The organism is Streptomyces sp. NBC_01257 (genome assembly GCF_035917255.1).
Classification (GTDB): Bacteria; Actinomycetota; Actinomycetes; order Streptomycetales; family Streptomycetaceae; genus Streptomyces.
Map to the genome: position 1 here is coordinate 1,771,084 of NZ_CP108472.1, position 57,550 is coordinate 1,828,633.

At 70.7% G+C, this 57,550-nt stretch carries 53 protein-coding genes (2 of these 53 running past the window's edge); 9 read left to right on the forward strand and 44 right to left on the reverse strand.

Translation table 11 applies throughout. From position 1 onward, the window contains the following. The 6 genes from carB to pyrR form a co-directional block, all read right to left on the reverse strand. Positions 1–213 carry the 5' portion of a carbamoyl-phosphate synthase large subunit gene (gene carB, locus OG408_RS07170; RefSeq protein WP_326668943.1) on the reverse strand. The gene continues 3,096 nt to the left of window position 1, outside the view, so the window shows 213 of its 3,309 coding nt (coding positions 1–213); its start codon is at positions 211–213; its stop codon lies beyond the left edge, outside the window. Then, a complete protein-coding gene (carA, locus tag OG408_RS07175) occupies positions 206–1,348 on the reverse strand; it encodes a glutamine-hydrolyzing carbamoyl-phosphate synthase small subunit (RefSeq protein ID WP_266776524.1) in 1,143 nt (380 codons plus the stop codon). The genes carB and carA overlap by 8 nt, the downstream gene beginning before the upstream one ends. Continuing rightward, positions 1,345–1,932, reverse strand: coding sequence for a PH-like domain-containing protein (locus OG408_RS07180; RefSeq protein WP_326668946.1), 588 nt, complete (start codon positions 1,930–1,932; stop codon positions 1,345–1,347). The genes carA and OG408_RS07180 overlap by 4 nt, the downstream gene beginning before the upstream one ends. Beyond that, positions 1,929–3,215 carry a dihydroorotase gene (locus tag OG408_RS07185; protein ID WP_266776528.1) on the reverse strand — a complete coding sequence of 429 codons (1,287 nt, stop codon included), beginning with the start codon at positions 3,213–3,215 and terminating at the stop codon, positions 1,929–1,931. The genes OG408_RS07180 and OG408_RS07185 overlap by 4 nt, the downstream gene beginning before the upstream one ends. A 2-nt stretch (positions 3,216–3,217) precedes the next feature. Further along, the gene (locus OG408_RS07190; protein WP_266776529.1) at positions 3,218–4,213 is read right to left on the reverse strand and encodes an aspartate carbamoyltransferase catalytic subunit; all 996 of its coding nucleotides are present in this window, start codon (positions 4,211–4,213) and stop codon (positions 3,218–3,220) included. An 87-nt stretch (positions 4,214–4,300) separates the two neighbouring features. Next, positions 4,301–4,885, reverse strand: coding sequence for a bifunctional pyr operon transcriptional regulator/uracil phosphoribosyltransferase PyrR (gene pyrR, locus OG408_RS07195; protein WP_266776531.1), 585 nt, complete (start codon positions 4,883–4,885; stop codon positions 4,301–4,303). Between the two features lie 221 nt (positions 4,886–5,106). On the opposite strand from pyrR, the gene bldD reads away from it, so the two are divergent. Then, a complete protein-coding gene (gene bldD / locus OG408_RS07200) occupies positions 5,107–5,607 on the forward strand; it encodes a transcriptional regulator BldD (RefSeq protein WP_018103903.1) in 501 nt (166 codons plus the stop codon). 162 nt (positions 5,608–5,769) lie between these two features. On the opposite strand, the gene nusB is transcribed toward bldD, so the two are convergent. From nusB to OG408_RS07265, 13 genes are all read right to left on the reverse strand, one after another. Beyond that, on the reverse strand, positions 5,770–6,201 hold the full coding sequence (nusB, locus tag OG408_RS07205) for a transcription antitermination factor NusB (RefSeq protein ID WP_266776532.1): 432 nt from the start codon (positions 6,199–6,201) through the stop codon (positions 5,770–5,772). 2 nt (positions 6,202–6,203) lie between these two features. Beyond that, positions 6,204–6,770: an elongation factor P gene (efp, locus tag OG408_RS07210; RefSeq protein WP_014157376.1), complete on the reverse strand. Its 567-nt coding sequence runs from the start codon at positions 6,768–6,770 to the stop codon at positions 6,204–6,206. Positions 6,771–6,820: 50 nt separating this feature from the next. Continuing rightward, entirely contained in the window at positions 6,821–7,927 is a 1,107-nt protein-coding gene (locus OG408_RS07215) for an aminopeptidase P family protein (RefSeq protein ID WP_266776534.1), read from the reverse strand. Between the two features lie 98 nt (positions 7,928–8,025). Further along, the gene (locus OG408_RS07220) at positions 8,026–8,934 is read right to left on the reverse strand and encodes a Pro-rich N-terminal domain-containing protein (RefSeq protein WP_326668951.1); all 909 of its coding nucleotides are present in this window, start codon (positions 8,932–8,934) and stop codon (positions 8,026–8,028) included. Between the two features lie 138 nt (positions 8,935–9,072). Further along, a complete protein-coding gene (gene aroQ / locus OG408_RS07225) occupies positions 9,073–9,513 on the reverse strand; it encodes a type II 3-dehydroquinate dehydratase (protein ID WP_266776538.1) in 441 nt (146 codons plus the stop codon). Further along, complete coding sequence (gene aroB / locus OG408_RS07230; protein WP_326668954.1) at positions 9,510–11,141, reverse strand: 3-dehydroquinate synthase; 1,632 nt, start codon at positions 11,139–11,141, stop codon at positions 9,510–9,512. The genes aroQ and aroB overlap by 4 nt, the downstream gene beginning before the upstream one ends. After that, positions 11,138–12,322: a chorismate synthase gene (aroC, locus tag OG408_RS07235; protein WP_266776542.1), complete on the reverse strand. Its 1,185-nt coding sequence runs from the start codon at positions 12,320–12,322 to the stop codon at positions 11,138–11,140. The genes aroB and aroC overlap by 4 nt, the downstream gene beginning before the upstream one ends. Positions 12,323–13,118: 796 nt before the next feature. Beyond that, positions 13,119–13,961, reverse strand: coding sequence for a shikimate dehydrogenase (locus tag OG408_RS07240; protein WP_326668957.1), 843 nt, complete (start codon positions 13,959–13,961; stop codon positions 13,119–13,121). After that, positions 13,948–15,669, reverse strand: coding sequence for an endolytic transglycosylase MltG (gene mltG, locus OG408_RS07245; RefSeq protein ID WP_326668959.1), 1,722 nt, complete (start codon positions 15,667–15,669; stop codon positions 13,948–13,950). The genes OG408_RS07240 and mltG overlap by 14 nt, the downstream gene beginning before the upstream one ends. A 96-nt stretch (positions 15,670–15,765) precedes the next feature. Next, complete coding sequence (ruvX, locus tag OG408_RS07250) at positions 15,766–16,239, reverse strand: Holliday junction resolvase RuvX (protein ID WP_285566067.1); 474 nt, start codon at positions 16,237–16,239, stop codon at positions 15,766–15,768. 8 nt (positions 16,240–16,247) lie between these two features. Continuing rightward, complete coding sequence (alaS, locus tag OG408_RS07255; protein ID WP_266776546.1) at positions 16,248–18,917, reverse strand: alanine--tRNA ligase; 2,670 nt, start codon at positions 18,915–18,917, stop codon at positions 16,248–16,250. Then, a complete protein-coding gene (locus tag OG408_RS07260; protein WP_266776548.1) occupies positions 18,917–19,264 on the reverse strand; it encodes a DUF6167 family protein in 348 nt (115 codons plus the stop codon). Before OG408_RS07260 ends, alaS begins: the two co-directional genes overlap by 1 nt. Positions 19,265–19,271: 7 nt before the next feature. After that, positions 19,272–19,712: a DUF948 domain-containing protein gene (locus OG408_RS07265; protein WP_266786007.1), complete on the reverse strand. Its 441-nt coding sequence runs from the start codon at positions 19,710–19,712 to the stop codon at positions 19,272–19,274. Positions 19,713–19,926: 214 nt separating this feature from the next. Between OG408_RS07265 and OG408_RS07270 the strand changes: the two genes are divergently transcribed. Beyond that, positions 19,927–22,167 carry an ATP-binding protein gene (locus OG408_RS07270; protein ID WP_326668963.1) on the forward strand — a complete coding sequence of 747 codons (2,241 nt, stop codon included), beginning with the start codon at positions 19,927–19,929 and terminating at the stop codon, positions 22,165–22,167. Positions 22,168–22,185: 18 nt separating this feature from the next. Here OG408_RS07270 and rpsD read toward each other — a convergent pair whose 3' ends face one another. Next, complete coding sequence (gene rpsD, locus OG408_RS07275) at positions 22,186–22,800, reverse strand: 30S ribosomal protein S4 (RefSeq protein WP_136327444.1); 615 nt, start codon at positions 22,798–22,800, stop codon at positions 22,186–22,188. 188 nt (positions 22,801–22,988) lie between these two features. On the opposite strand from rpsD, the gene OG408_RS07280 reads away from it, so the two are divergent. Continuing rightward, entirely contained in the window at positions 22,989–23,690 is a 702-nt protein-coding gene (locus tag OG408_RS07280; RefSeq protein WP_266776554.1) for a DUF2470 domain-containing protein, read from the forward strand. 9 nt (positions 23,691–23,699) lie between these two features. Here the strand turns inward: OG408_RS07280 and OG408_RS07285 are convergent, their stop codons facing one another. From OG408_RS07285 to OG408_RS07300, 4 genes are all read right to left on the reverse strand, one after another. Next, entirely contained in the window at positions 23,700–25,085 is a 1,386-nt protein-coding gene (locus OG408_RS07285) for a replication-associated recombination protein A (protein WP_266776556.1), read from the reverse strand. 109 nt (positions 25,086–25,194) lie between these two features. After that, positions 25,195–25,830, reverse strand: a complete 636-nt coding sequence (locus tag OG408_RS07290) for a vitamin K epoxide reductase family protein (protein ID WP_266776558.1) — start codon at positions 25,828–25,830, stop codon at positions 25,195–25,197. Positions 25,831–26,151: 321 nt separating this feature from the next. Beyond that, a complete protein-coding gene (hisS, locus tag OG408_RS07295) occupies positions 26,152–27,414 on the reverse strand; it encodes a histidine--tRNA ligase (RefSeq protein WP_285566054.1) in 1,263 nt (420 codons plus the stop codon). A 13-nt stretch (positions 27,415–27,427) separates the two neighbouring features. After that, positions 27,428–28,114 carry an MBL fold metallo-hydrolase gene (locus OG408_RS07300; RefSeq protein ID WP_326668969.1) on the reverse strand — a complete coding sequence of 229 codons (687 nt, stop codon included), beginning with the start codon at positions 28,112–28,114 and terminating at the stop codon, positions 27,428–27,430. Positions 28,115–28,262: 148 nt separating this feature from the next. Between OG408_RS07300 and OG408_RS07305 the strand changes: the two genes are divergently transcribed. Then, positions 28,263–29,066, forward strand: a complete 804-nt coding sequence (locus OG408_RS07305; RefSeq protein WP_266776565.1) for a peptidylprolyl isomerase — start codon at positions 28,263–28,265, stop codon at positions 29,064–29,066. A gap of 195 nt (positions 29,067–29,261) precedes the next feature. Next, complete coding sequence (locus tag OG408_RS07310) at positions 29,262–30,491, forward strand: DUF349 domain-containing protein (RefSeq protein WP_266776567.1); 1,230 nt, start codon at positions 29,262–29,264, stop codon at positions 30,489–30,491. A gap of 110 nt (positions 30,492–30,601) precedes the next feature. Here the strand turns inward: OG408_RS07310 and OG408_RS07315 are convergent, their stop codons facing one another. Together OG408_RS07315 and OG408_RS07320 are read right to left on the reverse strand one after the other, a co-directional pair. Continuing rightward, a complete protein-coding gene (locus OG408_RS07315; RefSeq protein WP_266776569.1) occupies positions 30,602–33,175 on the reverse strand; it encodes a RelA/SpoT family protein in 2,574 nt (857 codons plus the stop codon). A 178-nt stretch (positions 33,176–33,353) separates the two neighbouring features. Then, the gene (locus OG408_RS07320; protein ID WP_326668972.1) at positions 33,354–34,097 is read right to left on the reverse strand and encodes a metallophosphoesterase; all 744 of its coding nucleotides are present in this window, start codon (positions 34,095–34,097) and stop codon (positions 33,354–33,356) included. A gap of 114 nt (positions 34,098–34,211) precedes the next feature. Between OG408_RS07320 and OG408_RS07325 the strand changes: the two genes are divergently transcribed. Beyond that, entirely contained in the window at positions 34,212–34,826 is a 615-nt protein-coding gene (locus OG408_RS07325; protein ID WP_285566045.1) for a CGNR zinc finger domain-containing protein, read from the forward strand. Between the two features lie 81 nt (positions 34,827–34,907). On the opposite strand, the gene OG408_RS07330 is transcribed toward OG408_RS07325, so the two are convergent. The 14 genes from OG408_RS07330 to pgsA form a co-directional block, all read right to left on the reverse strand. After that, a complete protein-coding gene (locus tag OG408_RS07330; protein WP_326668975.1) occupies positions 34,908–35,459 on the reverse strand; it encodes an adenine phosphoribosyltransferase in 552 nt (183 codons plus the stop codon). After that, positions 35,456–36,589 (reverse strand): protein translocase subunit SecF, encoded by a 1,134-nt coding sequence (gene secF / locus OG408_RS07335; RefSeq protein WP_326668977.1) that lies wholly within the window; start codon positions 36,587–36,589, stop codon positions 35,456–35,458. The genes OG408_RS07330 and secF overlap by 4 nt, the downstream gene beginning before the upstream one ends. A gap of 1 nt (position 36,590) precedes the next feature. Next, positions 36,591–38,330 carry a protein translocase subunit SecD gene (gene secD, locus OG408_RS07340; protein ID WP_266776579.1) on the reverse strand — a complete coding sequence of 580 codons (1,740 nt, stop codon included), beginning with the start codon at positions 38,328–38,330 and terminating at the stop codon, positions 36,591–36,593. Between the two features lie 146 nt (positions 38,331–38,476). Next, positions 38,477–38,974 carry a preprotein translocase subunit YajC gene (yajC, locus tag OG408_RS07345; protein WP_266776581.1) on the reverse strand — a complete coding sequence of 166 codons (498 nt, stop codon included), beginning with the start codon at positions 38,972–38,974 and terminating at the stop codon, positions 38,477–38,479. A gap of 164 nt (positions 38,975–39,138) precedes the next feature. Then, on the reverse strand, positions 39,139–40,212 hold the full coding sequence (ruvB, locus tag OG408_RS07350) for a Holliday junction branch migration DNA helicase RuvB (protein WP_266776582.1): 1,074 nt from the start codon (positions 40,210–40,212) through the stop codon (positions 39,139–39,141). A gap of 82 nt (positions 40,213–40,294) precedes the next feature. Continuing rightward, entirely contained in the window at positions 40,295–40,921 is a 627-nt protein-coding gene (gene ruvA, locus OG408_RS07355; RefSeq protein ID WP_326668979.1) for a Holliday junction branch migration protein RuvA, read from the reverse strand. Continuing rightward, a complete protein-coding gene (ruvC, locus tag OG408_RS07360) occupies positions 40,918–41,487 on the reverse strand; it encodes a crossover junction endodeoxyribonuclease RuvC (RefSeq protein WP_266776586.1) in 570 nt (189 codons plus the stop codon). Before ruvC ends, ruvA begins: the two co-directional genes overlap by 4 nt. Positions 41,488–41,620: 133 nt before the next feature. Further along, positions 41,621–42,373: a YebC/PmpR family DNA-binding transcriptional regulator gene (locus OG408_RS07365; RefSeq protein ID WP_266776588.1), complete on the reverse strand. Its 753-nt coding sequence runs from the start codon at positions 42,371–42,373 to the stop codon at positions 41,621–41,623. A gap of 61 nt (positions 42,374–42,434) precedes the next feature. Beyond that, on the reverse strand, positions 42,435–43,028 hold the full coding sequence (pdxT, locus tag OG408_RS07370) for a pyridoxal 5'-phosphate synthase glutaminase subunit PdxT (protein WP_266776590.1): 594 nt from the start codon (positions 43,026–43,028) through the stop codon (positions 42,435–42,437). Positions 43,029–43,034: 6 nt separating this feature from the next. Beyond that, positions 43,035–43,955: a pyridoxal 5'-phosphate synthase lyase subunit PdxS gene (gene pdxS / locus OG408_RS07375; protein ID WP_326668984.1), complete on the reverse strand. Its 921-nt coding sequence runs from the start codon at positions 43,953–43,955 to the stop codon at positions 43,035–43,037. 159 nt (positions 43,956–44,114) lie between these two features. Next, the gene (locus tag OG408_RS07380) at positions 44,115–44,660 is read right to left on the reverse strand and encodes a hypothetical protein (RefSeq protein ID WP_266776594.1); all 546 of its coding nucleotides are present in this window, start codon (positions 44,658–44,660) and stop codon (positions 44,115–44,117) included. Between the two features lie 132 nt (positions 44,661–44,792). Then, positions 44,793–45,953, reverse strand: coding sequence for a glycosyltransferase family 4 protein (locus OG408_RS07385; protein WP_326668986.1), 1,161 nt, complete (start codon positions 45,951–45,953; stop codon positions 44,793–44,795). A 242-nt stretch (positions 45,954–46,195) separates the two neighbouring features. Beyond that, positions 46,196–47,125, reverse strand: a complete 930-nt coding sequence (locus tag OG408_RS07390; protein ID WP_326668988.1) for a phosphatidylinositol mannoside acyltransferase — start codon at positions 47,123–47,125, stop codon at positions 46,196–46,198. Further along, positions 47,122–47,802, reverse strand: coding sequence for a phosphatidylinositol phosphate synthase (gene pgsA, locus OG408_RS07395; RefSeq protein ID WP_266776601.1), 681 nt, complete (start codon positions 47,800–47,802; stop codon positions 47,122–47,124). The genes OG408_RS07390 and pgsA overlap by 4 nt, the downstream gene beginning before the upstream one ends. Before the next feature lie 469 nt (positions 47,803–48,271). Here pgsA and OG408_RS07400 point away from each other — a divergent pair, with 469 nt between their 5' ends. Next, positions 48,272–50,497, forward strand: coding sequence for an elongation factor G-like protein EF-G2 (locus tag OG408_RS07400; RefSeq protein WP_326668990.1), 2,226 nt, complete (start codon positions 48,272–48,274; stop codon positions 50,495–50,497). A 147-nt stretch (positions 50,498–50,644) separates the two neighbouring features. After that, positions 50,645–52,315, forward strand: coding sequence for a hypothetical protein (locus tag OG408_RS07405; RefSeq protein ID WP_266776605.1), 1,671 nt, complete (start codon positions 50,645–50,647; stop codon positions 52,313–52,315). A gap of 64 nt (positions 52,316–52,379) precedes the next feature. Here OG408_RS07405 and OG408_RS07410 read toward each other — a convergent pair whose 3' ends face one another. Next, complete coding sequence (locus OG408_RS07410) at positions 52,380–52,943, reverse strand: HIT family protein (RefSeq protein WP_266776607.1); 564 nt, start codon at positions 52,941–52,943, stop codon at positions 52,380–52,382. Between the two features lie 66 nt (positions 52,944–53,009). Between OG408_RS07410 and OG408_RS07415 the strand changes: the two genes are divergently transcribed. Further along, entirely contained in the window at positions 53,010–53,687 is a 678-nt protein-coding gene (locus OG408_RS07415; protein ID WP_266776609.1) for a potassium channel family protein, read from the forward strand. 28 nt (positions 53,688–53,715) lie between these two features. Here the strand turns inward: OG408_RS07415 and thrS are convergent, their stop codons facing one another. The 3 genes from thrS to OG408_RS07430 form a co-directional block, all read right to left on the reverse strand. After that, on the reverse strand, positions 53,716–55,692 hold the full coding sequence (thrS, locus tag OG408_RS07420) for a threonine--tRNA ligase (RefSeq protein WP_266776611.1): 1,977 nt from the start codon (positions 55,690–55,692) through the stop codon (positions 53,716–53,718). 104 nt (positions 55,693–55,796) lie between these two features. Further along, positions 55,797–57,059: a hypothetical protein gene (locus OG408_RS07425; protein ID WP_285566021.1), complete on the reverse strand. Its 1,263-nt coding sequence runs from the start codon at positions 57,057–57,059 to the stop codon at positions 55,797–55,799. Continuing rightward, positions 57,059–57,550: the 3' portion of a DUF4365 domain-containing protein gene (locus tag OG408_RS07430; protein ID WP_266776615.1), read on the reverse strand. Its footprint extends 75 nt past the window's final position; 492 of the gene's 567 nt are visible here — the last part of the coding sequence; its start codon lies beyond the right edge, outside the window; it ends in the stop codon at positions 57,059–57,061. Before OG408_RS07430 ends, OG408_RS07425 begins: the two co-directional genes overlap by 1 nt.

Genomic DNA, 57,550 nt, shown 5'->3' on the forward strand with positions numbered 1-57,550 from the left:
GGGGGTGATCGGCTCGACGTAGGTGGCGTCGGCGATCTCCGGGTCGGTCATGATCGTCGCCGGGTTGGAGTTCACCAGGATGACGCGCAGGCCCTCGGCCTTGAGGACGCGGCAGGCCTGGGTGCCGGAGTAGTCGAACTCGGCGGCCTGGCCGATGACGATCGGACCGGAGCCGATGACCAGGACGGACTGGATATCGGAGCGCTTAGGCACGCTGGCCCTCCATCAGGGTGACGAAACGGTCGAAGAGGTACGCGGCGTCGTGCGGGCCGGCGGCTGCTTCGGGGTGGTACTGGACGCTGAAGGCCGGCCGGTCGAGGAGCTGGAGGCCCTCGACGACCTGGTCGTTCAGGCAGACGTGGGAGACCTCGGCACGCCCGTAGGCGGTGTCGGAGACCTTGTCGAGCGGGGCGTCGACGGCGAAGCCGTGGTTGTGCGCGGTGACCTCGACCTTGCCGGTCGAGCGGTCCTGCACGGGCTGGTTGATGCCGCGGTGGCCGTACTTCAGCTTGTACGTGCCGAAGCCGAGCGCGCGGCCCAGGATCTGGTTGCCGAAGCAGATGCCGAAGAGCGGGGTCTTCCGCTCCAGGACGCCCTGCATGACGGAGACGGGGTGGTCGGCGGTGGACGGGTCGCCGGGTCCGTTGGAGAAGAAGACGCCGTCGGGCCGCACCGCGTACACCTCCTCCAGGGTGGCGGTGGCGGGCAGCACGTGCACCTCGATGCCGCGCTCGGCCATCCGGTGCGGGGTCATGCCCTTGATGCCGAGGTCGATCGCGGCGACGGTGAACTTCTTGGTGCCGATCGCGGGGACGACGTACGTCTCCTTGGTGGCGACCTCCGCGGAGAGGTCGGCGCCGCTCATCTCGGGCGCCCGGCGCACCTTGGCGAGCAGCGTCTCGTCGTCGGCGAGGGTGTCGCCGGAGAAGATGCCGACGCGCATGGCGCCGCGCTCGCGCAGGTGGCGGGTGAGGGCGCGGGTGTCGATGCCGCTGATGCCGACGACGCCCTGGCCGGCGAGCTCCTCGTCGAGCGAGCGCTGCGAGCGCCAGTTGGAGGGCACGCGGGCGGGGTCGCGGACGACGTAGCCGGCGACCCAGATCTGCCGGGACTCGGGGTCCTCGTCGTTCACACCGGTGTTGCCGACGTGCGGGGCGGTCATCACGACGACCTGGCGGTGGTACGAGGGGTCGGTCAGCGTCTCCTGGTAGCCGGTCATGCCGGTGGAGAACACCGCCTCGCCGAAGGTCTCCCCCACAGCCCCGTAGGCGCGGCCGCGGAAGGCGCGGCCGTCCTCCAGGACGAGTACGGCGGGAGCTTTGGCGGCTCCCCGGGTGGAGATCGTCATCGTGCGGTGCCTTCCGTAGTGCTGGTGAGGTGGTTGACGGCTTCGACCCAGGCGGGGTGCTCGGCCGAGTGGTCGGAGCGGAATCCGGAGTCGATCAGCTGGTCGCCGAGCGCCCAGGTGATGACCAGGAGTCCGCCCTCGGGCAGGACCTTGCCTGCGAGTGCCTTGTCGGTCCTGGCCTCGCGCAGGTCGGCGGCGGGGACGAAGAAGTCCGCCGCGCCGGGCCGTACGACGTCGAGGCCCTGTTCGGAGAGGGTGAGCTCGACGCGGCTGCGGGTGCCGAGGCCGTGGGCGACGATGCGGTCGAGCCACTGCCCGGCCGTCGTCGAGGCGTGGTAGCGCCCGGTCAGGGTGAGGAGCTTCTCGCCGTCGGCGAAGCCTTCGGGGGTGGTCGCGAGGTCGGAGAGACCGGACTGGAGGCTCCCGCGCCACTTCCATCCCTGGCGCATCAGCCAGTAGACGAACGCGATGAGGACGACCAGTCCGATCACCCAGCTGATGCGGGCGGACCAGTCGGTCACTTCCGCCGACTTCTGCTCGGCGGCCAGGTGGAGCAGCTGGTGGGTGGGGCTGAGTGTTGTCACGCGAGCTTCCCGTCGACGACCGTGGCACGGCCCCGCAGGAAGGTGTGGGTCACTCGGCCCGGCAGCTCGCGCCCCTCGTAGGGGGTGTTGCGGCTGCGGGAGGCGAATCCCGCGGGGTCCACGACTCCACGGTATGCCGGATCGACCAGGGTGAGGTTGGCGGGCTCGCCCTCCGAGACGGGCCGGCCGTGTCCTTCGAGGCGTCCGATGGCTGCGGGGCGCGAGGACATGCGGTCGGCGACACCGGCCCAGTCGAGGAGTCCGGTCTCCACCATCGTCTGCTGGACGACGGAAAGTGCGGTCTCCAGGCCCACCATGCCCATGGCGGCCGCGGCCCACTCGCAGTCCTTGTCCTCGTGCGGGTGCGGGGCGTGGTCGGTGGCGACGCAGTCGATGGTGCCGTCGGCGAGGGCCTCGCGCAGGGCCAGCACGTCGGCCTCGGTGCGCAGGGGCGGGTTCACCTTGTAGACCGGGTTGTAGGACCGGACGAGCTCGTCGGTGAGGAGCAGGTGGTGCGGGGTGACCTCGGCGGTGACGTTCCAGCCCTTGGACTTGGCCCAGCGGACGATCTCGACGGAGCCTGCGGTCGACAGGTGGCAGATGTGCACCCGGGAGCCGACGTGGGCGGCGAGCAGGACGTCGCGGGCGATGATCGACTCCTCGGCGACGGCGGGCCAGCCGCCGAGTCCGAGCTCGGCCGAGACGATGCCCTCGTTCATCTGGGCGCCCTCGGTGAGGCGGGGCTCCTGGGCGTGCTGGGCGACGACCCCGTCGAACGCCTTCACGTACTCCAGGGCGCGGCGCATGATCACCGCGTCGTCGACGCACTTGCCGTCGTCGGAGAAGACCTTCACTCCGGCGGCCGAGTCGTGCATGGCGCCGAGCTCGGCGAGCTGCTTGCCCTCCAGGCCGACGGTGACGGCGCCGATGGGCTGCACGTCGCAGTAGCCGGACTCCTTGCCGAGCCGCCAGACCTGCTCGACGACGCCGGCAGTGTCGGCCACGGGGAAGGTGTTGGCCATGGCGTGGACGGCGGTGAAGCCGCCGACCGCGGCGGCCTTGGTGCCGGTCAGGACGGTCTCGGAGTCCTCGCGGCCGGGCTCGCGCAGATGGGTGTGGAGGTCGACCAGGCCGGGCAGCAGGACCTGGCCCGCCGCCTCGATGACGGTGGCGTCGCCCGCGTCGAGTCCGGTGCCGACTGCGGCGACGGTCTCGCCGTCGATGAGGACGTCCTGGGGCTCGCCGCCGAGGATCTTCGCGCCGCGGATAAGGATCTTGCTCATGGTTACTTGTTCTCCTCGGTACGGGCGGCGGGCGACGGGTGGGAAGCTGCGGCGGGCTCCGAGCCGCCGAGCAGCAGGTAGAGCACGGCCATGCGGATCGAGACGCCGTTGGCGACCTGCTCGACGACCGTGCAGCGGTCGGAGTCGGCCACCTCGGCGGTGATCTCCATGCCGCGGACCATCGGGCCGGGGTGCATGACGATGGCGTGCTCGGGCATCTTCGCCATCCGCTCGCCGTCCAGGCCGTAGCGGCGGGAGTACTCGCGCTCGGTGGGGAAGTAGGCGGCGTTCATCCGCTCACGCTGCACACGGAGCATCATCACAGCGTCCGACTTCGGCAGCACGTCGTCGAGGCTGTAGCTGATGTCGCAGGGCCACTGCTCGACGCCGACGGGGACCAGCGTGGGCGGGGCCACCAGGGTGACGTGGGCGCCGAGGGTGGTGAGCAGGTGGACGTTGGAGCGGGCGACCCGGCTGTGCAGGATGTCGCCGACGATCGTGATCCGGCGGCCGTCGAGGTCCTTGCCGAGTCCGGTGTCGTGCCCGACCAGCCTGCGGCGCATGGTGAAGGCGTCCAGCAGGGCCTGGGTGGGGTGCTCGTGGGTGCCGTCGCCCGCGTTGACGACCGCGCCGTCGATCCAGCCGGAGGTGGCCAGCCGGTACGGGGCGCCGGAGGCGCCGTGCCGGATGACGACGGCGTCGGCGCCCATCGCCTCCAGGGTCAGCGCGGTGTCCTTGAGCGACTCGCCCTTGGATACGGAGGAGCCCTTGGCGGAGAAGTTGATGACGTCGGCGGACAGCCGCTTGGCGGCCGCCTCGAAGGAGATGCGGGTACGCGTCGAGTCCTCGAAGAAGAGGTTGACGACGGTACGGCCGCGCAGGGTCGGGAGCTTCTTGATCGGCCGGTCCGCGACCCTGGCCATCTCCTCGGCGGTGTCGAGGATCAGGACGGCGTCGTCGCGGGTGAGGTCGGCGGCCGAGATGAGGTGGCGCTTCATCTGGGTGTTCTCCGGGTGGCTGGAGGGTTCAGGCGTGCGGGCGTGCGGAAGCCGCCGTACGGCAGGCGGGCCGTACGGAAGGGGCAGCTACTGCTCGACCGCCGGGGCGGCCTGCTCGACCCCGAGCAGCACGGCGTCGCGGCCGTCCTCCTCGGCGAGCTGGACCTTGACCGTCTCCCGCAGCGACGTGGGGAGGTTCTTGCCGACGTAGTCGGCGCGGATCGGGAGTTCGCGGTGTCCGCGGTCGACGAGGACCGCGAGCTGCACCGCGCGGGGCCGGCCGATGTCGCCGAGCGCGTCGAGAGCGGCGCGGATCGTGCGGCCGGAGAAGAGGACGTCGTCGACCAGGACGACCAGGCGGCCCTCGATGCCCTCGCCGGGGATCTCGGTGCGGGCCAGGGCGCGCGCGGGGCGCATCCGGAGGTCGTCGCGGTACATGGTGATGTCGAGCGAGCCGACCGGCATCTTCCGGCCGGTGATCTCTTCGAGCTTGTCGGCGAGCCTGCGGGCGAGGAAGACGCCCCGGGTCGGGATGCCGAGGAGCACCACGTCGTCGGCGCCCTTGGCGCGTTCGACGATCTCGTGGGCGATACGGGTCAGTACTCGGGCGATGTCGGGGGCCTCGAGAACGGGGCGTGCCGCATTGCCGGTGGCGTCGTGCTGTGCGTCCATAAGAAACGGACCTCCTTCTCCGCCTCACTGGACGGATCTTAAAGGACGTCGAAATTGCGTCATCCACGTTACCAGGGCCTGAGCAGGGGCCTTGCCCCACCCCCGGGAGGTGCCGGTACGGACCATTCAGCTTGACGCACCCAAGTAACGCTGCGTAACCTCACAGTGAGTTACCAGCCACGCGGCGGAGCCGCACAATGTTCCAGCGTCCGGGGAGCCTTATGTCCAGCGAATACGCAAAACAGCTCGGGGCCAAGCTCCGCGCCATCCGCACCCAGCAGGGCCTCTCCCTCCACGGCGTGGAGGAGAAGTCGCAGGGCCGCTGGAAGGCCGTCGTGGTCGGCTCGTACGAGCGCGGCGACCGCGCCGTCACCGTCCAGCGCCTTGCCGAGCTGGCTGACTTCTACGGCGTTCCGGTGCAGGAGCTCCTGCCCGGCACGACGCCCGGCGGGGCCGCCGAGCCGCCGCCGAAGCTCGTTCTCCAGCTCGAGCGCCTCGCCCACGTCCCGCCGGAGAAGGCCGGACCCCTGCAGCGCTACGCGGCGACGATCCAGAGCCAGCGCGGCGACTACAACGGCAAGGTGCTCTCGATCCGCCAGGACGACCTGCGCACCCTGGCCGTGATCTACGACCAGTCGCCGTCCGTACTCACGGAGCAGCTGATCAGCTGGGGCGTCCTGGACGCGGACGCGCGCCGCGCGGTCGCTCACGACGAGGGCTGACCACCCCTGCAGAAACGTACCGCCGGGTCGGCGGGGCCCTCTCCGGGCGCCCCGCCGGACCCGGCGTTTCCGTTTTCCGGACCGTCCCCCGGAAGGCCGGCATGCCGAAGGGCCCATGGTCTCGCGACCATGGGCCCTTCGTCGGCAGAACACCGCCGGGGGCTACTGCTCCCGGCGCAGGTTCGGCTTGAGCTCCTTGAAACGGGCCAGCAGGCCGTTCACGAAGGACGGGGAGTCATCGGTGGAGAACTCCTTGGCGATCTGCACCGCCTCGTCGATCACCACCGCGTCGGGTGTCGCGTCCACCCAGATCAGCTCGTACGCACCGAGCCGCAGGATGTTCCGGTCGACGACCGGCATGCGGTCGATCTCCCAGTCCACGGCGTAGGTGACGATGAGGTCGTCGATGCGGTCCGCGTACTGCGCGTACCCCTCGACGAGTTCCATCGTGTACTCGGTGACCGGCGGCTGACGGGTGTCGGACCGCGAGTGCCGGACCCAGTCCGCGAGGACCGTCTGCACGGACTCACCGCGCTGGTCGGCCTCGAAGAGGATCTGGAAGGCACGCTTGCGGGCCGTGTTCCGGGCAGCCACGGTTAGCTGTTCACCCGGCCGAGGTAATCGCCCGAGCGGGTGTCGACCTTGATCTTCTCACCGGTGGTGATGAAGAGCGGGACACCGATCTCGTAGCCGGTCTCCAGCGTGGCCGGCTTGGTGCCACCGGTGGACCGGTCGCCCTGGACGCCCGGGTCCGTGTGCTGGATGGTCAGCTCGACGGCGGCCGGCAGCTCGACGTAGAGCACCTCGCCCTCGTGCTGGGCGACGGAGGCGGTGAAGCCCTCGATCAGGAAGTTGGCGGCGTCGCCGACGGACTTGCGGTCGACCATCAGCTGGTCGTACGTGTCCATGTCCATGAAGACGAAGTACTCGCCGTCCATGTACGAGAACTGCATGTCGCGCCGGTCAATGGTGGCCGTCTCGACCTTCACGCCGGCGTTGAACGTCTTGTCGACGACCTTGCCGGAGAGCACGTTCTTGAGCTTGGTGCGCACGAAGGCAGGGCCCTTGCCGGGCTTGACGTGCTGGAACTCGACGACGGACCAGAGCTGGCCTCCGTCGAGCTTGAGCACCAGGCCGTTCTTGAGGTCGTTCGTGGAAGCCACGGTTGCGGAATCTCCTGGACTGAAGCTGGTGGAACGACCGAGGATGCGCGCTAGAGCGCGAGCAGCTCCTTGGTCGTAATGGTGAGTAGCTCGGGTCCGCCGTCCGCCTCGGGGCGCACGACGAGCGTGTCATCGATCCGGACCCCGCCCCGGCCAGGGAGGTGAACCCCCGGTTCGACGGTGACCGGCACACAAGCGTCCAGTTTACCCATGGCAGCGGGTGCCAGCTGCGGGTCCTCGTCGATTTCGAGCCCCACCCCGTGCCCGGTCCAGGGTGCGAGGCCCTCACCGTGGCCCGCGGAGTCCAGGACATGACGGGCCGCACGGTCCACGTCACGGTAGGCGGCGCCGGGCACCAGCGCCTCGCGTCCGGCCCGCTGAGCGGCGAAAACCAGGTCGTAGAGCTCGATCTGCCAGTCCGCCGGAGCCGTGCCGATGACGAAGGTGCGGCCGATCTCGCACCGGTAGCCGCGGTAGTTCGCACCGAGGCAGACGGAGAGGAAATCTCCTTCCTCGACCCGTCGGTCCGAGGGCCTGTGACGGCCCCGGCCGGAGTTGGGACCGGTGGCGACGGACGTCACGAAGGCAGGACCGTCGGCGCCGTGGTCCACCAGCCGGCGCTCCAGCTCCAGCGCGAGATGCCGCTCGGTGCGGCCCACGAGGATCGATTCGAGGAGCTCGCCCAGCGCCTGGTCGGTGATCTCGGCGGCGATCCGCAGGCAGCCGATCTCCTCCTCGTCCTTGACGATGCGCAGCTGCTCGACGGTGGCTCCGAGGTCGGCCAGCCGGAGCTTCGGGGCGACCGAGGCCATGGCCCGGTGCCGGGCGACCGTCAGATCGTGTTCCTCGACGGCCAGGGACTCCGCTCCCCCGGCGGTGGCCAGCCCAGCGGCGGCGACCACGGGATCGCCCCCGGTCACCGGCAGCAGATCCACCCGCAGGTGGTCGTCGGTACGCCCGTCGCCCGGATCACCGGTCGGGGGGCGCGGGCAGAGCAGAACGTCCTCGTCGGGGCCGAGCAGCAGCACGGCACCCGGGGGCGCTCCGCCCGCCAGGTAGCGGACATTGGCGGGGCGGGAGACCAGGGCGGCCGCGGATCCGACTGCGGCGCACCGGTCGCGGAGCAGCCCGCGGCGGACGGCGTACACCTCTGACATACATCGAGCGTACGAGCGCGGGAGCCTGCCCGCCCGGCCAGCGCACCCGACCGTGGAACGGCTCTCTCAGCCGTCGGACGCCCGTGCCGGGCGCCGGCTCACCAGGCCGGGGGGCTCGCTATGGAGCGGGCGAGTATGTCGTCCAGGACGCGCGCGGTGGTCTCCACGTCGTACGTGGAGTTGTCGATGATCGGCAGTCCGGAGCCGTACCAGCCGGCCATCCGGCCGTGGATCCGGGCGACCTCCTCGTCGGAGAGGCGGCGGTTGCCGCTGCGGGCGGCGTTGCGCTCCAGGACGATCTCCAGGCCCGGGAGCAGGACGACGGGCAGCAGTCCGGGGCCGACATGGCGCTTCCAGCCGCCCAGACCGACCACGGGCCGGTCCGGGAAGACGGCGTCGTCGAGGATGCAGGAGATGCCGTTGGCCAGGAAATTGCGGGCGGCGAAGCCGCAGGTGCGGCGGGCCAGGCGGTACTGGGCCTCGGACTGGTCGTTCCACCCCGCCTGCGGGTCGGCGAAGCCGGTGCAGACCCACTCGCGGACGTCGTCGAGGCTGACGTGGGCGGTGGGGACGCGGCGCCTGCTGGCCCAGAGCTTGGCCACGGTGGTCTTCCCGGCGCCTGCCGGGCCGATCAGGAGCACGGCGAGGGTCGCGGTGCCGGTGCCGGGCTCGGCGGGCGGTGCGGGCAGCCCCACGGGCCCGCCCGGCGGCAGCTGGATGTGCCCGGTGGTCTCCCGGGAGACGGGGGCCGGGGCGTGGTGCGGTGCGGGCCCGCTCCAGCCCTGGCCCTGGCTCTGGCCCTGGTGGGCGGGCGGGGTGGCCGGCGGTGGAACGGGCGGGCCGGCCGGCGGAGGGCCGGGATGACCGGCCGGGGGCTGGGCGGGCGGACCGGCCGGCGGTACCGGCGGGCCCTGGTGGCCGGGGTGCTGGGCCTGGTGCGACCAGCCGACAGGTCCGTTTCCGTGTCCCTGGGGCGGCGGCAGCGGTGCCCCCACTGCGTGCGGCATCCGGTGGCACTCCGTCTCGTACAGGCAACTGGCGCTGGTGGAACGGCAACCGTACCGCCCCCGGCCGCCACAGAGGGAACGGCCGGGGCTGGTCCGGAGTGCCCCGGAGGCCGGCCGGCCTCCGGGTGCGGTGGTGCGTCAGTCCGTCAGTTCGTCCGCGAGCGCCCGCAGGGCGAGCCGGTAGGAGCCGATACCGAATCCGGCCACGGTCCCGGTGGCCACGGGCGCGACCACGGAGGTGTGGCGGAATTCCTCCCGTGCGTACGGATTCGAGATGTGCACCTCGATCAGCGGCGCGGTGCGCTGGGCTGCCGCGTCCCGCATCCCGTACGAGTAGTGCGTGAAGGCGCCCGGGTTGAGAACGACCGGAATTGAACCGTCCGCGGCCTCGTGGAGCCAGCGGATCAGCTCGCCCTCGTCGTTCGTCTCGCGGACGTCGACGTCGAAGCCGAGCTCCTTGCCGAGGGTGCGGCAGGCTTCGACGAGTCCGGCGTACGAAGTGGCTCCGTAGACGTCGGGCTCGCGGGAGCCCAGCCGGCCGAGGTTGGGTCCGTTGAGGACGAACACCCTGCGGGTCACGCCGACACCTCGCCGTAGGCGGCGAGCAGAATCGCCGGGTCGGGGCCCTCCAGGACGGTGGGCTTGCCGAGACCGTCCAGGACGATGAAGCGCAGCAGGTCGCCGCGGGACTTCTTGTCGACCTTCATGTTCTCCAGCAGCTTGGGCCACTGGTCGCCGCGGTAGGTGAGCGGCAGTCCGACGGACTCCAGGACGGCGCGGTGCCGGTCGGCGGTGGCGTCGTCCAGGCGTCCGGCGAGCCGGCCCAGTTCGGCGGCGAAGACCATGCCGACGGAGACGGCGGCGCCGTGGCGCCACTTGTAGCGCTCGTTCTTCTCGATCGCGTGGGCCAGCGTGTGGCCGTAGTTGAGGATCTCGCGGAGTCCGGACTCCTTGAGGTCGCTGGAGACGACCTCGGCCTTGACCCGGATGGCCCGCTCGATCAGCTCGGAGGTGTGCGGTCCGGCCGGTGTGCGCGCGCCCTGCGGGTCGGCCTCGACGAGGTCGAGGATCACCGGGTCGGAGATGAAGCCGGCCTTGATGATCTCGGCCATGCCGGAGACGTAGTCGTTGACCGGCAGCGAGTCCAGCGCGGCCAGGTCGCACAGGACCCCGGCGGGCGGGTGGAAGGCGCCGACGAGGTTCTTGCCCTCGGCGGTGTTGATGCCGGTCTTCCCGCCGACGGCGGCGTCGACCATGCCGAGCACGGTCGTCGGTACGGCGATCCAGCGCACTCCGCGCAGCCAGGAGGCGGCGACGAAGCCCGCGACGTCCGTGGTGGCGCCGCCGCCGATGCCGACGATGACGTCGGTGCGGGTGAAGCCGGTCTGGCCGAGCGCCTTCCAGCAGTAGGCCGCGACCTCGACGGTCTTGGCCTCCTCCGCGTTGGGCAGCTGGATCGCGATGGCCTCGTAGCCCTGGTCCGCGAGGTCCTGGCGGACCGCCTCGCCGGTCTCGGCGAGTGCCTCGGGGTGCAGGACCGCGACGCGCTTGGCCCGGGTGCCGATGAGCGTGGGCAGTTCGGCCAGGAGCTGCCGGCCGATCAGTACCTCGTACGGGTCGGTGCCCGCGCTGCCGGCGATCTGGATGCGGGTGGGTGCCTGGTCGGTCATCGTTCGTGTCTCCCGGCCGGACGGCGCGTCCGGCAGCTCCAGTGCGTCGAGGACCGCCTGCGCGACCTCTTCCGGTGTGCGCTCGTCGGTCGCGACGACCGCACGGGCCACCTCCGTGTAGAGGTGGCGGCGGGCCTCCATGAGTTCGCGCCACTGCCGGCGCGGGTTCACGGCGAGCAGCGGGCGCGCGGTGTTCAGCCCCACCCGCTTGACCGCCTCGTCGACGTCCATCGAGAGGTAGACGACGGCATGGTCCGCGAGCAGGGCGCGCGTCTCCTCGTCGAGGACGGCGCCGCCGCCGAGCGAGAGGACTCCCCCGTGCTCGGCGACCGCGGCCCGGACGGCCTGCCGTTCGAGGGCGCGGAAGTGGTCCTCGCCCTCGTCGTAGAAGATCTCGGAGATCGGCTTGCCCGCGGTGGCGACGACGTCGGCGTCGGTGTCCCGGTAGCCGGTGCCCAGCCGGGCGGCGAGCAGTTCACCGACCGTGGACTTGCCGACGCCCATCGGCCCGACCAGGACGATCAGCGGACGGCTCATCGGATCTGGAGGTGGTCGAGGTACGACTGGACGTTGCGGTGGGTCTCGGTGACGCTGTCGCCGCCGAACTTCTCCGCGACCGCGTCGGCGAGGACCAGCGCGACCATCGCCTCGGCGACGATCCCTGCGGCCGGAACGGCGCAGACATCGGAGCGCTGGTGGTGCGCCTTGGCCGGCTCACCGGTCTGCACGTCGACCGTGGCCAGCGCGCGGGGCACGGTCGCGATCGGCTTCATCGCGGCGCGGACGCGCAGCAGCTCGCCGGTGGTCAGTCCGCCCTCGGTGCCGCCGGAGCGGCCGGAGGCACGCCTGATCCCGTCGTCGGTCACCAGGATCTCGTCGTGCGCCTGCGAACCCGGCACCCGGGCCAGGTCGAAGCCGTCGCCGACCTCGACGCCCTTGATGGCCTGGATGCCCATGAGCGCGGCGGCGAGCCGGGCGTCGAGGCGGCGGTCCCAGTGCACGTGCGAACCGAGGCCGACCGGCACTCCGTACGCCAGCACCTCGACCACACCGCCGAGCGTGTCGCCGTCCTTGTGGGCCTGGTCGATCTCGGCGACCATCTGCTTGCTCGCGGTGGCGTCGAGGCAGCGCACCGGGTCGGCGTCGAGCTTGTCGACGTCGGCGGGCACGGGGTAGACGCCGTACGGCGCCTTCGCGGCGGCCAGCTCGACGACATGGCTGACGATCTCGATGCCGGCCGTCTCCTTGAGGTACGACCGGGCGACGGCCCCGAGGGCGACGCGCGCCGCGGTCTCCCGGGCACTGGCGCGCTCCAGGATCGGCCGGGCCTCGTCGAAGCCGTACTTCTGCATGCCGGCGAGGTCGGCGTGGCCGGGCCGGGGGCGGGTCAGCGGGGCGTTACGGGCCTGGGCGGCCAGCACGTCGGGGTCGACCGGATCGGCCGACATGACCTGCTCCCACTTGGGCCACTCGGTGTTGCCCACCATGACGGCGACGGGCGAGCCCATGGTCAGCCCGTGCCGCACCCCGCCGAGGAAGGTGACCTCGTCCTTCTCGAACTTCATCCGGGCGCCGCGCCCGTATCCGAGCCGTCGCCTGGCGAGCGCGTCCGCCACCATCTCCGTGGTGACGGGGATACCGGCGGGAAGACCCTCCAGCGTCGCCACCAGTGCGGGGCCGTGCGACTCTCCGGCGGTCAGCCAGCGCAACCTGCTCAACGGTGCTCCTCATGCTCGCGCCTGTAACTGCATACGGCGCGACCGGGTGCGCGGCCCTGGCCCGCCGCCCCCGATCCTCCCACGGCCGGGGACCGCGGCCCGCCGCCGGTCCATCAGACGGACGGCTCATTGGCCGTTCGGGCGAGAGCCAACTCCTCCGTACTCAGCAAAAGGCTGCCGCACGAAGCGCGAACGCTCCCTGCGGCAGCCGTTGCCGATTCACCTGGTGAATACGGATCAGCCACACCATCCGTAAGGACTGGTGTGGCTGTCCCAAAATACGCCGTTATCGACGTACTGCACGCCTCCCGTATACCGAACGCAGGTGTTTACCGCCTTGACGTACACGGGACCCGCATAATACTTGTAATTTCCGCGGTCCTTCTTCCAAGCTCCACCTTGAGCCTGCACTCCGGACTCCAGCAGCTCCGTGCCCTGCCCGTACCAGCCAGGACTGCGCATAGTTACGACGCAATTGTTCCCTGTGGCCGAGCTGTAAAGCAAATAAACGCGAGCCGAGAACTCCTGATTCTGACTACTCCAGCCAATACCAGCTGACTGAAGTCGGGAATAACCAGAACCGCAGGCTGCCTCCGGAGTCGACGCAGCAGCCGCAGCAGGCGGGGCAGCAACCACTCCAGCGGCCAGCATTGCAACAAACGCAGTAGCGGAAACCCCAACACGCTTAATATTCACAGTCCCCCCTCGTTGACGAGAGGCAGAATATAACAATCCATCATCTCGGGCGCAACGAGTTTGGCAGAAATCGCCCTCCCTCCAGATCAGACACCCTCGTTCAGGAACCTCTGGCCGCCAGAGCAGCCCACCCTGACTCCCTGAGCAGGGAAAGCGAAATATCCGACTTCCCGGTGAATTTCTGAATCTGCAACAGTGCCTGATGAACAAGCAAGTCGATACCGCTAATAACTGGACAGCACTTCGATGACCAAGCGGCAGCCAGGGAGGTAGGCCACGGATCGTACAAAACGTCAAAGAGGACACCGGACGGGGCCGCCAATGACGCCGCTAGCTCATCAGTCGCACCCGCAGGAGTCGTCGCAATGACTAGCGGTGCACTGACGATATCGCCCGCTTCTGCCCAATCCGCGATCCGGACGTCCACACCCAGCCGGTCCCCCCAGCCCCGCATCTCGTTACCGCGCGCGCGGCTGCGGACGTAGGCCGTGACCGGTCCGGTGCAGATCCGCGAGAGCGCGGCGAGGGCGGACGAGGCCGTGGCTCCGGCGCCGAGGACGGCGGCGGACTCGGTCTTCTCGACACCGCGTTCGCGCAGGGCGGCGATCATGCCGGGGATATCGGTGTTGTCCCCGAGGCGCCGGCCGTCCTCGGTGAGGACCACCGTGTTCACCGCCTCGACCGAGGAGGCGGTCTCGCTGATCTCGTCCAGCAGCGGGATGATCGCCCGCTTCAGCGGCATGGTGAGGGAGAGCCCGGCCCAGCTGCCGTCCAGACCCGCGACGAAGCCGGGCAACGCCTGCTCGTCGATCTCGAACCGGTCGTACGACCAGCCGTCGAGGCCGAGCTCGGCGTACGCGGCCCGGTGCAGGACCGGGGAGAGGGAGTGGGCGATGGGCGAGCCGAGGACGGCTGCCCTCCTGTGCCCGTCAGTCGAGGCCATCGAACTTTTCCTTGAGCTTCAGGAACTCTTTGTAGGTCTTGGCGAACTCGGTCTTGTGCTCACCGTCGGTGGCCACGAAGTAGATCCAGCCGTCGTTGGTCGGATTCAGAGCGGCCGCCAGTGCTTCGTTCCCGGGGTTCCCGATGGGTCCGGGGGTAAGACCCTGCCTGGTGTACGTGTTGTACGGATCCTTGTTCTTACGGATCTCTTCCAGGGTGATATTGATCTTGCTCTGCTTGTTGAGGTAATTGAACGACGAGTCGAACTGAAGGTACTGATTCGTCTCGGTATTGGTCGGCTTGAGACGGTTGTAGATGACCTCCGCCATCTTGCGGAAGTCGTCGTGCGTCTTGCCTTCCGCCTGGACCAGGCTGGCCGCCGTGAGCATCTGCCAGGGACCGTCCAGATTGTGCTTCTTGGCCGCGCCCGCGAGATCGAGCTTGTCGTACTCCTCGTTCGACCGCGAGACCATCTTCTTGAGGATCGCCTCCGGCTTGGTCTCCTTCGTCACCGGATACGCGGCCGGGTAGAGGAATCCTTCCAGCGGGTCCTTGATGTCCTTGTTCTTGCTCGCCCAGCCGGGCAGGCCCAGGTCGGACTTCTTGGACTTGGCGATGTCCTCGGTCGTGCCCTTCTTGAGGTTCAGCTTCTTGTCGACCATCGCGTAGACGGCGACATTGCGCGTTCCCTCGGGAATCACCAGAAGGTTCTGGCTCTTCGGGTCGACCATCATCTTCACGGCCTCGGACGCAGACATCTCCGAGTGGAGGAGGTAGACGCCCGCCTGGATCGACTTCCCCTTGGGGTTCTCGTTCTGCGCGGAGACGAACGCGTCGACGCTCTTGACGACGCCGGCCTTCTTCAGGATGTTGCCGATGTCGTAGCCGTACGCGCCCTTGGGGATCTCCACCTCGACCGAGCCCGAGCCGCTGCCCGCGTAGTCGGGGGCCGCGCCGAACTTGTCCTTGTAGAAGGAGTAGCCGACATAACCCGCGCCGCCGAGACCGCCGACCAGGACGAGGGAGACGACCAGGCAGGCGCAGCCGCTGCGGCCCTTCTTCTTCTTGCCCTTGCCGCGGCGCTCGCCGTCCCCGTTCCCGCGGCGGGACTCACGCGGGCCGTCGTCGTAGGAGTCGTCGTCCTTGGCGTCGCCGTCGTCCGCGCCGGTGAAGAAGGGGTGCGTCTCCTCCGGCTGGACCTCCGGGTCCCAGTCGGGGTGCTGCGCGGGGGCCTGTTCCGGCGCGGCCTCACGGCGGCCCGGGGGCTGCGGGGGCGGGTAGGCCTCGGGGGTGCCGTAGTAGTCGTTCGTCTCGCCGTAGCCGTACGGGGCGGCCTGCTGGCCCTCGTACGGCATCGCGGCGGGCTGCTGGCCGGTGTCCCAGCCGCCGTTGTAGGGAGGCTGCTGGGCGTACGGGTCCTGCTGCGCGCCGTACGGGGGCTGCTGCTGGTACTGCGGCTGCTGGGCGTACGGGTCCTGCTGGTGCTGCTGGTGCTGCTGGTGCTGCTGCGCGTAGGGGTCCTGCTGGTGCTGCTGATCCTGCTGCGGGTGCTGCTGGGCGTACGGATCCTGCGACGGGTAGGGCTGCTGCCGGCCGTCGTACTGGCTCTGGCCGTGGGCAGGCTGCTGGCCTCCCCATCCCTGGTCCCCGCACAAGGGGTCCTCGGGATGCCACGGTTCGGAGCCGGGGCCCCGGCCATACTCAGTCATCGATCCCCTTGAGCCGCGAGACGACGTTCCGTCTCTTCGCTGTGCGGTGTTTGTTCGAACACCCGCCGCATCGCGCGGAACGTTACCGTATCGCGATCAGACAACCACTTCGACGCCCTCGCCGGGTGGATTGCCCGAAGCCCGTTCGGACTCCAGAGCGTTCTGAAGGATCACCACAGCGGCAGCCTGATCGATGACGGATCGGCCCTTTTTGGACTTCACGCCCGATGCGCGCAGGCCCTGACTGGCCGTCACTGTGGTCATCCTCTCGTCCAGCAATCGCACCGGAATGGGTGCAACCGCGCGGGCGAGCACGTCGGTGAACGCGCGGACCTTGGCCGCGGCCGGTCCCTCGCCGCCGCCCAGGGACCGGGGCAGACCGACGATGACCTCGATCGGCTCGTACTCCGCCACGATCTGGCCGAGCCGCCGGTGGGCGGCCGGGACGTCGCGTCCCGGCACGGTCTCCACCGGCGTGGCGAGGATCCCGTCGGGGTCGCACGAGGCGACCCCGATCCGGGCGTCCCCGACGTCGATCGCCAGCCGGCGACCGCGGCGCATCTGCGTCATGTCCGGCGTCACGCCGTCTCGGTGACGAGGCGTTCGACAGCGGCGACGGCGTCCCCGATGGCGTCCGCGTTGGTACCGCCGCCCTGCGCGACGTCCGGCTTGCCGCCGCCACCGCCGCCGAGGGTCTTGGCCGCGGTGCGGACCAGGTCACCGGCCTTGAGACCGCGCTCGCGGGCGGCCTCGTTGGTGGCGATGACGGTCAGCGGGCGCCCGTTGGCCGTGGTGAACAGGGCCACGACGGCCGGCCGGCCGCCCTGGATGCGCCCACGGACGTCGAGGACGAGCCTGCGCAGGTCGTCGGCGGAGGTGCCGTCCGGCACCTGACCGGTGACCAGGGCGACGCCCCGTACGTCCTTGGCGGAGTCGACCAGTCCGGCGGCGGCCGCGAGGACCTTCTCCGCGCGGAACTTCTCGATCTCCTTCTCGGCGTCCTTCAGCTTGCCGAGCATGCCGGCGATCTTCTCCGGGAGTTCCTCGGAGCGGCCCTTGACCAGCTCCTGGAGCTGGGCGACGACCGTGTGCTCCTTGGCGAGGAAGTTGTACGCGTCGACGCCGACGAGGGCCTCGATGCGGCGGACACCGGAACCGATGGACGACTCGCCGAGCAGCTTCACCAGACCGAGCTGGGCGGTGTTGTGGACGTGCGTGCCGCCGCACAGCTCCTTGGAGAAGTCGCCGATGGTGACGACGCGGACCCGCTCGCCGTACTTCTCGCCGAACTCGGCGATGGCGCCCTGCTTCTTCGCGTCGTCGATCGACATGACCTCGGCCTGCACGTCGAGCTCCCGCGAGAGGACCTCGTTGATCTTCTGCTCGACGTCGACGAGGACCGTGCCGGGTACGGCGGCGGGTGAACCGAAGTCGAAGCGGAAGCGGCCCGGGGAGTTCTCCGAACCGGCCTGGGCGGCCGTCGGGCCGAGCGCGTCGCGCAGCGCCTGGTGCGTGAGGTGGGTCGCGCTGTGGGCGCGGGCGATGGCGCGGCGGCGGGTGTTGTCGATGGTGGCGAGCGCTGAGGCGCCGACCGTCACCTCGCCGACCTGGACCGAGCCCTTGTGCACGGAGACGCCGGGGACGGGCTGCTGGACGTCGCGCACCTGGATGACGGCGCCGTTGTCGAGCCGGATCCGCCCCTGGTCGGCGAGCTGGCCACCGCCCTCGGCGTAGAACGGGGTGCGGTCCAGGACGACCTCGATGTCGTCGCCCTCGGAGGCGGCGGGCGAGGGGACACCGTCGACGAGGAGGCCGACGATCGTCGACTCGCCCTCGGTGGAGGTGTAGCCGGTGAACTCGGTGACACCGGAGTTGTCGGCCACCTCGCGGTAGGCGGACAGGTCGGCGTGACCGGTCTTCTTGGCCCTGGCGTCGGCCTTGGCCTTGTCCCGCTGCTCCTGCATCAGACGGCGGAATCCGTCCTCGTCCACGGAGAGGCCCTGTTCGGCGGCCATCTCCAGGGTGAGGTCGATGGGGAAGCCCCAGGTGTCGTGGAGCAGGAACGCCTTGTCACCGGCGAGGACCTGGCCGCCGGCGGCCTTGGTCTCGGTGACGGCGGTCTCCAGGATGTTGGTGCCGCCCTTGAGGGCCTTCAGGAAGGCGGCTTCCTCGGCGAGCGCGACGGTCTCGATGCGCTTGCGGTCGGTGACCAGCTCGGGGTACTGCTGCCCCATCGTGTTGATCACGACGTCGACGAGCTCGCTGACGACCGAGCCGGTGGCTCCCATCAGCCGCATGTTGCGGATGGCGCGGCGCATGATGCGGCGCAGCACGTAGCCGCGGCCCTCGTTGCCGGGGGTGACGCCGTCGCCGATCAGCATGACCGAGGTGCGGATGTGGTCGGCGACCACGCGGAGCGAGACGTCGGTGCCGGCCGCGGCGCCGTAGCGCACACCGGTCAGCTCGGTGGCCCGGTCCATGACGACGCGCAGGGTGTCGGTCTCGTACATGTTCTGCACGCCCTGCAGGATCATCGCGAGGCGTTCGAGGCCGAGGCCGGTGTCGATGTTCTTGGAGGGCAGGTCGCCGAGGATCGGGAAGTCGTCCTTGCCGTCGCCCGCGCCGCGCTCGTACTGCATGAAGACCAGGTTCCAGATCTCCACGTACCGCTCGTCGTTGACGGCCGGGCCGCCCTCGACGCCGAACTCGGGGCCGCGGTCGTAGTTGATCTCGGAGCACGGGCCGCAGGGTCCGGGGACGCCCATGGACCAGAAGTTGTCCTTCTTGCCCAGGCGCTGGATGCGCTCGGCCGGGACGCCGATCTTGTCGCGCCAGATCTGCTCGGCCTCGTCGTCGTCGAGGTAGACCGTGATCCACAGCCGCTCGGGGTCGAGGCCGAAGCCGCCGTCCGCCACGGAGCCGGTGAGCAGCTCCCAGGCGTACTCGATGGCGCCTTCCTTGAAGTAGTCGCCGAAGGAGAAGTTCCCGCACATCTGGAAGAAGGTGCCGTGCCGGGTGGTCTTGCCGACCTCTTCGATGTCCGGCGTGCGGACGCACTTCTGCACGCTGGTGACGCGCGGGGCGGGCGGCTTGACCTCACCGAGGAAGTACGGCTTGAACGGCACCATGCCGGCCGGGACCAGCAGCAGAGTCGGGTCGTCCGCGATGAGCGACGCCGAAGGGACAACGGTGTGACCGCGCTCCTCGTAGAAGCTCAGCCAGCGGCGGCGAATTTCAGCCGACTCCATCAGTGGTCCTCATTCCGGTTGTACGAGTTGTAGGTGCGTGACGAGGGGGGAAGCCTGCGGGATTCCCGGGGTTCGGCCTCGACGGCGAAGTGGCGCTGCACGGGGAGATCGGGGTCGACGGGGGCTTCGAGCCCCAGCGCCTCGCCCAGTTCGGCTTCGCGCCTGACCATGCCCTCGCGGACGTCCAGGGCGAAGTCCTTGAGCTTGTGACCGGCCACAAGCGCCTTGTCCGCGGCCTGCGCCGCGAGGCTCTCGGGGGTCAGCTGCTTGATCTTCCGGTTGACCTTGGCGGTGGCCCAGACGCCGGCGGCTGCGCCGGCGGTGAACCAGAACGTACGGCGGAACATCGCTGCGTCAGTCCTTCGATCCGCGGGAGTTTCTGCCGTTGCGCTTCTTGCCACGCGCGGACGGCACGGTCCGGCCGACGATCACCGAGCGCCGGGAGCGCCCTTCCGGTTCGGGACCGGTCTTGCGGCCGATGGCCTGGCGGACCCCGTAACCGAACGCCGCGACCTTGACCAACGGGCCGCCGAAGGTGGAGGCGACGGTGGACGAGAGGGCCGAGGCGTTGGAGGTGACCTCCTGGACGTCCGTCGCGATCGCGTCGACCTTGTCGAGCTGGGTCTGCGCGGAACGCACGGTCGCGGAGGCGTCGGCGAGCAGCGGGACGGCCTGTTCGGTCACGTCCGCCACGAGTTTCGTGGTCGCCCTGAGCGTCTGGGCGAGCCTCACCAGCACGACGGCGAGGAACGAAACCAGGATCGCCCAGAAGACGGCCACCAGGATCCCGGCCACCTCACCACCGGACACAGTGCACCGCTCTCTGGCTTGTCGTCTGTCTCTGTCTTGATCTCTGCTCTTCGGCGAGGGCCGCAGCGGCGGCCGCTCACCGTCCCCCGAGCCTATCGCGCCGGGGCTCGCGCCTTGTACCGCATTGCGGGCGGGCCCGGTGGGAGTTCCCGCAACGAGATTGTACGGAGCGCTTTCGGGCCAGTACTCTGCGTGTTTCATGCGACGCCCTCAGCGCCCCTGCCCCTCCCCCGACGATTCGGGTCCTCCGGCCACCTCTCCCGACGCTCAGACCCCCTGTCACCCGGGCAATCTCCCGGCGGAACTGAACAGATTCGTGGGACGTGACGGCGAGTTGGCCGATCTCGCCCGGCTGCTGGAGGAGTCCCGGCTCGTCACCGTGGTCGGGGTGGGCGGGGTCGGCAAGTCCCGGCTGGTGACCAGGGCGGCGGCACTGCTGGAGAAACGGTACTGCGACGGGGTCTGGCTGGTGGAGCTGTCCGCCGTCCACGATCCGGCGCTGCTGGAGCACGCGCTGGTCGATGCGCTGGGACTCAGCGACCACACCAACAGCCCGCCGCGCACGACACTCCTCGAACACTGTGCCGAGCGCCGGCTGCTCCTGGTGATCGACGGCTTCGAGCATCTCGTCGACGCCTGCGCGGAGTTGGTACGGGACCTGCTGCGCCGGGCCCCGCGGCTGCGGGTGCTGGCGGCCGGCCGGCTGCCGCTGGAGCTCGACGGGGAGGCCGGCTACCCGCTCGCGACGATGAACGACGAGGACGCCCTGCTGCTCTTCACCGAGCGGGCGGCCTCGGTGCAGCCGGACTTTCGGCTGACCGAGCACACCCGGGCCGCCGCCCGCGAGCTGTGCCGGCGGCTCGACGGGATTCCGCTGGCGCTGGAACTGGCGGCCGGCCGGCTGCGCGCCCTGTCGACGGAGCAGGTGCTGCAACGGCTCGACGACCGCTTCCGGCTGCTGACCGGCGGCAGCCGCAGCGCGCTCGCCCGCCACCAGACGCTCCGCACCGCCATCGGCTGGAGCCATGAGCTGTGCGCCCCGGAGCAGCGGCTGCTGTGGGCCCGGCTCTCGGTGTTCGCCGGGCAGTTCGACCTGGAGGCGGTCGAGTACATCTGCAGCGGCCCCGACCTCCCGGCCGACTCGGTGCTGGACGTGCTGTCCGGGCTGCTGTCCCAGTCGGTCGTGCTCCGGGAGGACTCCGCGGCCGGCACCCGCTACCGGATGCTGGACACGGTGCGCGAGTACGGCGCCGAGTGGCTCACGGCCACCGGCGACACGGACCGGCTGCGCCGCCGTCACCGGGACTGGTTCCTGGGGCTCGCGACCTGGTGCGAGCTCGACTGGTTCAGTCCCCGGCAGGCCGAGGTGGCGGCGCGGGTGGAGAGCGAGCTGCCGAATCTGCGGCGGGCCATGGAGTGTTCGCTGGAGTGCCCGGAGGAGGCGCATCTCGCGCAGTACCTGGCGGGCACCCTCTGGTTCCTGTGGGTCGGCTGCGGCCGTCTCTCGGAGGGGCGGCACTGGCTGGACCACGTACTGGAGGAGGAGACGCCGTACGACTCCTCGCGGCTGAAGGCGCTGTGGGTGCTCGGGTACGTCGCGGTGCTCCAGGGCGATCCGGTGGGCGCGATCTCGGCGCTCACCGAGTGCCGGGAGGAGGCGGAGCTGACGGGGGACGCGGTGGCGTCGGCGTACGCGGTGCACCGCACCGGGTGCCTGGCCCTGGTCACGGACGACATGGCGCGCGCGGACGAACTGCTGCAGGAGGCTCTCGTCCGCTACCGGGAGCTCGGCGAGCTGAACAGCAACGTGCTGATGGCGCAGGTCGAGCTGGCCATGGCGGTCGGGTTCCAGGGCGATCTGGACCGCGCGGTGGTGATCTGCGAGGAGGTCCGGGACATCTGCGAGGACCACGGGGAGCAGTGGACGCTCAGCTACGCGCTCTACGTGCTGGCCTTCGCCTCGCTGCAGCGCGGCCGTCCCGGCCGGGCCCGGGAACTGCTCGGGAAGTCGCTGGCCATCAGCCACACCTTCCACGACCGCCTCGGCACGGTGCTCGCGCTGGAGCTGCTGGCGCTCGTCACCGTGGTCGAGGGCGATGCGGCGGAGGCCGCCGTGCTGCAGGGGGCCGCCGAACAGATCTGGCCGTCGGTGGGGCTGCCGCTGTTCGGTTCGGCGTACTACGGCGGGCCGCGGGCCCGGTGCGAGGAGTTGTCGCGTCACGAGCTGGGCGAGGCGCGGTACGCCTCCGGGCGGCGCGCGGGCCGGCAGCTGGGCATGGACGCGGTGGTGGCCAGGGCGCTGGCGGACCGGTCCGGCGCACGGGAGGCGGAGGGCGGCCCGGAGGGGCAGGACCCGCCGGGGCTGCCGTCCCAGGCGGGGAAGACGCGAAAGCCCGCCGCCTCCCCGGCATCGGGAAGGGGCGGGCCTGAGCGCTGGTGAAGAGCGGCTACGCCTGGATCAGCGGGCGTAGTACTCGACGACGAGCTGCTCGTCGCAGATCACGGGGATTTCCTTGCGGTTCGGGTCCCGGTCAAGGCGGAAGGCCAGGGCCTTCAGGTTCACCTGCAGGTAGCGCGGGGTCTCACCGTCGGTGTCGTAACCACCCTCGCGGGCAACCTGGAAGGGGTACTTCTCGCGGCTGCGCTCGCGGACCATGACGATGTCGTCCGGACGGACACGGAACGACGGCTTGTCGACCTTGCCACCGTTGACCTCGATGTGGCCGTGGACGACCATCTGGCGGGCCTGGTAGATCGTCTTGGCGATACCCGAGCGCAGGACCAGGGCGTCGAGGCGACGCTCGAGCTCGACGACGAGCGCCTCGCCCGTCTTGCCCTCGGCCTTCTTGGCGCGGTCGTAGGCACGCGCCATCTGGCGCTCGCTGATGTCGTACTGGGCGCGCAGACGCTGCTTCTCGAGCAGACGGACCTTGTAGTCCGAGTTCTGCTTGCGGCCGCGGCCGTGCTCGCCCGGCGGGTAGGGGCGGGCCTCGAAGTACTTGACCGCCTTCGGCGTCAGCGCAATGCCGAGCGCGCGGCTCTTCTTGACCTTGGGACGCGACTGATTAGGCACGTTCTCCAGACCTCCGTTGTAGGTTAGGTTAGGCTCACCTTACTCAAGGAGATCGCATGTCTCGCCCTGGGAACACCACACACGTCACGGACAGCACAGACAGCGGCAGCACACATGAAGGTGCTGCTACGACGGAAGGCCGATCTGATCGTGGTCAGCCGCGTCCCAGCGGGCTTGAAAACACACGGATGCCGTCAGCAGCCGAGCGCACACGAACTCTCGTACAGAGTACCTGCTCCGCGGTGCTGCTCATCCCCGGGCTGGAGTCGGCGGGCTCGGACCAGCTGATGCCGCTGTCCCGCAGCGTGGGTCCGGACGGGGATCTCTTCCTCGAATTCCCCGCCGACTCCCCGGCCGTACGGGCCGCGACGCACGCCCAGGACGACGAGCTGACGGCCGTGCTGGAGATCACGGACGTCGCTCCGGTCTCCGTACCCCACCGCATCCGCGGCCGGGCCCGCGTCTGCGGCTGGCTCACCTCCGTGCCCGGCATCGCCGGTCCCGGCCGGATGCTGCTGCGGCTGGAGACGGGCGAGGCCCACGTCGAGGACCTGTGGGGCGCGGAGGCCGTCGAGCCGGAGGAGTTCCGGGACGCGGCCGCGGATCCGCTCGCCGGCCACGAGACGGAGGTGCTCCAGCACCTGCACTCGGCGCACGGCGAGCAGCTGGGGACGCTGTCCGAGCTCCTCGGCGAGCGGGCGTCCCGGGCCTGTGCGACGAGCCGGCCGTCCGTCGTCCCGGTCGCGCTGGACCGCTTCGGGCTGCGGGTCCGGTTCTTCGAGCGGGAGGGCGCGTGCTTCGACGCGCGCTTCGATTTCCCCGAGCCCGTGCGCGACGTGGTGGAACTGCACCACGCCATGCACACGCTCTTCGAAGCGGCCGCGCACTGAGCGGGCGCCCTAAGGGGTGTCCGCCGCGTCGGCGCCGCCGTCGGGCTCCGTGCGGCCGAGGCGCTCGCGGACCCGGTCCGCCACATCCGCGTACCGCGCCTCCGCGCCGTAGCGCGTGGGACGGTAGTAGCGCTTGTCGCGGACGGCGTCCGGGGCGTACTGCTGCGCGGCGATGCCGCCGGGGACATCGTGCGGATAGACATAGCCCTGGGCGTGGCCCAGTTTGGCCGCGCCCTTGTAGTGACCGTCGCGCAGATGGGCGGGGACCGGGCCGGCCAGGCCCTTGCGCACGTCGTCCTGGGCCGCGGAGATCGCCAGCGTCGCCGCGTTCGACTTCGGGGCGAGGGCCAGGGCGATCGTGGCGTGGCTGAGGGTGAGCGCCGCCTCCGGGAAGCCGATCATCGCGACGGCCTGGGCCGCCGCGACCGCGGTGGGCAGCGCGGTGGGGTCGGCGAGGCCGATGTCCTCACTGGCCGAGATCATCAGCCGCCGGGCGATGAACCGGGGGTCCTCCCCCGCCTCGATCATCCGGGCCAGGTAGTGCAGCGCCGCGTCGACGTCGGAGCCGCGGATCGACTTGATCAGCGCGCTCGCCACGTCGTAGTGCTGGTCGCCGTCCCGGTCGTACTTCACGGCCGCCCGGTCGACCGTCTCCTCCAGGGTCTGGAGGGTGATCTCCTCCTCCTGCTTGGACAGCGCCGCGCCGGCCGCGGCCTCCAGCGCCGTCAGCGCCCGGCGGGCGTCGCCCCCAGCGATGCGCAGCAGATGCTCCTCCGCGTCCTCCGGCAGCGTCACCGCGCCGCCGAGTCCGCGCTCGTCGGTCAGCGCCCGGCGGAGCAGGCCCCGCAGGTCGTCGTCGGTCAGCGACTCCAGGGTCAGCAGCAGCGAGCGCGAGAGCAGCGGGGAGATGATCGAGAAGTACGGGTTCTCGGTGGTCGCGGCGATCAGGGTGACCCAGCGGTTCTCGACGGCCGGGAGCAGTGAGTCCTGCTGGGCCTTGGAGAAGCGGTGGATCTCGTCGAGGAAGAGGACGGTCTCCTTGCCGTAGCCCCCGGTGGCGCGACGGGCGCCCTCGATCACGGCCCGTACTTCCTTGACGCCCGCGGTGATCGCGGAGAGCTCGACGAATCGTTTGTTCGTGGCCTTGCTGACCACGTACGCCAGGGTCGTCTTCCCGATGCCGGGCGGGCCCCAGAGGATCACGGAGGAGGGGCCGGCCGGTCCCCCGCTGCCCTCGCCGACCAGGCGGCGCAGGGGCGAACCCGGCTTGAGCAGATGCTGCTGCCCCACGACCTCGTCGAGGGTACGCGGACGCATCCGGACAGCGAGAGGGCTGCTGGACGGGTCCTTCTCCTGGCGGTCTTCGGCAGCTGCGGTAAAGAGGTCGGGCTCCACGTTTTGAAGCCTATGTCACCGCACTGACATCCCTGCCGGGCCGGTGGGCCGAGGGGGCAGCACGGGCCGGGTCGCCCGGCCGGACCGGGTCACTTGCTCCGCGGCCGGGTCACCGGGTCCAGAAGTCCCACCAGCGGGTCAGGATCAGCATGCCGATGATGCCGACCCACAGGACCGGGGGCACCCAGTGGAACTCGGTGAGCCCGTTGCGCAGCCAGCTGGGCGCGGGGATGATCCGGTGCTTGATGTTGTGCGTGGTGACGTAGCAGAACATGAAGATCGTGGCGACCCAGGCCAGGCAGCACCACAGGCACAGCGAGTTGATGTTGTACAGCGACTGGTACTGGAGCCAGGTGCAGAATCCGACGCCGAACAGCGTGCCCGCGTTCATCCCGAGCCAGTACCAGCCGCGGAAGCGCGCTCCGGCGAGCAGGGCCAGCCCGATCCCGATGATCACGGGGTAGGTGGCCATCCCCAGCCACGGGTTGGGGAACCCGAAGGCGGCCGCCTGCTCGCTCTTCATGATGTTGCCGCAGGACACCACCGGGTTGAGACTGCAGCCCGGGACGAAGGTGGGGTCCTCCATCAGCTTGAGCTTGTCGAGCGTGATGACCCACGCGGCGAGAAGTCCGGCTGCGCCCGTGATCACCAGCAGCAGTGCGAACGCGCGACTGCCGCCGATGGTCCTCTTCCCGCCGTCCTCGTCCTGATCGGAGGAGGGATGGTCAACCGCTGCAGTCGTCATATCGCCGTTCCGTCACTGAGTAGCCTGCTGGGCACGGTCATTGTGCCGCACCTCTCCACCGGTCTTCCGTTCGATGAACATAAAGATGCGCGCGAAAACCGGCGCCGGGATCCGCCCGCGGACGGGCACCGGCGGCATGGAGTGCAGGGTCTCTCGCCTGCGGCCAGGATTCCGGCCTCCCCCTGCCGTCACCGGCTCCCGCCGACCGGAACCGTCCGCGGGGATGAATCCGAACGCGCCGGGTTGACGGCAGCGGCCGGTGCGCGGAGCACCCGGTCGCGGGCGGGCGGTGCACCGCCCGCCCGCGACCCGTGAAGTGACCTACGCCAGGCGCGCCTTGACCGTGCCGGCCACCTCGGCGAGCGGAACGGCCGTCTGCTCGCCGGACTCCATGTCCTTGAGCTGCACCATCCCCTCGGCCAGGTCGCGTTCGCCGGCCACGATCGTGAAGCGCGCGCCCGAGCGGTTGGCGCTCTTCATCGCGCCCTTCAGACCACGGCCCCCGAACGCGAAGTCCGCGGCGACTCCCTCACGGCGCAGCTGCGTGACGACGCCGAACAGCACCCGGCGCGCCTCCTCGCCGAGCGGTACGGCGAAGACGCTGGTGGTGGAGGGCAGTTCGAGCTCGATGCCCTCGGCCTCCAGGGCGAGCACGGTGCGGTCCACACCGAGCGCCCAGCCGACGGACGGGAGCGCGGGTCCGCCGATCATCTCGGACAGGCCGTCGTAGCGGCCGCCGCCGCCGACCGCCGACTGCGAGCCCAGACCGTCGTGGACGAACTCGAAGGTGGTGCGGGTGTAGTAGTCGAGGCCGCGGACGAGCTTCTCGTCGTCCTCGTACACGACACCTGCCGCGGTGAGCAGGTCCCGGACCTCCTCGTGGTACGCCTTGCAGGCGTCGCACAGGTAGTCGCGCAGCACCGGGGCGCCGGTCAGCTGCTTCTGGACCTCGGGGCGCTTGTCGTCGAGGACCCGGAGCGGGTTGATCTCGATGCGGCGGCGGGTCTCCTCGTCGAGGTCGAGCTCGCGCAGGAAGCCCTGGAGCGCGTCGCGGTAGACGGGCCGGCACTCCTTGTCGCCCAGCGAGTTGAGCAGGATGCGGAACTCGCGCAGGCCCAGGGTGCGGTACGCCTGGTCGGCCAGGATGATCAGTTCGGCGTCGAGCGCCGGGTCCTCGGCGCCGATGGCCTCGGCACCGACCTGCGAGAAGTGGCGGTAACGGCCCTTCTGCGGGCGCTCGTAGCGGTAGTACGAGCCGGAGTACCAGAGCTTGACCGGCAGGTTGCCGAGCTTGTGGAGGTTGGCCTCCAGGGCTGCGCGCAGCACGGACGCGGTGCCCTCGGGGCGCAGCGCCAGCTCGTCGCCGCCCTTGGTGGTGAGGGTGTACATCTCCTTGCTGACAATGTCGGTGGACTCACCGACACCGCGGGAGAAGAGGGCCACGTCCTCGAAGCCGGGTGTCTCGATGTAGCCGTAGCCGGAGTTCTTCAGCGGTGCGGCGATCGCCTCGCGCACCGCGAGGTACTTCGCGGAGTCGGGCGGGGTCAGGTCGTACGTGCCCTTGGGGGCCTTGAAGGTGCTCACGATGTCGCTCTCGTCACATTCCTCGTCGGGGCGCGTCCATACCGTGCAGATACGGATTGGTGGCGCGCTCGCGGCCGATGGTCGTCTGGGGGCCGTGGCCGGACAGGACCACGGTCGAGTCGTCGAGCGGCAGGCACACGCGGGCCAGCGACTCGAGGAGCTCGGCGTGGTCGCCGCCGGGCAGGTCGGTGCGTCCGACGGAGCCGGCGAAGAGCAGGTCACCCGAGAAGAGGACCTGCGGTACCTCCGCGGCCTCGGGCATCCTGAACGTCACCGACCCCTTGGTATGGCCGGGCGCATGCGAGACGCCGAACTCCATGCCCGCCAGCAGCAGCCGGGCGCCGTCGCTCAGTTCCTTGACGTCGTCCGGTTCGCCGACCGTCAGCTCGCCCATGAGCGGCATCCCGATGGAGCGGCCGAGGGCCTTCTCCGGGTCGCTCATCATGTACCGGTCCTCGGGGTGGATCCAGGCGGGGACGTCGTGCGCGCCGCACACCGGGACGACCGAGGCGACATGGTCGATGTGGCCGTGGGTGAGGACGACGGCGACGGGCTTCAGCCGATGCTTCTTCAGCGCTTCCTCGACCCCGGCGGTGGCCCGGTGGCCCGGGTCGATGATCACGCACTCCTCGCCTGCGGCGGGGGCGACCAGGTAACAGTTGGTCCCCCAGGCCCCGGCGGGGAACCCGGCAATGAGCACGATCGTCCTTAATGGTCGTCCGACGGGAGAGGGCTGCCACGAGGTCGCAGCAGTTCAGAGCCTACCGGCGCTCCTCATTCCACAGCTAACCCATATACGGTACGGGGCAACCCAGGCCCGATCACACGACGTACAAGGAGATCACCCGGTGGTCAGCAGCGATCAGCGGCGGCGGCAGCTCGCCAGGGAGAAGTTCGAGCGGCAGCAGCAGCGCCGGGAGGAGGCGCGCCACAGGACGCGGCGGCTGACGGTCGTCATCGCCTCCGCGGTGGCCGTGGTGGCGGTCATCGGTGGTGCCACGTACTTCGCCACCAACGGCGACGACGACAAGGACAACAAGGCCGGTGCGGCCGCGAGCCAGAGTCCGTCCGCCTCGCCCTCGTCCTCGCCCCCGGCGAGCGAGAAGGCGGCGCCCGAGCCCGCGATGAAGATCGACAAAAAGGCGAAGTACTCGATGTCGCTCAAGACGAGCCAGGGCGACATATCGTTCACGATGGACGCGGCGAAGACCCCGCACACGGCGAACTCCTTCAAGTCGCTCGCCGACAAGAAGTTCTTCGACGGCACCAAGTGTCACCGCCTGACCACGGACGGCATCTTCGTCCTGCAGTGCGGTGACCCCAAGGGCGACGGCACCGGTGGTCCGGGCTACACGATTCCCGACGAGAACCTGACCGCCCTCGGCAAGGCGGGCACCGGCGGCACGGTGACCTACCCGGCCGGCACGGTCGCGATGGCGAACACCGGCCAGGCGCACACCGGCGGCAGCCAGTTCTTCCTCGTGTACAAGGACAGCAAACTGCCGCCCAGCTACACGCCGTTCGGCACGATGGACGAGGACTCCCTCAAGGCGGTCGAGGCCATCGGCAAGGCCGGTGTGACCGGCGGCGGAGCCGACGGTGCGCCGAAGAAGGCCGTGAACATCTCGAAGGCGACCGTCGACAAGGCGTGAGTCCGGCGGTCCCGGCGTGTTCCGCACGGCGGATGCTCGGTGCGGCCGGATAATTTCGGCCGCGCTGAGTGCGGACAGCCGGGCAGCCCGTCGCCTAGATTGGCGTTGTGCAGGGCGGGCGCTGCCCGCCCCAGGAAACTGTGGACGATGCCAGGGGGGTGAACCCCCTCGCGGGCATCAGGTGGAGGAGGCGCTGTGAGCAGCGACCCGTGGGGCCGTGTCGACGAGACGGGCACCGTGTACGTGCGTACAGCCGAGGGCGAGCAGGTCGTCGGATCGTGGCAGGCCGGTTCTCCGGAGGAGGCCCTGGCGTACTTCGAGCGCAAGTACGAGGGCATTGTGGTCGAGATCGGCCTCCTCGAGCGGCGGGTGAAGACCACCGACCTGTCGGCGAAGGACGCGACGACCGCCATCGAGCATCTGCGTGGACAGGTCGACGAGCATCACGCCGTGGGCGACCTGGACGCACTGCGCAAGCGGCTGGACGCCCTGGTCGCGACGGTCGACTCGCGGCGCGAGGAGCGCAAGGCCCAGAAGGCGAAGCAGACCGACGAGGCGAAGCACGCCAAGGAGGCTCTGGTCGTCGAGGCCGAGGAGCTGGCGCAGAGCGAGCAGTGGCGCTCCGCGGGTGAGCGGCTGCGCGCGCTCGTCGACACGTGGAAGGGCCTGCCGCGGCTCGACCGCAAGTCGGACGACGAGCTGTGGCACCGCTTCTCGCACGCGCGCTCGGCGTTCTCCAAGCGCCGCAAGGCCCACTTCGCCTCGCTGGACGCCCAGCGCGAGGAGGCCCGCAAGGTCAAGGAGAAGCTGGTCGTCGAGGCCGAGTCGCTCTCCGGGTCCACGGACTGGGGGACGACGGCCGCCCGCTACCGCGACCTGATGACGGAGTGGAAGGCGGCGGGCCGCGCCCAGCGCGAGGCCGAGGACGATCTGTGGAACCGCTTCCGCGGTGCCCAGGACGTCTTCTTCGCCGCGCGAGGCGAGGTCTTCGCGGAGCGCGACGCGGAGCAGGGCGAGAACCTCAAGCTCAAGGAGGAGCTCGCCGTCGAGGCCGAGAAGCTGGTGCCGGTGAAGGACCTCAAGGCGTCCAGGGCTGCTTTCCGGGCCCTCAACGAGCGCTGGGAGGCCATCGGCCACGTGCCGCGTGACGCCCGTCCGAAGGTCGAGGGGCGGATGCAGGCGGTGGAGCGGGCGCTCCAGGAGGCCGAGGAGTCGGAGTGGCGCCGGACGAACCCGGAGGCGCGTGCGCGTGCCGCGGGTCTGACCGGGCAGCTCCAGGCGGCCGTCGACAAGCTGCGTACGCAGATCGACACGGCGCGCGCCTCGGGCAACAACGCCCGCGCGGACAAGCTCGCCCGCGAGCTGGAGGGCCGTCAGGCGCTCCTGGACCAGGCGCTCAAGGGCCTGCAGGAGTTCGGCGGCTGACGCCCGGCTCCTGACGTCGGCCGAGGGGCCTCCCCGCGGGGAGGCCCCTCTCGCGTGTCCGGACGCAGTACGGCCGGTACGAGGCCGGCGCCGGGCGGCGCCCGCCGGCTCTAGGGCCGGCGGGCCGAGGTCACCCGGTAGACGTCGTAGACGCCCTCAACGCCGCGTACGGCCTTCAGGACGTGTCCGAGGTGCTTCGGGTCGCCCATCTCGAAGGTGAAGCGCGAGGTGGCCACCCGGTCGCGGGACGTCTGCACGGCCGCGGACAGGATGTTGACGTGCTGGTCGGACAGGATGCGCGTGACGTCCGAGAGGAGCCTGGACCGGTCGAGCGCCTCGACCTGGATGGCGACCAGGAAGACGGAGGACTGGGTGGGCGCCCACTCGACCTCCAGGATCCGTTCCGGCTGCTGCGACAGCGAGTCGACGTTGACGCAGTCCGCGCGGTGGACGGAGACTCCGCTGCCCCGGGTCACGAAGCCGATGATCGGGTCGCCGGGCACGGGCGTACAACAGCGCGCCAGCTTGACCCAGACGTCCTCGACGCCCTTGACGACCACGCCCGGATCGGCGTTGGCACGGCGCTTGTTGCGGCTGCGGGAGGGCGGGGTGCTCTCCTCGAGGTCCTCGTTGGCCGCGTCCTCGCCGCCGAGCGCCTGCACCAGCTTCTGGACGACGCCGGCCGCCGCGACATGTCCCTCGCCGATCGCGGCGTACAGGGACGAGATGTCCGGGTAGCGCATCTCGTGCGCGAGGGTGACCAGTGAGTCGCCCGTCAGGATGCGCTGGATCGGCAGGTTCTGCTTGCGCATGGCACGCGCGATGGAGTCCTTGCCCTGCTCGATCGCCTCGTCGCGGCGCTCCTTGGAGAACCAGGCGCGGATCTTGTTGCGGGCCCGGGGCGACTTGACGAAGCCGAGCCAGTCGCGGGACGGTCCGGCGCCGGCGGCCTTGGAGGTGAAGACCTCCACCAGGTCGCCGTTGTCGAGCGTCGATTCGAGCGGGACGAGCCGTCCGTTGACCCGGGCTCCTATGGTCCGGTGGCCGACCTCCGTGTGGACGGCGTACGCGAAGTCGACCGGTGTCGCCCCCGCCGGAAGCGCTATGACATCGCCCTTCGGCGTGAAGACGAAGACCTCGTTGCGCGAGAGGTCGAAGCGCAGCGACTCCAGGAACTCGCTGGGGTCCTCGGTCTCCTTCTGCCAGTCCAGGAGCTGGCGCAGCCACGCCATGTCGTTGACGGTGTCCTGGCCGCGGCCGGTGTTCTTGGGGACGTCGGTGCGCACCTTGGAGGCGCCCGCGACGGCCTCCTGCTTGTACTTCCAGTGCGCGGCGATGCCGTACTCGGCACGGCGGTGCATGTCGAACGTACGGATCTGGAGCTCGACGGGCTTGCCGCTGGGACCGATCACCGTGGTGTGCAGCGACTGGTACATGTTGAACTTGGGCATCGCGATGTAGTCCTTGAACCGGCCCGGGACCGGATTCCATCGCGCGTGGACGGTGCCGAGCGCCGCGTAGCAGTCGCGGACGGTGTCGACGAGGACCCGGATGCCCACCAGGTCGTAGATCTCGGCGAAGTCGCGGCCCCGCACGATCATCTTCTGGTAGACGCTGTAGTAGTGCTTCGGCCGCCCGGTGACGGTCGCCTTGATGCGGGCGGCGCGCAGGTCGGACTGGACCTCGTCGGTCACTATGGCGAGGTACTCGTCGCGCTTGGGGGCGCGCTCGGCGACGAGGCGGACGATCTCGTCGTACATCTTCGGGTAGAGGATCGCGAAGGCGAGGTCCTCCAGTTCCCACTTGATGGTGTTCATGCCCAGGCGGTGGGCCAGGGGCGCGTAGATCTCAAGGGTCTCGCGGGCCTTCTTCTCCTGCTTCTCCCGCTTGAGATAGCGCATGGTGCGCATGTTGTGCAGCCGGTCGGCGAGCTTGATGACCAGGACCCGGGGGTCCTTGGCCATGGCGACGACCATCTTGCGTACGGTCTCGGCCTGCGCGGCCTCGCCGAACTTGACCTTGTCCAGCTTGGTGACGCCGTCGACGAGCAGGGCGACCTGGTCGCCGAAGTCGCGGCGCAGCGTGTCCAGGCCGTACTCGGTGTCCTCGACGGTGTCGTGCAGCAGTCCCGCCATCAGCGTGGCCGGATCCATGCCCAGTTCGGCGAGGATCGTGGTCACGGCGAGCGGGTGGGTGATGTACGGGTCGCCGCTCTTGCGCTTCTGGCCGCGGTGCCAGCGCTCGGCGACCTGGTAGGCCTTCTCGATCTGCCGCAGCGTGGAGCTCTCGATCTTGGCGTCGTTGCTGCGGACGGTACGCAGCAGCGGCTCCAGGACCGGGTTGTACGGGCTGGAGCGCTGCACGCCGAGACGGGCCAGCCTGGCCCGGACCCGGTTGGAGGAGCCGCCGCCGGTACGGGCCGCCGGGCCCGCGGGCGCGGCGGCCGCGGCGGGCTTCGCCGGGGGCTTCGGTGCCGTCGGGGGCGGGGAGGCGGGTGCGGCCGGCTGGGCGGGGGACGCGGGCGCGGGCCCGTTCGCCTCCGCGGGAGCCGGACCGGCGCCGGGCTCGGGCGCCGGGGGCTTCGGCTTCTCCTTCGCCGCGGGCTGCTGCTTCGCGGGCGTGGCTTGGTCCGCCTCGGGCTTGTCGGGCTGCGGGGCGGCGACTGGCTGGGCCTCGTCTGGCAAGAGCGCTCCTCGTGCGGATCCGGACACCCGGAAAGGCCATCGTATCGACCCGGCGGCCCGTCCTCCCCCGGGGACCGTGAGAGCCCGCACAACGCGATGGGGCACCTGGTTGTTCCCGGGTGCCCCGGTCGGTGCGCGCCGGCGGCGGTGCGCACCGGCCGTGCAGTTCACGCCATGATCAGAGAACGACGCGGTAGTGGGTCGTCAGACGGTGGTCGTCGTCCAGGACATGGAAGGCGAGGCCGGGCGGCTGGTCGAGGTCCGCCGGCTGCCCGGCCTCCCAGGGCAGGCGCAGGGTCCAGGTGACGGCGGGTCCGACGATCAGCGGCCGGGCGGCGAACGTCGAGGCGGCCGCGGTGTGGGCGTGGCCGGTGAGGACGGCGACGACCCGCGGGTGTGCGGCGAGCAGACCGGCCAGCCGCCCGGGCTCTTCGAGCATTCCGGAGTCGGGCAGCGGGTGGTGGAGTGCGACCGGCGGCTGGTGGAAGGCGATGAGCGCCGGGGTGTCCCGGGGCAGCGCGGTGAGGGTGGTGTCGATCCAGGCGAGCGTCTCGTCGTCGAGGCGCCCCTCGTCGCGGCCCGGAATGGTGGAGTCGCACATCAGGACGGCGGTGCCGGCGATGTGGTGGCAGCGGTTGACCGGGCCGTCGCCGGGCGCCTCGCCGAGCAGGGCCTTGCGGTAGGCCGGGCGCGCGTCGTGGTTTCCGGGACAGGTGAGGACGGGGAACGGGGCGGCCAGGATGCGGGCCGCTTCCTCGTACTCGCGCTCGTCGCCGTGGTCGGCGATGTCCCCGGTGACCAGGAGCGCGTCGACGGGGCGGGGCAGGGCGCGCAGGTAGTCCATGACGCGGGTGGCGCGCCGGGTCGCCCGCTCGGTGCCGTCCAGGTGCAGATCACTGATCTGGGCAAGAAGTGTGGTCATCGTCCCGCATCCCCCGTCTAACGGTTATTTTTTCTTTTTCCGTTAGAACCTTAGGGTGTACGCGGGGTGTGATCAAGTGGTCGCCGATGCGGAACCGAGCGAGAGGGGCCTCCTGTGGAGCGCCGGCCGGCACTGGAACTGGCGAGCACGATCCGGCACGACGGGGACGGCGGTGTCACCGACGATCTGGCGACGGCCGAGGGAACGGCCCGCTGGATCCATGAGCAGGGCGATCTGCCGGCCGGTGATGTCCCGGCGGGCGGACTCGTCGTGGACGAGGACCTCAGGCTCGGGATCGTCGCGCTGCGGCGGGCCGTGCGGGCGCTGTTCGCCCGGGCGGTCGCCCCGGCGCCGCCGAGCCCCGCGGACGCCCACCGTCTGATGCCTGCCGACGAGGCGCTGGCCCATGTCAACGCGGTGGCCGCCCGGGAGCAGGTCGTCCCGCGGCTGGAATGGCCGGAGGGCGGCTCCCCCGCCGTCCGGCTGCTGTCGGCGCAGGACGACGCGCGTGTCCGGCTGCTCGCGGCCCTGGCGCGCTCCGCCATCGACTTCCTGGCGGGCCCGCAGCGCGAGCAGCTGCGGGCCTGCACCGCGCCCCGCTGCGTGCGCTACTTCGTCAAGGGCCACGGCCGGCAGGAGTGGTGCAAGCCCTCGTGCGGGAACCGGGCACGGGCGGCCCGCCACTACCGGAGCCACCGCTCGGCGGGCGGGGAAGCGGCCGGGGCCTGACGGCCCTGCGGGCTGCGGGTACGCGAAGAGGGCACCCGGATCGCTCCGGGTGCCCTCTTCGATGTGCGTGTACGCGGTCGGTCAGACCGTGATCAGAGCCTCCAGCGGAGCGCCCTGAAGGTGCGGCGCCAGACGCTCACGGCCGGGCAGGAAGCCCAGCTCCATGAGGACGCTGACACCGGCGACCCGGGCTCCGGCCCGCCGGATCAGCTCCAGGGAGGCTCCGGCGGTGCCGCCGGTGGCCAGGACGTCGTCGATGACCATGACGCGGTCGTCGGCCGACAGGTCCTCCGCGTGGACCTCGATCTCCGCGGTGCCGTACTCCAGCTCGTACGACTGGCCGAGCGTGGCTCCCGGCAGCTTCCCGGCCTTGCGGACGGGGACGAAGCCGAGACCGGCCCGCACCGCGACCGGGGCGGCCAGGATGAAGCCGCGGGCCTCCAGACCGACGATCTTCGTGGCGCCGTGCCGTACGCACAGCTCCGCGAGGGCCTCGGTGAGGGCCGTGAACGCGACCGGGTCCGCCAGCAGCGGGGTGATGTCCTTGAACATCACGCCCGGCTTCGGGTAGTCCGGCACATCACGGATCCTGCTGAGGAGCAGGTCCCTGGTGCTCTCGGTGGTGCTGGTCATCGGCGCTTCCCCGGGGTCCTGCCGTGGCCCCTGGGGGGTACCTGCCGCTGGCCGACGACCGCACCCGCGGGGGCGGTGTCCTCGGGGGACTCGGGGGACTCGGGAGCTCCGGCGGCCCGGTTCTCCTCCGCCTGCTCGGCCTCGTTGAGCTCGCCCTTGGCGGCGGCCGCGGCGCGCTTGGCGAGGATCCGCTTCTTCAGCGCCTTCATCTGCGGTTCGCGTTCCTTGAGGTCGGCGACGAGCGGAGTGGCGATGAAGATCGAGGAGTACGCACCGGCGGCGAGACCGACGAAGAGTGCCAGCGAGATGTCGTTCAGCATGCCGGCACCGAGGACACCGCCACCGATGAACAGCAGACCGGCGACCGGCAGCAGGGCGACGACCGTGGTGTTGATCGAACGGACCAGCGTGCCGTTGATGGAACGGTTGGCGATCTCGCTGTACGTCCACCGGGTCTGCTTGGTGATCCCCTTCGTGCCCTCCTTGAGGCTGTCGAAGACGACGACCGTGTCGTAGAGGGAGTAACCGAGGATCGTCAGCAGACCGATCACGGTGCCCGGGGTGACCTCGAAGCCGACCAGGGCGTAGATGCCGACCGTGATGGTGATGTCGTGGATGAGCGCGACCAGGGCCGCGATGGCCATCCGCCACTCGAAGGCGATCGCCAGGTAGATCACGACGAGGACCATGAAGACGCCGAGACCGGTCCAGGCCTTGTTGGCGATCTGCTCACCCCAGCTGGGGCCGACCAGGTCGGCGGCGATCTTCTCTTCGGAGACGCCGAGGCCCTTGGAGAGGTCGGCCTTGATCTCGTCGGACTTCGCGGTGTCGACCTCGGTGATCTGGATGCGCAGACCGCCGTTGCCCAGCTTCTGGACGATGGCCTGGTGCCCCGAGGCCTCGGTCGCCAGGTCCTCAGCCTCGTTGACGGAGACGCTCGTCTTCGGGGTGGTGAAGACCGCGCCGCCCTTGAACTCGATGCCCATGTTCAGGCCGCTGACCGCCAGGCCGAGGATGGCCGTGATGGTGATCAGGATCGAGACGCCGTACCAGATCTTGCGCTTGCCGATGAAGTCGTAGCCGACCTCGCCGCGGTAGAGACGGGCGCCGAGATTGCCGAGTCGCGACATCTCACGCCTCCTTCGGGTCGGTAGGGGCGTTGACACGGCGCGACCGGCGCAGCGGCGGCTTGGCGCCGAGCCGCTTCGGGTCCAGTCCGGACCAGGGGTGACCGCTGGCGAAGAACTTCTTGCGGGCCATGATCGTCATGACGGGCTTGGTGAAGAGGAACACCACGACCACGTCGAGGAGCGTGGTGAGCCCCAGGGTGAACGCGAAGCCCTGGACCTTGCCGACGGTCACCACGAACAGGACCGCCGCCGCCAGGAACGACACGAAGTCGGAGACGAGGATGGTGCGCCGGGCGCGCGGCCAGGCCCGCTCGACCGCGGGGCGCAGCGTGCGGCCCTCGCGGATCTCGTCCCGGATGCGTTCGAAGTACACGATGAACGAGTCCGCGGTGATACCGATCGCCACGATGGCACCACAGACCGCGGGCAGGTTCAGCGCGAATCCGATGGCCGGGCCGAGCAGCGACATGATCGTGTAGGTCAGGATGCCGGAGACCAGGAGGCTGAGCAGCGCGATGAACGCCAGTCCGCGGTAGTAGGCCACCAGGTAGATGACCACCAGCGCGAGGCCGATGGCGCCCGCGATGAGGCCTGCCCGGAGCTGCTCGCCACCGAGGGCGGCGGTGACGGTGGTGACGCTCTGCTCCTGGAAGGAGAGCGGGAGCGCACCGTAGGACAGCACGTTGGCCAGGTCCTCGGCGGACTGCTGGGTGAAGCTGCCGGAGATCTCGGCGTTGGCGCTCAGCGCCTCGCTGACGGAGGGTGCCGAGACGACCTCGCCGTCCAGCGCGATGGCGAACTGGTTCTGCGGCTGCTGCTGCTGGGCGAGCTTGCCGGTGGTCTTCTGGAACTTCTTGGCGCCGCTGCCGGTGAACTCCATCTGGACGATCCACTGGCCGGTCTGCTGGTTGATCGCGGCCTTGGCGCTGTCCACGTCCGTGCCGTCGACCTCGGCCGGGCCGAGGACGTACTTGGCGGAGCCGTCCTGCTCGCACGCGACCACCGTGTCGGTGGCCTTGGTGCCCTGGGACGCCTTGGAGCGGGAGGCCTTGCTGGAGCAGTCCAGCGCCTCGAACTTCTTCTGCAGATCGGCGGCGGCCGCCTGCTCCTCGGCGGAGGCCGTCGGAGTCGAGCTCGCCTCGGGCGTGGTGCTCGCCTTGGGCGAAGGCGTGGAGTCGGCCTTCAGGGCGCCGGTGACCGCACGGCCCTGCGTGGTCGCGCTCGCGCTCGGCTTCGTGGACGGGCTGCTGCTCGCCTTGCCGGAGGCGGACGCGCTCGGCGACGGGCTGGCCTTGTCCGTGGACGAGGCGCTCGGCTCGGGCGTCGGCGTTCCCTGGCCTACGGTCAGCACCGGCCGGAAGTAGAGCTTGGCCGTCGTACCGACCTGCTCACGGGCCTGGGCGGAGTTCGTGCCCTTGGGGATGTTGACGATGATGTTGCGATCGCCCTGGGTCTGGACCTCGGCCTCGGAGACACCAAGACCGTTGACGCGGCGTTCCATGATCTGGACCGCCGTGTCCATGTTGGTCTTGTTGATCGCCGATTCCTGCCCGGGCTCGGCCTTCGCCTCCAGCGTGATGGACGTGCCACCCGCGAGGTCGATGCCGAGTCGCGGCGTCGGCTGGTCGGCCAGGAACATCCCGCCGGTGAGGGCGACCATGGCGATCAGGATCAGAGCCAGGGAACGCCCCGGCCTGCCCTGACCGCCGGCCGGTCCTCGGCCCTTCTTCGGTGCTGCCACCTTCTCGTTTCTCCCTGTCCAACCGCCCCGCGCCGGGTACGCGCCCGAGCGGCCACGAAGTTTAGTGGGGACCCGCCCCCGCAGAAGACCGCACGGTCCGGGGATGGCCGGATGCCTGTGGGCTCACGGCATCCCCGGGTCGTGTGCTACTTCGCGTCGGCCTCGCCGTCGGCCTTGCCCTCGGACTTCTTGCCGGCCTCGTCGGCCTTCTCGGCGTCGACGTCGTCGGAACCGGTCTTCTTGACCAGGTCCGTCTTCGCGTCGTCGGCGTCGTCGGCTGCCTCGTCCGGGGCGGCGTCGAGCTCGGTGAGCGAGGAGGCGTCGTCCGGAACGACCGCGCCGTCGACGTCGAGCTCCTCCACGTCGCCGTGGACGATGCGGTTGTACTCCGCGTCGTCCAGGACGGCACCGATGGCGTTCTTGGCGTAGATGGCGTGGACGCCGGGGGCGACCTCAAGGAGGACCGTGTCGTCGTGAAGCTCCTTGACGGTGGCGTACATGCCCCCGATCGTCCGGACGCCGGTGCCGGGCTGCATTTCATTGCGCATGTTCGCAGCCGCCGCCTGCTTCTTCTTGGCGGACCGCGTCATCAGGAACATGGCCCCGATGAGCACGATGAAGGGGAGGAGAGTCACGGGATTCACGGGACGATTTTCCTTCGCACGACCGCGCTGGAAGGCGGCCTGGTCTACGGGGGTGGGTACACCGACCTTTAAGGGCGGCATCGGCGGAGTCTAAGCGAGTCCGCATCGATGGAACAACGCCCAGCATCGCACTGTGGTTCCTCTGTGAGTCAACCTGTGATGCATCACGCCCCGAAGAGGCCCTGTTGTCCCTTTCCGCCGTGCTGCGGAGGAACGAGCCCGAGATGGGCCCAGGCGGCGGGGGTGGCGACCCGTCCGCGCGGCGTCCTGGCCAGCAGTCCTTCCCGGACGAGGAAGGGCTCCGCGACCTCCTCGACGGTCTCGCGCTCCTCCCCCACGGCGACCGCGAGCGTGGACAGGCCCACCGGGCCGCCGCCGAAGAGTTTCAGCAGGGCGCCGAGGACCGCCCGGTCCAGCCGGTCCAGTCCCCTGGCGTCGACCTCGTACACCTTGAGGGCCGCGGCGGCGGTCTCCCGGTCGATCCTGCCGTCGGCCTTGACCTGGGCGTAGTCCCGGACCCGGCGCAGCAGCCGGTTGGCGATGCGGGGCGTGCCGCGGGAGCGGCCGGCGATCTCGGCGGCGCCCGCGACGTCGATCTCCACGTCGAGGAGGCCGGCCGAGCGGTGAATCACCCGTTCCAGTTCGGTGGGGGCGTAGAACTCCATGTGCCCGGTGAAGCCGAAGCGGTCGCGCAGCGGGGGCGGCAGCAGTCCGGCCCTGGTGGTCGCTCCGACCAGGGTGAAGGGCGGCAGCTCCAGCGGGATGGCGGTGGCCCCGGGCCCCTTGCCGACGATCACGTCGACCCGGAAGTCCTCCATCGCCATGTAGAGCATCTCCTCGGCGGGCCGGGACATGCGGTGGATCTCGTCGAGGAAGAGGACCTCGCCCTCCTGGAGGGAGGACAGGATCGCCGCCAGGTCGCCCGCGTGCTGGATGGCGGGTCCTGAGGTGATCCGGATCGGTGCGTTCATCTCCGCGGCGATGATCATGGAGAGGGTGGTCTTGCCCAGGCCCGGGGCGCCGGAGAGGAGGACGTGGTCGGCGGTGGCTCCGCGGGCGCGGGCCGCCTTGAGGACCAGGTCCAGCTGTTCGCGCACCTTCTCCTGGCCGACGAACTCGTCGAGGTCCTTGGGGCGCAGCGCCGCCTCGACCGCGGTGTCCTCACCGTCCGCGCCGGCGTCGACGAGCCGCTCGTCGAGCAGCTCGTCGGTGTCGGGTCCGGTCTCGTCCCAGTTCATCTCGTCAGTCCCGCCTCGGGTGTTTCGGTGCCGGCCCGTGGTGTGCCGGGCCCGGCGCGTCAGGGGTGGTGCCCGGGTCCGCTCAGCGCGCGCGGCTGAGGCTCTGCAGGGCGGCGCGCAGCAGCTGCGGCACGGGCGGCTGCGCGCCCTCCGCGAGGGCCGCCTCGGCCTGCGGTGCCACGGCGGACACGGCCTCGTCGGCCTCGCGGGTCGCGTAGCCGAGGCCGATGAGCGCGGCGTGCAGCTGGTCGCGCCACGCGGCGGAGACCGCGGTGCCGATGCCCTGCTGGCCGATGTGCGCGCCGACCGGTTCGCCGAGGCGGTCCTTCAGTTCGAGCAGGAGCTTCTGGGCGCCCTTCTTGCCGATCCCGGAGACGGCGGTGAGCGCCTTCTCGTCGCCGGTGGCCACGGCGATGCGCAGGGCGTCGGGGCTGTGCGTGGCGAGCATGGCCTGGGCGAGCCGGGGTCCGACCCCGCTGGCGGTCTGGAGGAGCTCGAAGACCTGCCGTTCGTCGTCGTCGGCGAAGCCGTAGAGCGTCAGCGAGTCCTCCCGTACGACGAGGGAGGTGGCGAGCTTGGCCTCCTTGCCGACCCGGAGGGATGCCAGGGTGTTCGGCGCGCACTGGACGGCCATGCCGATGCCGCCGACCTCGATCACGGCCGTGGTCGGGGCGAGCGCGGCGACGGGGCCGGTGACGAAGGCGATCATCGGGGGACCTTCCGGACGGGGGCTGCTGCGGTGCGCGGGACGCGCGGGGTGCGGGCGGCGGCCGCCGCGTGCGCCTGCTGGAGGCGGTTGAGCGCGGGGGCCCGCCAGATGTGGCAGATGGCGAGGGCGAGGGCGTCGGCGGCGTCCGCCGGTTTCGGCGGGGCGTCGAGCCGCAGGAGCCGGGTCACCATGGCTCCGACCTGTGCCTTGTCCGCGCGTCCGCTGCCGGTGACGGCGGCCTTGACCTCGCTGGGCGTGTGCAGCGCCACCGGGATGCCGCGCCGGGAGGCGCAGAGCATGGCGACCGCGCTGGCCTGGGCGGTGCCCATCACCGTACGGACGTTGTGCTGGGCGAACACCCGCTCCACCGCGACGTATTCGGGGCGGTGCTCGTCGAGCCACTCCTCGATGCCGCGCTCGATGGCCACCAGCCGGTGGCCGAGCTCCGCGTCGGCCGGGGTGCGCACCACTCCGACGCCGAGCATGGTCAGGGGCCGGCCCGCGACGCCTTCGACGACGCCGACGCCGCACCTGGTCAGACCGGGGTCCACGCCGAGTACCCGCACGGTTCGCCCCCTCCCTGCCGATCGGTCAACTGTTCTGGCAGGCTATCGGCTCGCACTGACAATGCGACGGGCCGACGGGGTGTGTCCCCGTCGGCCCGTCGGCACAGCAGCTGCGCAGGTCACCCGGCGACGCTCAGGCGTCGACCTTCTCCATGACCTCGTCGGAGACGTCGAAGTTGGCGAAGACGTTCTGCACGTCGTCGCTGTCCTCCAGCGCGTCGATCAGCTTGAAGATCTTGCGCGCGCCGTCCTCGTCGAGGTCGACCTGCATGGTGGGCAGGAAGTTGGCCTCGGCCGAGTCGTAGTCGATGCCCGCCTCCTGGAGCGCGGTGCGGACCGCGACCATGTCGGTGGCCTCGCTGACGACCTCGTACGTCTCGCCGAGGTCGTTGACCTCCTCGGCGCCCGCGTCGAGCACGGCGCCCAGCACGTCGTCCTCGGACAGCTCGCCCTTGGGGACGATGACGACGCCCTTGCGGTTGAACAGGTACGAGACCGAGCCCGGGTCGGCCATCGAGCCGCCGTTGCGCGTCATGGCGACACGGACGTCGGAGGCGGCGCGGTTGCGGTTGTCGGTGAGGCACTCGATGAGCACCGCGACACCGTTCGGGCCGTAGCCCTCGTACATGATCGTCTGGTAGTCGACGCCGCCCGCTTCGAGACCGCCACCGCGCTTGACCGCGGAGTCGATGTTCTTGTTCGGGACCGAGCTCTTCTTCGCCTTCTGGATCGCGTCCACAAGGGTCGGATTGCCCTCGGGGTCCACACCGCCGGTGCGGGCCGCGACCTCGATGTTCTTGATCAGCTTCGCGAAGAGCTTGCCGCGCTTGGCGTCAATCACGGCCTTCTTGTGCTTCGTCGTAGCCCATTTAGAGTGGCCGGACATCTGCCTTCTCCTTCGCGTCACCAAATTCCGTACGAACCCGAGAGATCCTACCGGGGTCGAGTCAGCTGACTGCGCGCACCATGTCGACGAAGTACGCGTGAAGCCGGTGGTCTCCGGTCAGTTCCGGGTGGAATGACGTGGCAAGGGCGTTTCCCTGCCGTACCGCCACGATGTGCCCGCCGTGCTCGGCGACCACCTTGGCCTGCGCGCCCACGGACTCGACCCAGGGGGCCCGGATGAAGACGCCCTCGACGGGGCCGCCCTCGATCCCGGCGACCTCGACGGCCGCCTCGAAGGACTCGTTCTGCCGCCCGAAAGCGTTACGGCGCACGATCATGTCGATGCCGCCGAGCGTCTCCTGGCCCGAGCGCGGGTCGAGGATCTTGTCGGCGAGCAGGATCATTCCGGCGCAGGTGCCGTAGACCGGCATCCCGGCCCGTACCCGCTCGCGGAGCGGTTCCAGCATGCCGAACAGGGCGGCCAGCTTGGACATCGTGGTGGACTCGCCGCCGGGGATGACCAGGCCGTCGACCTCGGCGAGTTCCTCGGGACGCCGGACCGGCCTGGCCAGGGCGTCCGCCGAGGCCAGGGCGATCAGGTGTTCCCGTACGTCGCCCTGGAGAGCCAGGACGCCGATCACAGGGGTGTCGCTCATCAGTGACTACCAGCCGCGGTTGGCGTAGCGCTCGGTCTCGGGCAGCGTGTCGCAGTTGATGCCGACCATGGCCTCGCCCAGGTTGCGCGAGGCGTCCGCGATGATCTTCGGGTCGTCGAAGAACGTGGTGGCCTTGACGATGGCGGCGGCGCGCTTGGCCGGGTCGCCGGACTTGAAGATGCCGGAGCCGACGAAGACGCCCTCGGCGCCGAGCTGGCGCATCAGCGCGGCGTCGGCCGGGGTGGCGACGCCGCCCGCGGAGAAGAGGACGACGGGCAGCTTGCCGAGCTCGGCGACCTCCTTGACCAGCTCGTAAGGGGCGCGGAGGTCCTTGGCGGCGGCGTACAGCTCGTTGTTGTCGTAGCCGCGCAGCCGGGCGATCTCGTTCTTGATCTGGCGCAGGTGGCGGACGGCCTCGACGACGTTGCCGGTGCCGGCCTCGCCCTTCGAGCGGATCATGGCCGCGCCCTCGGCGATGCGGCGCAGCGCCTCGCCCAGGTTGGTGGCGCCGCAGACGAACGGGGTGGTGAAGGCGAACTTGTCGCTGTGGTTGACCTCGTCGGCCGGGGTGAGGACCTCGGACTCGTCGATGTAGTCGACGCCGAGGGACTGCAGCACCTGGGCCTCGACGAAGTGGCCGATGCGGGACTTCGCCATCACCGGGATGGAGACCGACTCGATGATCTCCTCGATCATGTTCGGGTCGGACATCCGGGCCACGCCGCCGTCCTTGCGGATGTCGGCGGGCACCCGCTCCAGGGCCATGACGGCCACGGCGCCCGCGTCCTCGGCGATCTTCGCCTGCTCGGCGTTGACGACGTCCATGATCACGCCGCCCTTGAGCTGCTCGGCCATGCCGCGCTTGACGCGGGCGGTGCCGGTTGCGGGGGCGTCGGCGGACTGCGGGGTGGTGGGAAGCGTGGACACGGATCGACCTCACTGGGAGAAAGACTGCTGGGCGTGCGGGAGTGCCGCACTGCTGAGCAAACTCTCCGGCACCAGTCCACAGCAAGGGCCAATGGAAGGCCGGTGGATCGTTTTGGACTGATCCGCCGCCGCGCGGGCCCCGGGCCCGGCTGCGTCCGGTCAGCTGACCGGACGGTCCGCAAGGGCGACCGGCGGCTCGTCGTCCATCTCGAAGGCCAGCGGGAAGGGCGCGTGCCCGGCCAGCCGGAACCAGCGCACCGTGCGGTGGCGGCGCAGCGCACGCGCCGCCCGCACCGCGTCGTTGTGGAACCTGCGCGCCATCGGGACCCGGCGCACGGCGGCGGCCAGCTCCGACGCGGCCTCCTCGCCGCCCGGGATCTCCTTCACCGCCTCCACCTGCGCCCGCTCGCCGAACACGGCACGCAGGGCGGTGCTCAGTTCGCTCTCGGCGACCTCGCGGTGCTCCTCCTCCGACTGACGGGCGGCGTGCGCGGCCTCGTACAGCACGATGGAGGAGGCCGGGTCGAGGACACCGGACGTGGCGAGTTCCTGGGTGACCGAGGCGCGGCGCAGCAGTTGGGCGTCGAGGGCGGCCCGGGCCGCGTCGATGCGGGTGTGGAGCCGGTCGAGGCGGCCGGCGGTCCAGCTGAGGTACAGGCCGATCGCGATGAGCACGACGGCGGCCCAGATGAGGGTTTCGGTCACGGGCGGCAAGGCTACCGGTGCGCGGAGGCGCGCCGGCCTCCCCGGACGGTGCGGCAGCCGCCCGGGAGCGGGGCCGGGCGGCCCCCAGGCCCCGCGTGCGCCGTCGGTCCGGGGCCGGGCCCCGGCCCGCCCTCAGTCCCGGGCCAGCCCGAACCGGGCCCGCAGGCCCGTGCGTTCGTCCGCGGCGACCGACGCGGCGCCGTCCGCCACCGTCTCGTACACGGCGAGGATGTCCGCCCCGACCGTCGACCAGTCGAAGCGCCGCACATGGGCGCTGCCGCGCGCCCGCAGCTCCGCGCGCCGCCCGGGGTCGCCCAGCAGCCGGACCGCCGCCGCGGCCAGCGCGTCCGCGTCCTCGTTGGCGAAGAGTTCACCCGCCGCGCCCAGGTCCAGGACCTGCGCGAAGGCGTCCAGATCGCTGGCGAGGACCGGCGCGCCGGCCGACATGGCCTCGACCAGGATGATGCCGAAGCTCTCGCCGCCGGTGTTGGGCGCGACGTACACGTCGACGCTGCGCAGCAGCCGTGCCTTGTCCTCGTCGCTCACCATGCCGAGGAACTCGACGCGCGCGCGCATCTCCTTCGGCAGCGAGGCGACGGCCTCCTCCTCGTCGCCCCGGCCCGCCACCAGCAGTCTGGTCTCCGGGCGGGCGGCGAGGATCGCGGGCAGCGCCCACATGAGGACGGGCAGGCCCTTGCGGGGTTCGTCGATCCGGCCGATGAAGCCGATCGTGCCGCCCTGCCACTCGGGCCGGGGCTCGGCGGCGGCGAAGAAACCGACGTCGACCCCGTTCGGAATGACCACGGCGTCGCCGCCCAGGTGCTCGACCAGGGTCCGGCGCGCGTACTCGCTCACCGCGATGCGCGCGCTGATCTTCTCCAGCGCCGGCTGCAGGATCGGATACGCGGCGATCATCGCCCGGGAGCGCGGGTTGGACGTGTGGAACGTGGCGACGATCGGCCCCTGCGCCGCCCAGCAGGTCAGCAGGCCCAGGGACGGCGAGGTCGGCTCATGGATGTGGATCACGTCGAAGGTGCCGTCGTGCAGCCAGCGCCGCACCCGCGCCGCGGACAGGAAGCCGAAGTTCAGCCGGGCGACGGAGCCGTTGTACGGGACGGGCACGGCCCGGCCCGCGGACACCACGTACGGCGGCAGCGGCGTCTCGTCGTCGGCCGGGGCCAGCACGGACACCTGGTGGCCGAGGCGGATCAGGTGCTCGGCCAGGTCCCGGATGTGGAACTGCACGCCGCCGGGTACGTCCCAGGAGTACGGGCAGACGATGCCGATCTTCACTGCTAGGGCCTTTCGTCGGATCAGGCCGGATCGGGGAGCGGGGTCCGGTGCGTGCGGTTGCGAGGCGAGGAGGGCGTCGGACGGGGGCTCCCCTGGCCGAGCGAGGCCAGGGGCCCTGGGGGACCGTGCGCCGGACCCCGCGAGCCCGGCATGACCCCGGACGACAGGCCCTGGGGCGTGTTTCGAAAGTAGCGCCGTCCGCCCGAAGGGTCGCCGAGCAGGCGGGACTTTCGAAACACGCCCTAGTCCCCGCGGGTTTCGAGGTCGGCGAGCCAGAGCCGCTGGAGCATGTGCCAGTCCTCCGGGTGCTCCGCGATCCCCACGGCGAACGCGTCGGCCAGGGCCTGTGTCATCGCGGACGTCTTCTCCGTGCGGTCACCCCAGCCGGGTACCTCGACGGGCGGATGGATCCGCGCCCTCATCACCGGCGTGTCGTCGTAGGACAGCGTCACCGGCAGCAGCAGCGCACCGGTCTGCTGGGCCAGCAGCGCCGGGCCCGCGGGCATCCGCGCCCGGTCGCCGAAGAAGGTCACCTCGACACCGGAGGCCGACAGGTCGCGGTCGGCGACCAGGCAGACCAGACCGCCCGCCCGCAGCCGCCGCGCCAGCGTCCCGAACGCGGCCCCGCCGTTGTGCGGCAGGACCTCCATGCCCAGGCTCTCCCGGTACGCCACGAACCGGTCGTACAGCGACTCCGGCTTGAGCCGCTCGGCGACCGTGGTGAACGGGACCTTCAGATCCGTGGTGACCCACGCCCCCGCCAGGTCCCAGTTCCCCAGATGCGGCAGGGCGAGAACGACGCCGCGTCCCGCGTCGAGCCCCTCGGTCAGCCGGTGCGCGTCCGTCACGTCGATGGACGCCTTGATCCGCTCCGGACTCCAGGTGGGCAGCCGGAACGACTCCATCCAGTAGCGCATGTACGAGCGCATCCCGGCCCGGGACAGCTCGGCCAGCCGGGCCGGGCCGGCGTCCGGCACGACCCGCGCCAGATTCGACTCCAGCCGCAGCACGCTCTTGCCGCGCCGCTTCCACACCTGGTCGGCCAGGGTGCGGAAGAGCGCCCGGGCGGCCGGCTCGGGCAGCGTCTTGACCGCGGCCCAGCCGAGTCCGTACAGCCCGTCGCTCAGCCGTTCCTTCGGGCCGGGCTTCGCGTCCCCGGGCGCGCCGCTCACTGCGCGGCCTCGCTCCCCCGGTCCGCCGCAGCCGACACCGCGGCGGCCGCGTCGGCCTCGGCGGACTCGCGGCGCACGGTCACGACCCGCTGCACCAGCGTCACCAGGCTGCCCGCGGCGACGATCCACAGGGCGATCGGCAGGAGGATCTGGATGCCCGGCACGCCGAACCCGTGGAGACCCGCCAGACCGGCGGCCACCAGCGAGATCACCAGGCGTTCCGCACGCTCCACGAGCCCGTTGACCGCCACCGGCAGACCGATCGACTCACCGCGTGCCTTGGTGTACGAGACCACCTGACCGCTCGCGAGGCAGAAGATCGCGACGGCGCACAGGACGTTGTCGTCACCGCTGCCCGCGTACCAGAGCGCGAAGCCCGCGAAGATCGCGCCGTCGGCGACCCGGTCGAGCGTCGAGTCGAGGAAGGCGCCCCAGCGGCTGGAGATGCCGGCCTGGCGTGCCATGTTGCCGTCGACGAGGTCGGAGAAGACGAAGATCGTGATGACGATCGTGCCCCAGAAGAACTCCCCCATCGGGAAGAAGACCAGCGCACCTGCCATCACCCCGGCCGTGCCGATCAGAGTGACCGCGTCAGGGCTCACGCCGAGACGGAGCAGCAGTGCGGCGAACGGCGTGAGGACACGCGTGAAGAATGCACGCGCGTACTTGTTCAGCATGGCCTTCCCGAGGGGTCGGTGGGCCGCATGGCCCCATCGGCCACCGGCTGGAGGGTGCTGAAGGCCCCGGCCGGAACAGGGAGCGGGTCCGGCGCGGGCGGCTGCAAGGCGCCGGAGCGTCCCCATGACGGAGCCATGAGAACGTTTCGGCAACGCCGCAGACGTGCGTGCCGGGCGCCGCGAGCCCGGCCGGGGCCTTCAGCACCCTCCTGGCCCATCGTAGTCACGACTGCCGCACTCCACCGTCCGGGCACCCCGGGCGCATCCGGGCACCCCGGCCCCGCACGGCGCGGCTGCCGGATCGCGCCGCCGCGCGCGACGTATGGACGGGACCGGGACACAGTGGAAAGCTCGGAACTACCGCGGGCGTCGCCGAAGCCGCCGCGGCGGCTCCCCCGTGCCCGTGCAACCGCTCCCCATCCCGCGCCGGCGGGCCCCGCCCGGCGCCAACGTCCGGGAGGCACGCGTCATGGGCGCCAAGGCACACACGCACACCGGAGCCGCCACAAGAGCGGCGACGGCCGACCATCCCTCCGCCATCCGGAACGTGGTGCTGGTCGGCCACAGCGGCTCCGGCAAGACCACCCTCGTCGAGGCCCTCGCACAGACCGCGGGCGCGGTCAACCGGGCGGGCCGGGTCGAGGACGGCACCACCGTCTCCGACCACGACGGGATCGAACAGCGCAGCAGGCGTTCGGTGTCGCTGTCCCTCGTGCCCGTCGAATGGGACGGGTGCAAGATCAACCTGCTGGACAGTCCCGGATACGCCGACTTCGTCGGAGAGCTCAGGGCCGGTCTGCGTGCGGCGGACGCGGCCCTCTTCGTCGTCTCGGCCGCCCAGGAGGCCGACGCCGTCGCCGGCACCACCCGGGCCGTCTGGGAGGAGTGCGCGGCGGTCGGCATGCCGCGCGCCATCGTCGTCACCCACCTCGACACCGCCCGTACCTCGTTCGACGCGATGACCAGGATCTGCGGCGAGATCTTCGGCGGCGACGACCCCGACGCCGTACTCCCCCTCTACCTGCCGGTGCACGGCCCCGAGACCGCCGACGGACACGCCCCGCTGACCGGGCTCACCGGCCTCCTCTCGCAGCGGATCTTCGACTACTCCGGCGGCGAACGGCAGGAACGGCCGCCCGCCGAGTCCCAGCAGGCGCCCCTGGCCGACGCCCGCAACCGGCTGATCGAGGGGATCATCGCCGAGAGCGAGGACGAGACGCTGATGGACCGCTACCTCGACGGCGGCGGCATCGAGATCAGGACACTCGTCGACGACCTCGAACGCGCCGTCGCACGCGGCACCTTCCACCCCGTCCTCACCGCGGCCCCCGCCGCCGGGGGCGCCCGCCAGGGCATCGGCACCGTCGAACTCCTCGACCTGATCACCGGCGGCTTCCCCACCCCGCTCGAACGCCCGCTGCCCGCCGTCACCACCCTGCACGGCGCCACACCGCCCCCGCTGGACTGCGACCCGCAGGGCCCCCTGGCCGCCGAGGTCGTCAAGACGGCATCCGACCCCTACGTCGGCAGGCTCTCGCTCGTCCGCGTCTTCTCCGGCACCCTGCGCCCCGACGACACCGTGCACGTCTTCGGCCACGGCCTCACCGACCCCGGTCACGAGGCCCGTCCCTTCCACGAGGCGGACACCCGCGTCGGCGCCCTCACCTCGCCCTTCGGGAAGCAGCAGCGCCCCCTCACCTCGTGCATCGCCGGCGACCTCGCCTGCGTCGCCCGGCTGGACACCGCCGAGACCGGCGACACCCTGTCCGGCCCGGAGCACCCGCTGCTGCTGGAACCGTGGACCATGCCCGACCCGCTGCTGCCCCTCGCCATCGAGGCGCACGGCAAGGCCGACGAGGACAAGCTCTCCCAGGGCCTGGCACGCCTGGTCGCCGAGGACCCCACGATGCGTCTGGAACAGAACCAGGACACCCGTCAGATGGTCCTGTGGTGCCTCGGGGAGGCCCATCTGGACGTGGCACTGGACCGGCTGCGCACCCGCTACGGCGTCCAGGTCGACGCCGTCCCCCACCGCGTCGCCCTGCGCGAGACGTTCGCCGCGCCCTCCACCGGACGCGGCCGGCACGTCAAACAGTCCGGCGGCCACGGCCAGTACGCCATCTGCGAGATCGACATCGAGCCGCTGACACCGGGCTCCGGCATCGAATTCGTCGACAGGGTGGTCGGCGGATCGGTGCCCCGCCAGTTCATCCCGTCCGTCGAGAAGGGCGTCCGCGCCCAGGCCGCCCGCGGCGTTTCCGGCGGGCACCCGCTCGTCGACGTGCGCATCACCCTGCGGGACGGCAAGTCCCACTCCGTGGACTCCTCCGACGCGGCCTTCCAGAGCGCGGGCGCCCTCGCCCTGCGCGAGGCCGCGGCCGACGGCCGCATCCAGGTCCTGGAACCCGTCGCCGAGGTCCGCGTCCTGGTCCCCGACGACTACGTCGGCCCGGTCATGAGCGACCTCTCCGGCCGCCGCGGCCGGGTCACCGGAACCGAGCAGTCGGGCCACGGACGCACTCTCGTACGGGCCGAGGTCCCGGAGCTGGAGATCGGGCGCTACGCCGTCGATCTGCGCTCGCTGTCCCACGGAACCGGCCGGTTCGACCGCTCGTACGCCCGCCACGAGGCCATGCCCCCACAGCTCGCCGGCCGCCTCCACGAACAGGAGGACAGCGCCGGCAGGAGCGCGTAGCGCCCCTCGCCGCCCAAGGTTGTCCACAGGACCGGACGGCGTACGGATCCGGACGATACGCTGGGGTCCCAGCTCAGAAAGTGTGCCGGGCACGGCAGTTGGGCAACAGCCGCAGGAGCGGTTCGTCGGCGGCGAGTGGGGGCGACAGTGGCCAGCAACGGATTCGATTTCTCTCCCGGAGCACAGATTCCGCTCCAGGGGGCGGCGGGAGCGGCGGTGGCGACCAACGCCCTCGCCTCCGCCGCGTACCGCGACAGTCCGGTGGAGGACATCCTCAAAGCCAACAGCGAATGGCACAAGTCCGAAGTGAAGGAAGGCCGCTCCAGGGTCTTCAAGTCCCCCTACTTCAAGCCCAACCTCGGCGAGGCCTTCTCCCGCGCCGTCCAGGAACGCATGCTGGGCGGCGCCCGGAAGGCCCTCATCCAGTCCTTCGGCAGCGACCCGCAGACCGTCGTCGAGCACTGCCTGTCCGCGACCAGGCTCCGCAAGGCCCGCGACACCAAACTCACCGCCGTGACGGCGCTGTTCGGCTTCGTCTTCCTGCCCGGAATGCTGCTGTGGGTCATCGCCTTCCGCCTGCGCGACGGCCTGTCCAACACCAAGGACAAGGCGCTCGGCGCCGTCGGGAACGCCCTCCTGCCCATCATCGGCATCGCCGCCCTGTTCCTCCTGATCAAAATGCCCCTGACCGGACTGCTCGCGCTCTACCTGCGGGCGATGATCGTGGCCCCCGTCATCGGCTGGCTCATCGCCAAACGGATCGCGGAGAAGTCCGCCCAGGACATGCGGTCGCGCTGGGAGGGGCTCCTCTCCGGCGGCGGCGTCGTCGCCAAGATCCCCGAGGCGGTGCCGAAGAACCCCAACGAGACCGCCCGCGAGGCGCTCCGCCAGGGCCTGGAGAAGCTCTCCGCGGAGCAGCAGTCCAACTCCGTCTTCTACGCCGGGCCCAAGGGCATCCTCGGCATGGGCACCCGCTGGGGCAGCTGGCAGCTCGCCGAGGACCTCGTCTCCAAGGACCCCGGCAAGGAGTTCCACCAGTTCCGCAGCTGGGACCTGATACGCGTCATCCACGACCAGCTCAAGATGCTGGAGCGCGGCCCGCTGAACACCGGCGGCTTCCCCACCCCCTCCGTCACCCACTGGATCGTGTCCCCGGTCGGGGAGAACGCCGACGCGGTCTCCCGCCCCGAGGGCGAGGACGTGGCGACCTTCCAGGTCAAGCCGCACGAAATACAGCGGATCTGCAACCACCAGCAGTTCGGCGGCGGCGACCGCCACTACCTGGGGGTCCAGTTCACCCTCTGGGACGGCCAGCTCGTGATCACCATGATGATCACCGTCACCGTGCTCTTCGAGACCCTGCGCATCGAGGTCACCGGACACGCGCTGGGCCCCGTCCACTCCCTGTTCACCAGCAAGCCCGCCGCCAAGACGAGGACGGTCAACAAGACCGTCAAGTTCTGGGAGACCCGCGACATCACGCTGTCGCTGGTCGAGTCCAAGGAGGTCGTGCGCCTTGCCCTGCGCGCGCCCTTCACCTGGTACCCGCCGCTCCTCGACTACCTCGGCGGCAAGATCGCCCTGCCCGAACCCTTCGGACTGCGGCACGCCTGGGCCGAGAAGCCCTGGCGCCACCGCTTCATGGCCGACGACGCGATGCGCGCCGCCACCCCCGTCCTGCGGGTCGTGCACAACGCGTCCATGAAGGTCCTGGAGGAGAACGGCGTCGACACCGAACGCTTCGGGAACCGCTCGTCGATACTGAGCGGACTCGTCCAGGACCCCACCCCTCGCAAGGCCGACCTGTACGACGCCTGAGAACAGCGCAGGGCGCCCCGGACAACCGGGACGCCCTGCGCGGCGGAAGCGGGAAAAGCCGGGATCAGACGGTGCGCGGCCAGGCGTCCGCCAGCATCTTCCGGGTGTCGGCCAGCAGCTGCGGCAGCACCTTGGTGTGGCCCACGACCGGCATGAAGTTGGTGTCACCGCCCCAGCGGGGCACCAGATGCTGATGCAGATGCGCGGCGATGCCCGCACCCGCCACCGCTCCCTGGTTCATGCCGATGTTGAAACCGTGCGCCCCGGACGCCGCACGCAGCGCGGTCATCGCCCGCTTCGTGAAGTCGGCGAGCTCCACCGTCTCCGGGCCGTCCAGCTCCGTGTAGTCCGCGACATGACGGTAGGGCACCACCATCAGGTGACCACCGTTGTACGGGTACAGGTTCAGCACGGCGTAGACCTTCTCGCCACGCGCGACGACGAGCCCGTCCTCGTCCGACTTCGAGGGGATCTCACAGAACGGACAGCCGTCGCCGGCCTCCGGGCCGGTCGGCTTGTTCTCGCCCTGGATGTACGCCATCCGGTGGGGCGTCCACAGGCGCTGGAACGCGTCGGGCGTTCCCACTCCGATCTGCTGCTCCGGCTCACTCGTCATGCCGATCAGCATATTGCGTACCCCGCGCCGAGCGTGTCGCCGGGGCCGAACCCGTTCACTCACCGCGATGCTGGGCCGATGAGCGACCGCACCCCGGACCGGACCTCGCCCGCTCTGGCCCTCTGGGAGCAGCGCACCGAGGTCCCCCTCTTCGCCGCCTCCCTGCTGTTCCTGCTCGGCTACGCGGTCCGCGTCCTCGCCCCGGACGACGCCCAGCCCTGGCACGACCTCGCCCTCGCCCTGGTCGCCGCCACCTGGCTGCTCTTCGTCGTCGACTACGCCGTACGGATCAGGCTCAGCGGCCTGGGCCATCGCTTCGTCCGGGTCCGCTGGCTCGACACGCTCGTGCTCCTGCTGCCCCTGCTGCGCCCGCTGCGGCTGGTCAAGGTCTACACGGCCATCCAGAAGCGTCACGACGAACCGCGGCTGAGCCTGTACGCACGGGTCATGTCGTACGCCGGCCTGACGTCCCTGCTGCTCGGCCTCTCCGCGGCCCTCGCCGTCTACCACCAGGAGCACGACGCGCCGGGCGCCTCGATCCGGACCTTCGGCGACGCGGTCTGGTGGGCGTGCGCGACGCTCACGACGGTGGGGTACGGGGATGCCGTGCCGGTGACGCCGTGGGGCCGGGTGGTGGCGGCGTTCCTGATGGCCTGCGGGCTGGCGCTGCTGGGCGCGGTGACGGGTTCGTTCTCGTCGTGGCTGATCCAGGTGTTCCGTCGGGAGGACGAGAAGGGGCCCCCGGTGAGCGGGTAGCTCACCGGGGGCCCCTGCCGGGCACGGATCAGACCTGGACGCGGTCCTCCACGGCCTTGGCGATCTTGGCGAGGGCGTCCTCGACCGGGATGCCGTTCTCCTGCGAGCCGTCGCGGTAGCGGAAGGAGACGGCACCGTTGGCCATGTCCTCGTCGCCCGCGATGATCATGAACGGCACCTTGGCCTTCTGCTGGTTGCGGATCTTCTTCTGCATCCGGTCCGACGAGGCGTCCACGTCGACCCGCAGCCCCTGCTTGCGGGCCTTGGCCGCGAACTCCTGGAGGTACGGGATGTGCGCGTCGCCGATCGGGATGCCGACCGCCTGGACGGGCGCCAGCCACACCGGGAACGCACCGGCGTAGTGCTCCAGGAGCACCGCGAAGAAGCGCTCGATGGAACCGAACAGGGCGCGGTGGATCATGACCGGGCGCTGCTTGGTGCCGTCGGGGCCGGTGTACTCCAGGTCGAAGCGCTCCGGCAGGTTGAAGTCGAGCTGCACGGTCGACATCTGCCAGGTCCGGCCGATGGCGTCCTTGCACTGCACCGAGATCTTCGGGCCGTAGAAGGCCGCGCCGCCCGGGTCCGGGACCAGCGGCAGGCCCTGCTTCTCGGCGACCAGACGCAGCGTCTCGGTGGCCTCTTCCCAGACCTCGTCCGAGCCGACGAACTTCTCCGGGTCCTTGGTGGAGAGCTCCAGGTAGAAGTCGGTCAGACCGTAGTCGCGGAGCAGGTTCAGGACGAAGGTGAGCAGCCGGTCGAGCTCCTCCGCCATCTGCTCACGGGTGCAGTAGATGTGCGCGTCGTCCTGGGTGAAACCGCGCGAGCGGGTCAGGCCGTGCACGACGCCCGACTTCTCGTACCGGTACACCGTGCCGAACTCGAAGAGGCGCAGCGGCAGTTCACGGTAGGAGCGGCCGCGGGCGTCGAAGATCAGGTTGTGCATCGGGCAGTTCATCGGCTTGAGGTAGTAGTCCACCCCGTCGTCGAGCTGCATGGGGGGGTACATGCCGTCGGCGTACCAGTCCAGGTGACCGGACTTCTCGAAGAGCTTGCCCTTGGTGGCGTGCGGGCTGTAGACGAATTCGTAGCCCTCCTCCTCGTGCCGGCGGCGCGAGTAGTCCTCCATCGCCATGCGGATGACGCCACCCTTGGGGTGGAAGACCGCGAGGCCCGGGCCGATCTCGTCCGGGAAGGAGAAGAGGTCCAGCTCGCTGCCCAGCTTGCGGTGGTCGCGCTTGGCGGCCTCCTCCAGGAACTCCAGGTGCGCCTTCAGCTCGTCCTTGGTCGGCCAGGCGGTCCCGTAGATGCGCTGGAGCATCGGGTTCTTCTCGCTGCCGCGCCAGTAGGCGGCCGCGTTGCGCATCAGCTTGAACGCCGGGATGAACCGGGTCGTCGGCAGGTGGGGACCGCGGCAGAGGTCCTTCCAGCACAGCTCGCCGGTCTTCGGGTCGAGGTTGTCGTAGATGGTCAGCTCGCCGCCGCCCACCTCGACGTCCGCGCCGTCGTCCGTGGAGGCGGCGCCCTTGATGCCGATGAGCTCCAGCTTGTACGGCTCGTCGGCGAGCTCCTCGCGGGCCGCCTCGTCCGTCACGACCCGGCGGGAGAACCTCTGGCCCCGCTTCTGGATCTCCTGCATCTTCTTCTCGATGGCCTTGAGGTCCTCGGGCGTGAACGGCGTCTCGACGTCGAAGTCGTAGTAGAAGCCGTCCTTGACCGGCGGGCCGATGCCGAGCTTGGCCTCGGGGTGGAGCTCCTGCACGGCCTGCGCCATCACGTGCGCGGTGGAGTGCCGCAGGATGTTGAGGCCGTCCTCGGAGGAGATCAGGACCGGCTCGACGGTCTCGCCGTCGGCGACGACGTACGCGAGGTCCTTCAGCTCACCGGCGATGCGGGCGGCGACGACGGTGCGCTCGCCGGGGAAGAGCTCGGCTGCCGTAGTGCCCGTCGTCACCACGCGCTCTTCCCGCTCGGAATCGCGTTGGATGGTCACACGGACGTCTGACACCGGTCTCTCCTGACTCAGGGGGTGCGCCGCATTCCCATGGCGTACGCAAGGGGAATCGTACCGAGCCGACGGCCCCGTTAGCGAAATGGGCGGCCCGCGCCCCGCTACTCCCCCGTGCACGCCTCCTCGAAATAGTCGACGTTCTCCTGGAGCGACTTCATCAGCCGGTCCCGCTCCTCCTCGTCGACCTGCACCGGAACCACCTGTGAGGCCCTGGTCAGCCGCCTGAAGCCGCCGCGGCTCTCCAGCCGGCCCTCGACCCGGACGGGCAGCCCCACGAGGTGGGCCTGGCCCGCGATCCGGTAGGCCTCCTCGTCGAGCTCCAGCCGTACGTGCGGCACCTCCGCGCCCGCCAGTACCCGCAGCCGCACGATGCCGGGTCCGCGCGGCCCCGCGCGGCGCATCCGGACGACGGCTCCGGTGATCCGTACCGGCACCGCGGGCTCGTCCCTGAGGTAGCGGGCACCCGCCCGGCGCAGGGCGGGCAGGTCGCCCGGTGAGAACTCGACCGGTTCGGGGCGCACCGGGCAGCCGTCGGGGGTGCCCGCGGCCGGCGCCCACTCCAGGGCGATCCCGGCGCCCTCGGAGCCCCGGACGAGCGCGATGACGGCCTCGGTCAGTTCGCGGCAGACGCCCGCCTCGACGGCGGTGTCGAAGGCATCCATGCCGCCGGTGGCCCGTTGATAGTCGACGGCTTCCCGGGTGGCGTGCAGGGCGTGGTAGAGGCGCACGGTGAGGGGGCGGCCCGTCTCGGCGGGCACGAACGCGGTGAGCTCGCGGCCGCCGGGCGCGGGCCCGATGAGGACGGAACCGAGCGTCGCGAGGGCGCGCCTGCGGTGGCGGGCGCCGTGGTAGCCGGCCCGCCCCCGGACGGCGAGCGCTCCGGCGAGCAGGATCTGCCGGGCGGCGCCGTGCAGGTGTTCCGCTCCGGTCCAGCTGGCGGCGCCGGCGGCCGGTTCGGGCACCTCGCGCCACCAGCGGATCTCGTCACTGGGGACGGCGAGGGAGACCAGGACGCCGCGGGCGGAGGGTGCGGCGCTGCGGGCGAGCGCGGTGAGGGCCTCGGCCAGCAGGTCCTCGCTGTCGGGGAACCCCGCGGTGTCGGGTACGAGCAGGCTGGTGGAGCCGCCGGGCGGTGCGGGCGGTCCGGGCGGGGTCCAGCGGCTGTAGCGGCCGGTGGCGCCGCCGCGCCGCCGCCAGCCGTGCCGGGCGAGCAGCGCGCCGAGTACGGCGGGGTCGACCCGGGCCGGGTCGGGGAGGCCGCCGGACGGTGCGCCGGCGGGCCAGGGGCCGGGCGGCTCGGTGGGGTGGGGTCGGATGGCTGACGGGAACGCTCCGTCGAAGTGGTCGTCCATCGGCCGGTGCATCAGGGTCTCCCTCCCGCCCCGACACGGGTCATGATCTCGCAGAGCGCTCGGTCGTCGAAGATGCGCGAGGTCGGGATCCGCACGGTGGTCCGGTGCCGGCCGGTCACGGCGTGGCCGGCCAGGTTGGTCCAGTAACAGCAGTGCCGCAGGTCGAGGCGGTCGTGTCCGGCCCGCAGCCAGTCGTCCTGGCTGCGCGGCACGAGCATCACGACCAGGATCTTGTGCACCGACACGGGGGTCCGGGCGAGCTTCACCAGGTGCGCGTTGTCGAGCGTGAAGGCGAACGTCGGTCCGGGCGGCCGGGGTTGTATCTGATAGGTGCACTTCAGCTGGACCTTGATGGTCACCTCGTCGTCGACGACGTGGCCGGGGGCGCCGTGGCTGACGTGCCAGTCGATGCCGTTGTCGGGGAAGGGCTGCGACAGGGAGCACCCCGCCGCGGCCGCGACCGCGTGCAAGTAGCCCACCTGGAGGGTCTCCATGCAGGCGGT

Coding starts and splice junctions, on each gene's coding strand:
- secF (WP_326668977.1), bottom strand. CDS start 36,589: ATGTCGCGACTCGGCAATCTCGGCGCCCGTCTCTACCGCGGCGAGGTC.
- ruvA (WP_326668979.1), bottom strand. CDS start 40,921: ATGATCGCCTTCGTCACCGGCCCCGTCGCCGCGCTCGCCCCGACCACG.
- OG408_RS07290 (WP_266776558.1), bottom strand. CDS start 25,830: ATGACGACTGCAGCGGTTGACCATCCCTCCTCCGATCAGGACGAGGAC.
- OG408_RS07365 (WP_266776588.1), bottom strand. CDS start 42,373: ATGTCCGGCCACTCTAAATGGGCTACGACGAAGCACAAGAAGGCCGTG.
- OG408_RS07270 (WP_326668963.1), top strand. CDS start 19,927: ATGCGACGCCCTCAGCGCCCCTGCCCCTCCCCCGACGATTCGGGTCCT.
- OG408_RS07320 (WP_326668972.1), bottom strand. CDS start 34,097: ATGACCACACTTCTTGCCCAGATCAGTGATCTGCACCTGGACGGCACC.
- mltG (WP_326668959.1), bottom strand. CDS start 15,669: ATGACTGAGTATGGCCGGGGCCCCGGCTCCGAACCGTGGCATCCCGAG.
- pgsA (WP_266776601.1), bottom strand. CDS start 47,802: ATGCTGAACAAGTACGCGCGTGCATTCTTCACGCGTGTCCTCACGCCG.
- OG408_RS07240 (WP_326668957.1), bottom strand. CDS start 13,961: ATGGCCTCGACTGACGGGCACAGGAGGGCAGCCGTCCTCGGCTCGCCC.
- OG408_RS07220 (WP_326668951.1), bottom strand. CDS start 8,934: ATGCCGCACGCAGTGGGGGCACCGCTGCCGCCGCCCCAGGGACACGGA.
- OG408_RS07185 (WP_266776528.1), bottom strand. CDS start 3,215: ATGAGCAAGATCCTTATCCGCGGCGCGAAGATCCTCGGCGGCGAGCCC.
- ruvX (WP_285566067.1), bottom strand. CDS start 16,239: ATGACGCAGATGCGCCGCGGTCGCCGGCTGGCGATCGACGTCGGGGAC.
- pyrR (WP_266776531.1), bottom strand. CDS start 4,885: ATGGACGCACAGCACGACGCCACCGGCAATGCGGCACGCCCCGTTCTC.
- carA (WP_266776524.1), bottom strand. CDS start 1,348: ATGACGATCTCCACCCGGGGAGCCGCCAAAGCTCCCGCCGTACTCGTC.
- OG408_RS07190 (WP_266776529.1), bottom strand. CDS start 4,213: ATGAAGCGCCACCTCATCTCGGCCGCCGACCTCACCCGCGACGACGCC.
- OG408_RS07400 (WP_326668990.1), top strand. CDS start 48,272: ATGGGCGCCAAGGCACACACGCACACCGGAGCCGCCACAAGAGCGGCG.
- OG408_RS07410 (WP_266776607.1), bottom strand. CDS start 52,943: ATGCTGATCGGCATGACGAGTGAGCCGGAGCAGCAGATCGGAGTGGGA.
- bldD (WP_018103903.1), top strand. CDS start 5,107: ATGTCCAGCGAATACGCAAAACAGCTCGGGGCCAAGCTCCGCGCCATC.
- aroB (WP_326668954.1), bottom strand. CDS start 11,141: ATGAGCCGTCCGCTGATCGTCCTGGTCGGGCCGATGGGCGTCGGCAAG.
- OG408_RS07425 (WP_285566021.1), bottom strand. CDS start 57,059: ATGCACCGGCCGATGGACGACCACTTCGACGGAGCGTTCCCGTCAGCC.
- OG408_RS07215 (WP_266776534.1), bottom strand. CDS start 7,927: ATGTCAGAGGTGTACGCCGTCCGCCGCGGGCTGCTCCGCGACCGGTGC.
- OG408_RS07280 (WP_266776554.1), top strand. CDS start 22,989: ATGCCGTCAGCAGCCGAGCGCACACGAACTCTCGTACAGAGTACCTGC.
- OG408_RS07330 (WP_326668975.1), bottom strand. CDS start 35,459: ATGACCAGCACCACCGAGAGCACCAGGGACCTGCTCCTCAGCAGGATC.
- alaS (WP_266776546.1), bottom strand. CDS start 18,917: ATGGAGTCGGCTGAAATTCGCCGCCGCTGGCTGAGCTTCTACGAGGAG.
- ruvB (WP_266776582.1), bottom strand. CDS start 40,212: ATGAACTGGGACGAGACCGGACCCGACACCGACGAGCTGCTCGACGAG.
- pdxT (WP_266776590.1), bottom strand. CDS start 43,028: ATGAGCGACACCCCTGTGATCGGCGTCCTGGCTCTCCAGGGCGACGTA.
- OG408_RS07415 (WP_266776609.1), top strand. CDS start 53,010: ATGAGCGACCGCACCCCGGACCGGACCTCGCCCGCTCTGGCCCTCTGG.
- OG408_RS07260 (WP_266776548.1), bottom strand. CDS start 19,264: ATGTTCCGCCGTACGTTCTGGTTCACCGCCGGCGCAGCCGCCGGCGTC.